Annotated in this window: 56 protein-coding genes and 1 pseudogene (1 of these 57 running past the window's edge); 28 read left to right on the top strand and 29 right to left on the bottom strand. The window is 71.0% G+C overall.

Features of this window, described 5'->3' with window-relative positions:
* The 3 genes from H516_RS18820 to H516_RS0106730 all read left to right on the top strand — a co-directional run.
* A protein-coding gene (locus H516_RS18820) for an ATP-dependent Clp protease ATP-binding subunit (RefSeq protein WP_022888960.1) crosses the window boundary here: on the top strand, positions 1–1634 show its 3' portion. It extends 592 nt beyond the left edge of the window; 1634 of the gene's 2226 nt are visible here — the last part of the coding sequence; its start codon lies off the left edge, out of view; it ends in the stop codon at positions 1632–1634.
* A gap of 223 nt (positions 1635–1857) precedes the next feature.
* Positions 1858–5121 carry a M36 family metallopeptidase gene (locus tag H516_RS0106735; RefSeq protein ID WP_157432169.1) on the top strand — a complete coding sequence of 1088 codons (3264 nt, stop codon included), beginning with the start codon at positions 1858–1860 and terminating at the stop codon, positions 5119–5121.
* Positions 5122–5243: 122 nt separating this feature from the next.
* A complete protein-coding gene (locus H516_RS0106730) occupies positions 5244–5711 on the top strand; it encodes a hypothetical protein (RefSeq protein WP_022888958.1) in 468 nt (155 codons plus the stop codon).
* A 19-nt stretch (positions 5712–5730) separates the two neighbouring features.
* Here H516_RS0106730 and H516_RS18815 read toward each other — a convergent pair whose 3' ends face one another.
* Positions 5731–7023: an MFS transporter gene (locus H516_RS18815; RefSeq protein ID WP_033196939.1), complete on the bottom strand. Its 1293-nt coding sequence runs from the start codon at positions 7021–7023 to the stop codon at positions 5731–5733.
* 106 nt (positions 7024–7129) lie between these two features.
* Here H516_RS18815 and H516_RS0106720 point away from each other — a divergent pair, with 106 nt between their 5' ends.
* A complete protein-coding gene (locus H516_RS0106720) occupies positions 7130–8179 on the top strand; it encodes a zinc-dependent alcohol dehydrogenase family protein (protein ID WP_022888956.1) in 1050 nt (349 codons plus the stop codon).
* Here the strand turns inward: H516_RS0106720 and H516_RS18810 are convergent.
* Complete coding sequence (locus tag H516_RS18810; RefSeq protein ID WP_157432168.1) at positions 8157–8759, bottom strand: hypothetical protein; 603 nt, start codon at positions 8757–8759, stop codon at positions 8157–8159. The two genes, H516_RS0106720 and H516_RS18810, sit on opposite strands and share 23 nt — an antisense overlap.
* 67 nt (positions 8760–8826) lie before the next feature.
* On the opposite strand from H516_RS18810, the gene H516_RS0106710 reads away from it, so the two are divergent.
* On the top strand, positions 8827–10266 hold the full coding sequence (locus H516_RS0106710; protein WP_022888954.1) for a cellulase family glycosylhydrolase: 1440 nt from the start codon (positions 8827–8829) through the stop codon (positions 10264–10266).
* Between the two features lie 36 nt (positions 10267–10302).
* Entirely contained in the window at positions 10303–10713 is a 411-nt protein-coding gene (locus H516_RS0106705; protein ID WP_022888953.1) for a TIGR03667 family PPOX class F420-dependent oxidoreductase, read from the top strand.
* Between the two features lie 39 nt (positions 10714–10752).
* Here the strand turns inward: H516_RS0106705 and H516_RS0106700 are convergent, their stop codons facing one another.
* Complete coding sequence (locus tag H516_RS0106700; RefSeq protein WP_022888952.1) at positions 10753–11259, bottom strand: MarR family winged helix-turn-helix transcriptional regulator; 507 nt, start codon at positions 11257–11259, stop codon at positions 10753–10755.
* Between the two features lie 73 nt (positions 11260–11332).
* Here H516_RS0106700 and H516_RS21250 point away from each other — a divergent pair, with 73 nt between their 5' ends.
* The gene (locus tag H516_RS21250; RefSeq protein WP_022888951.1) at positions 11333–12760 is read left to right on the top strand and encodes an MFS transporter; all 1428 of its coding nucleotides are present in this window, start codon (positions 11333–11335) and stop codon (positions 12758–12760) included.
* 156 nt (positions 12761–12916) lie between these two features.
* Here H516_RS21250 and H516_RS0106690 read toward each other — a convergent pair whose 3' ends face one another.
* Complete coding sequence (locus H516_RS0106690) at positions 12917–13510, bottom strand: nitroreductase family protein (RefSeq protein WP_022888950.1); 594 nt, start codon at positions 13508–13510, stop codon at positions 12917–12919.
* 201 nt (positions 13511–13711) lie between these two features.
* Between H516_RS0106690 and H516_RS0106685 the strand changes: the two genes are divergently transcribed.
* The 4 genes from H516_RS0106685 (at position 13712) to H516_RS0106670 (ending at position 19127) form a co-directional block, all read left to right on the top strand.
* A complete protein-coding gene (locus H516_RS0106685) occupies positions 13712–15490 on the top strand; it encodes a S8 family serine peptidase (RefSeq protein WP_022888949.1) in 1779 nt (592 codons plus the stop codon).
* A 109-nt stretch (positions 15491–15599) separates the two neighbouring features.
* Positions 15600–16154 carry a TetR/AcrR family transcriptional regulator gene (locus H516_RS0106680; protein WP_022888948.1) on the top strand — a complete coding sequence of 185 codons (555 nt, stop codon included), beginning with the start codon at positions 15600–15602 and terminating at the stop codon, positions 16152–16154.
* A gap of 92 nt (positions 16155–16246) precedes the next feature.
* Positions 16247–17737 carry an APC family permease gene (locus tag H516_RS0106675; RefSeq protein ID WP_026378515.1) on the top strand — a complete coding sequence of 497 codons (1491 nt, stop codon included), beginning with the start codon at positions 16247–16249 and terminating at the stop codon, positions 17735–17737.
* A gap of 67 nt (positions 17738–17804) precedes the next feature.
* Positions 17805–19127, top strand: a complete 1323-nt coding sequence (locus H516_RS0106670) for a flavin monoamine oxidase family protein (protein ID WP_022888946.1) — start codon at positions 17805–17807, stop codon at positions 19125–19127.
* A gap of 198 nt (positions 19128–19325) precedes the next feature.
* On the opposite strand, the gene H516_RS0106665 is transcribed toward H516_RS0106670, so the two are convergent.
* The 3 genes from H516_RS0106665 to H516_RS0106650 form a co-directional block, all read right to left on the bottom strand.
* The gene (locus H516_RS0106665) at positions 19326–20402 is read right to left on the bottom strand and encodes a threonine aldolase family protein (protein WP_022888945.1); all 1077 of its coding nucleotides are present in this window, start codon (positions 20400–20402) and stop codon (positions 19326–19328) included.
* A gap of 321 nt (positions 20403–20723) precedes the next feature.
* The gene (locus tag H516_RS0106655; protein WP_022888943.1) at positions 20724–21878 is read right to left on the bottom strand and encodes an ABC transporter permease; all 1155 of its coding nucleotides are present in this window, start codon (positions 21876–21878) and stop codon (positions 20724–20726) included.
* 32 nt (positions 21879–21910) lie between these two features.
* On the bottom strand, positions 21911–22795 hold the full coding sequence (locus H516_RS0106650; RefSeq protein WP_026378512.1) for an ABC transporter ATP-binding protein: 885 nt from the start codon (positions 22793–22795) through the stop codon (positions 21911–21913).
* A 176-nt stretch (positions 22796–22971) separates the two neighbouring features.
* Between H516_RS0106650 and H516_RS18800 the strand changes: the two genes are divergently transcribed.
* Entirely contained in the window at positions 22972–24294 is a 1323-nt protein-coding gene (locus tag H516_RS18800) for an MFS transporter (RefSeq protein ID WP_033196935.1), read from the top strand.
* A 112-nt stretch (positions 24295–24406) separates the two neighbouring features.
* Positions 24407–25048, top strand: a complete 642-nt coding sequence (locus H516_RS0106640; protein ID WP_022888940.1) for a dihydrofolate reductase family protein — start codon at positions 24407–24409, stop codon at positions 25046–25048.
* Between the two features lie 45 nt (positions 25049–25093).
* On the opposite strand, the gene H516_RS0106635 is transcribed toward H516_RS0106640, so the two are convergent.
* The 9 genes from H516_RS0106635 to H516_RS0106595 all read right to left on the bottom strand — a co-directional run bounded on the left by H516_RS0106635 (position 25094) and on the right by H516_RS0106595 (position 31571).
* Positions 25094–25672, bottom strand: coding sequence for a dihydrofolate reductase family protein (locus H516_RS0106635; protein WP_022888939.1), 579 nt, complete (start codon positions 25670–25672; stop codon positions 25094–25096).
* On the bottom strand, positions 25672–26205 hold the full coding sequence (locus H516_RS18795) for an SRPBCC family protein (protein ID WP_022888938.1): 534 nt from the start codon (positions 26203–26205) through the stop codon (positions 25672–25674). The genes H516_RS0106635 and H516_RS18795 overlap by 1 nt, the downstream gene beginning before the upstream one ends.
* The gene (locus H516_RS0106625) at positions 26202–26540 is read right to left on the bottom strand and encodes an ArsR/SmtB family transcription factor (protein ID WP_022888937.1); all 339 of its coding nucleotides are present in this window, start codon (positions 26538–26540) and stop codon (positions 26202–26204) included. The genes H516_RS18795 and H516_RS0106625 overlap by 4 nt, the downstream gene beginning before the upstream one ends.
* 232 nt (positions 26541–26772) lie before the next feature.
* Positions 26773–27483 (bottom strand): response regulator, encoded by a 711-nt coding sequence (locus tag H516_RS0106620; protein ID WP_022888936.1) that lies wholly within the window; start codon positions 27481–27483, stop codon positions 26773–26775.
* Positions 27480–28844 carry a sensor histidine kinase gene (locus H516_RS22520; protein ID WP_022888935.1) on the bottom strand — a complete coding sequence of 455 codons (1365 nt, stop codon included), beginning with the start codon at positions 28842–28844 and terminating at the stop codon, positions 27480–27482. Before H516_RS22520 ends, H516_RS0106620 begins: the two co-directional genes overlap by 4 nt.
* 87 nt (positions 28845–28931) lie before the next feature.
* Positions 28932–29612: a DNA alkylation repair protein gene (locus H516_RS0106610; protein ID WP_022888934.1), complete on the bottom strand. Its 681-nt coding sequence runs from the start codon at positions 29610–29612 to the stop codon at positions 28932–28934.
* Positions 29613–29684: 72 nt separating this feature from the next.
* Positions 29685–30167, bottom strand: a complete 483-nt coding sequence (locus tag H516_RS0106605; RefSeq protein WP_022888933.1) for a hypothetical protein — start codon at positions 30165–30167, stop codon at positions 29685–29687.
* 76 nt (positions 30168–30243) lie between these two features.
* Positions 30244–31086 carry a PIG-L deacetylase family protein gene (locus tag H516_RS21245; RefSeq protein WP_022888932.1) on the bottom strand — a complete coding sequence of 281 codons (843 nt, stop codon included), beginning with the start codon at positions 31084–31086 and terminating at the stop codon, positions 30244–30246.
* 101 nt (positions 31087–31187) lie between these two features.
* Positions 31188–31571 carry a phage holin family protein gene (locus H516_RS0106595; RefSeq protein WP_022888931.1) on the bottom strand — a complete coding sequence of 128 codons (384 nt, stop codon included), beginning with the start codon at positions 31569–31571 and terminating at the stop codon, positions 31188–31190.
* A gap of 88 nt (positions 31572–31659) precedes the next feature.
* Here H516_RS0106595 and H516_RS18780 point away from each other — a divergent pair, with 88 nt between their 5' ends.
* From H516_RS18780 to H516_RS22010, 3 genes are all read left to right on the top strand, one after another.
* Complete coding sequence (locus tag H516_RS18780) at positions 31660–32952, top strand: MFS transporter (protein ID WP_084620506.1); 1293 nt, start codon at positions 31660–31662, stop codon at positions 32950–32952.
* Positions 32953–33045: 93 nt separating this feature from the next.
* Positions 33046–33747, top strand: coding sequence for a DUF4232 domain-containing protein (locus H516_RS21240; protein WP_169513502.1), 702 nt, complete (start codon positions 33046–33048; stop codon positions 33745–33747).
* 127 nt (positions 33748–33874) lie between these two features.
* A complete protein-coding gene (locus tag H516_RS22010) occupies positions 33875–34597 on the top strand; it encodes a hypothetical protein (protein ID WP_022888928.1) in 723 nt (240 codons plus the stop codon).
* Positions 34598–34599: 2 nt separating this feature from the next.
* Here the strand turns inward: H516_RS22010 and H516_RS0106575 are convergent, their stop codons facing one another.
* The 3 genes from H516_RS0106575 to H516_RS0106565 form a co-directional block, all read right to left on the bottom strand.
* Complete coding sequence (locus H516_RS0106575; RefSeq protein ID WP_022888927.1) at positions 34600–35883, bottom strand: MFS transporter; 1284 nt, start codon at positions 35881–35883, stop codon at positions 34600–34602.
* Between the two features lie 43 nt (positions 35884–35926).
* Entirely contained in the window at positions 35927–36595 is a 669-nt protein-coding gene (locus tag H516_RS0106570) for an SDR family NAD(P)-dependent oxidoreductase (protein WP_022888926.1), read from the bottom strand.
* A gap of 122 nt (positions 36596–36717) precedes the next feature.
* Positions 36718–38169, bottom strand: coding sequence for a DUF6421 family protein (locus H516_RS0106565; protein ID WP_022888925.1), 1452 nt, complete (start codon positions 38167–38169; stop codon positions 36718–36720).
* 368 nt (positions 38170–38537) lie between these two features.
* On the opposite strand from H516_RS0106565, the gene H516_RS21235 reads away from it, so the two are divergent.
* Positions 38538–38993 carry a hypothetical protein gene (locus tag H516_RS21235; protein WP_022888924.1) on the top strand — a complete coding sequence of 152 codons (456 nt, stop codon included), beginning with the start codon at positions 38538–38540 and terminating at the stop codon, positions 38991–38993.
* A gap of 79 nt (positions 38994–39072) precedes the next feature.
* Here H516_RS21235 and H516_RS0106555 read toward each other — a convergent pair whose 3' ends face one another.
* Complete coding sequence (locus H516_RS0106555) at positions 39073–39603, bottom strand: GNAT family N-acetyltransferase (RefSeq protein WP_022888923.1); 531 nt, start codon at positions 39601–39603, stop codon at positions 39073–39075.
* Between the two features lie 53 nt (positions 39604–39656).
* Between H516_RS0106555 and H516_RS0106550 the strand changes: the two genes are divergently transcribed.
* The 4 genes from H516_RS0106550 (at position 39657) to H516_RS22920 (ending at position 41714) form a co-directional block, all read left to right on the top strand.
* Complete coding sequence (locus H516_RS0106550; protein WP_022888922.1) at positions 39657–40427, top strand: DNA alkylation repair protein; 771 nt, start codon at positions 39657–39659, stop codon at positions 40425–40427.
* Between the two features lie 23 nt (positions 40428–40450).
* The gene (locus H516_RS0106545) at positions 40451–41287 is read left to right on the top strand and encodes an SDR family NAD(P)-dependent oxidoreductase (protein WP_022888921.1); all 837 of its coding nucleotides are present in this window, start codon (positions 40451–40453) and stop codon (positions 41285–41287) included.
* 74 nt (positions 41288–41361) lie between these two features.
* Positions 41362–41535, top strand: a complete 174-nt coding sequence (locus H516_RS22925) for a hypothetical protein (RefSeq protein WP_022888920.1) — start codon at positions 41362–41364, stop codon at positions 41533–41535.
* 20 nt (positions 41536–41555) lie between these two features.
* Positions 41556–41714 (top strand): hypothetical protein, encoded by a 159-nt coding sequence (locus H516_RS22920; protein ID WP_022888919.1) that lies wholly within the window; start codon positions 41556–41558, stop codon positions 41712–41714.
* A gap of 29 nt (positions 41715–41743) precedes the next feature.
* Here H516_RS22920 and H516_RS0106530 read toward each other — a convergent pair whose 3' ends face one another.
* The 4 genes from H516_RS0106530 to H516_RS0106515 all read right to left on the bottom strand — a co-directional run bounded on the left by H516_RS0106530 (position 41744) and on the right by H516_RS0106515 (position 44940).
* Positions 41744–42562: an alpha/beta fold hydrolase gene (locus H516_RS0106530; RefSeq protein WP_022888918.1), complete on the bottom strand. Its 819-nt coding sequence runs from the start codon at positions 42560–42562 to the stop codon at positions 41744–41746.
* A 40-nt stretch (positions 42563–42602) separates the two neighbouring features.
* Positions 42603–43841, bottom strand: coding sequence for a serine/threonine-protein kinase (locus tag H516_RS21230; protein ID WP_022888917.1), 1239 nt, complete (start codon positions 43839–43841; stop codon positions 42603–42605).
* Between the two features lie 227 nt (positions 43842–44068).
* Positions 44069–44524, bottom strand: a complete 456-nt coding sequence (locus H516_RS0106520) for a GNAT family N-acetyltransferase (RefSeq protein WP_022888916.1) — start codon at positions 44522–44524, stop codon at positions 44069–44071.
* Positions 44521–44940 carry a rhodanese-like domain-containing protein gene (locus tag H516_RS0106515; RefSeq protein WP_022888915.1) on the bottom strand — a complete coding sequence of 140 codons (420 nt, stop codon included), beginning with the start codon at positions 44938–44940 and terminating at the stop codon, positions 44521–44523. Before H516_RS0106515 ends, H516_RS0106520 begins: the two co-directional genes overlap by 4 nt.
* Before the next feature lie 93 nt (positions 44941–45033).
* Here H516_RS0106515 and H516_RS0106510 point away from each other — a divergent pair, with 93 nt between their 5' ends.
* Complete coding sequence (locus tag H516_RS0106510; protein ID WP_022888914.1) at positions 45034–45492, top strand: Lrp/AsnC family transcriptional regulator; 459 nt, start codon at positions 45034–45036, stop codon at positions 45490–45492.
* A 195-nt stretch (positions 45493–45687) separates the two neighbouring features.
* Here the strand turns inward: H516_RS0106510 and H516_RS0106505 are convergent, their stop codons facing one another.
* The 3 genes from H516_RS0106505 to H516_RS0106495 form a co-directional block, all read right to left on the bottom strand.
* The gene (locus H516_RS0106505; protein WP_022888913.1) at positions 45688–46533 is read right to left on the bottom strand and encodes an exodeoxyribonuclease III; all 846 of its coding nucleotides are present in this window, start codon (positions 46531–46533) and stop codon (positions 45688–45690) included.
* A gap of 92 nt (positions 46534–46625) precedes the next feature.
* On the bottom strand, positions 46626–48107 hold the full coding sequence (locus H516_RS21225) for a cell wall-binding repeat-containing protein (protein WP_169513501.1): 1482 nt from the start codon (positions 48105–48107) through the stop codon (positions 46626–46628).
* Positions 48108–48215: 108 nt separating this feature from the next.
* Positions 48216–48725, bottom strand: a complete 510-nt coding sequence (locus H516_RS0106495) for a DUF6328 family protein (protein ID WP_022888911.1) — start codon at positions 48723–48725, stop codon at positions 48216–48218.
* A gap of 113 nt (positions 48726–48838) precedes the next feature.
* Here H516_RS0106495 and cofE point away from each other — a divergent pair, with 113 nt between their 5' ends.
* Positions 48839–49633: a coenzyme F420-0:L-glutamate ligase gene (gene cofE, locus H516_RS18750; protein WP_033196927.1), complete on the top strand. Its 795-nt coding sequence runs from the start codon at positions 48839–48841 to the stop codon at positions 49631–49633.
* Between the two features lie 29 nt (positions 49634–49662).
* Here cofE and H516_RS0106485 read toward each other — a convergent pair whose 3' ends face one another.
* Positions 49663–51093, bottom strand: a complete 1431-nt coding sequence (locus H516_RS0106485; protein ID WP_022888909.1) for a cell wall-binding repeat-containing protein — start codon at positions 51091–51093, stop codon at positions 49663–49665.
* A gap of 182 nt (positions 51094–51275) precedes the next feature.
* On the opposite strand from H516_RS0106485, the gene H516_RS0106480 reads away from it, so the two are divergent.
* The 4 genes from H516_RS0106480 (at position 51276) to fgd (ending at position 55117) form a co-directional block, all read left to right on the top strand.
* Positions 51276–52028, top strand: coding sequence for a GntR family transcriptional regulator (locus H516_RS0106480; protein WP_022888908.1), 753 nt, complete (start codon positions 51276–51278; stop codon positions 52026–52028).
* A 253-nt stretch (positions 52029–52281) separates the two neighbouring features.
* Positions 52282–53280, top strand: coding sequence for a TIGR03557 family F420-dependent LLM class oxidoreductase (locus H516_RS0106475; protein WP_026378507.1), 999 nt, complete (start codon positions 52282–52284; stop codon positions 53278–53280).
* The gene (cofC, locus tag H516_RS18745) at positions 53277–54095 is read left to right on the top strand and encodes a 2-phospho-L-lactate guanylyltransferase (protein ID WP_022888906.1); all 819 of its coding nucleotides are present in this window, start codon (positions 53277–53279) and stop codon (positions 54093–54095) included. Before H516_RS0106475 ends, cofC begins: the two co-directional genes overlap by 4 nt.
* Positions 54092–55117, top strand: coding sequence for a glucose-6-phosphate dehydrogenase (coenzyme-F420) (fgd, locus tag H516_RS0106465; protein ID WP_022888905.1), 1026 nt, complete (start codon positions 54092–54094; stop codon positions 55115–55117). The genes cofC and fgd overlap by 4 nt, the downstream gene beginning before the upstream one ends.
* Positions 55118–55153: 36 nt before the next feature.
* Here fgd and H516_RS22915 read toward each other — a convergent pair whose 3' ends face one another.
* Positions 55154–55366, bottom strand: a complete 213-nt coding sequence (locus H516_RS22915) for a DUF6194 family protein (RefSeq protein ID WP_425393475.1) — start codon at positions 55364–55366, stop codon at positions 55154–55156.
* Positions 55367–55510: 144 nt separating this feature from the next.
* Here H516_RS22915 and H516_RS22910 point away from each other — a divergent pair.
* Positions 55511–55654: pseudogene (locus tag H516_RS22910) on the top strand (MerR family DNA-binding transcriptional regulator); the annotation flags it as partial.
* Positions 55655–55678: the final 24 nt, after the last annotated feature.

Genomic DNA, 55678 nt, shown 5'->3' with positions numbered 1-55678 from the left:
AAGACACGGTCGCCATCCTCCGCGGGCTCAAGGGTCGCTACGAGGCCCACCACGGCGTCACGATCTCCGACGCTGCGCTCGTCGCCGCGGCATCCCTGTCGAACCGGTACATCACCGCCCGGCAGCTGCCCGACAAGGCGATCGACCTCATCGACGAGGCCATGTCGCGCCTCAAGATGGAGATCGACTCGTCGCCCGTCGAGATCGACCAGCTCAAGCGCCAGGTCGACCGCATGAAGCTCGAGGAGCTCGCCCTCAAGAAGGAGAAGGACGACGCCTCGAAGGAGCGGCTCGCGAAGCTGCGCGAGACACTCCTCGAGCAGGAGCGCGAGCTCGCCGTGCTCGAGGAGCGCTGGTCGCGCGAGCGGATGTCGTTGAACCGCGTCGGCGAGCTGAAGAAGCGGCTCGACGAGGCCGCGACCGAACGCGACCGCGCCATGCGCGAGGCCGACTACGCGAAGGCGTCCAAGCTCGAGTACGAGACCATCGCGCAACTGCAACGCGACCTCGTCGCCGCCGAGCAGGCCGATGCTTCGACAGGCTCAGCAACCGGTGAAGGGCGCATGGTCAACGAGCAGGTCACCGACGAGGACATCGCCGCCGTGATCGCCGCGTGGACGGGGATCCCCGTCGGGCGGCTCATGCAGGGCGAGACCGAGAAGCTGCTGCACCTCGAGCAGGAGCTCGGCAAGCGCCTCATCGGCCAGAAGCGGGCCGTCACGGCCGTCGCCGACGCGGTGCGCCGCTCGCGGGCGGGCATCAACGACCCGAACCGACCGACCGGCTCGTTCCTGTTCCTCGGGCCGACCGGCGTCGGCAAGACCGAACTCGCGAAGGCGCTCGCCGAGTTCCTCTTCGACGACGAGCGCGCCATGGTGCGCATCGACATGTCGGAGTACGGCGAGAAGCACTCGGTCTCGCGGCTGGTCGGCGCCCCTCCGGGCTACGTCGGCTACGACCAGGGCGGCCAGCTCACCGAGGCCGTGCGCCGGCGTCCGTACTCGGTGATCCTCTTCGACGAGGTCGAGAAGGCGCACCCCGAGGTGTTCGACGTGCTGCTCCAGGTGCTCGACGACGGCCGGCTCACCGACGGGCAGGGGCGAACCGTCGACTTCCGCAACACGATCCTGATCCTCACCTCGAACCTCGGCTCGCACTACCTCATCGACCCCTCGCTCAGCTGGAGCGAGAAGGAGCAGGCCGTCATGCAGACGGTCAGGCAGTCGTTCAAGCCCGAGTTCGTGAACCGCCTCGACGACCTCGTTGTCTTCTCGGCGCTCAGCGAAGAGGACCTCGCCGAGATCGTGAACCTCTACATCGATCGGCTGGGCGGCCGGCTCCACGAGCGCCGGCTCGAACTCGGGGTCACGCCCGACGCACGGGCCTGGCTCGCCGAGCGCGGCTACGACCCGCTGTACGGGGCGCGGCCGTTGCGCAGGCTGATGCAGCGCGAGATCGACGACCGGCTCGCCCGGGCTCTCCTCGACGGCAGCGTGCGCGACGGCGACACGGTCGTGGTCGGGCTCTCGGGCGACGGGGAGTCGCTCACGGTGGCCCGCGGCGAGGCGGCCGGCGAGGCCGCCTCCGCGGGATTCGACGACGAGATCGTCGACGCCGAGCTGCTCGACGACTGAGGCGGGCTCCGGGGCATCCGATCGCAGTGCGGCGGATGCCCCGTCGTCGTCGTGGGGGGATCGGTTGCCCCCAGTCCGGGGGAGTCGGGCGCCAAGCGTCCCCCGATCCACGCGGTCGGATGTCCCCCGCGAGTAACGTGACGGCCGGCTCGACCGAGGGCCGTGCCGCGGGGCGACCGGGGGGATCGTCCCGTGGATCCCCGGCGTCCCTCCGGAGGTCGTCGTGACCCGTTCATCTGCCGTGGTTGCCGCGCTCGCCGCAGCCGCGCTCGTCAGCACCCAGCCCGTCGCCGCGTTCGCGGCACCCGGCGCCGAGGCGCCGCCCGATCCCACCGAGGAGTTCGGCACCGCGCTCGTGGCGTACGACGCCGCCGGCGACGTGCGCTCGGTGCTGAACCCGACCGGCCCGCTCACCGAGCCGTCGGACGCCGCAGCCGAGGACATCGCACTCGGCTACCTCGCCGAACATCGCGATGCCTTCGGGCTCGACGGTGCCGGGCTCGAGTCGCTCACCGTCGACGACGTCATCGCCGACGCGAACGGTGTCAGCTACGTGCAGCTGCGGCAGGCCGTCGACGGGATCCCGGTGCATCAGGCGGTCATCACCGCGAGCATCGACGCCGAAGGCCGGCTCGTGCATCTCGGTGGCACCACCGCCGACGTCGCACCGACGACGCCCGCCGCGCCCGATATCACCGCGGCGGAGGCGATCGCCGAGGCCGCGGTCGTGGCATCCGGCACCGACGTCGTCGCCGGCGACCTGCCGGACGCCGCGCAGACGACCGAACGCGACGCCGTCGAGGTGCCCAACTCGATCGCCGTCGAGGGGCTCGTCGACCCGACGCCGCTGAAGGCCGAGCAGCGCTGGTACATGGACGACGAAGGTCGCAGCCTGCGGCTCGCGTGGGTCACCGACGTGGAGATGTCGGGCGAGGTCTGGGTCGAGTCGGTCGTCGACGGCGCCACCGGCGAGGTGCTCGCCGAGTCGAGCCGCTACGCCGAGGTCGGGCCGGAGGGCGACGTCTTCGACGAGGAGCACCCCGAGGCGGCCGGCGCCTCGCGCGAACTGCACCCGTTCTCGGGCATCAACGGCACATGGGTCGACGACACGACCACGAGCGGCAACAACGTCAACGCGTACCGCGACCTCGACAACAGCAACGCGAACGACGAGTACCAGCCGAACACCCCGGCGTCGGGCGACCCCGGCTACCAGGTGTTCGACTACCCGTTCACCGATGCCTGGGCGGTCAACTCCGACTCGAGCCAGGCGAGCCTCGACGCCGACCTCGACGCGATCATCACGCAGCTCTTCTACTACACGAACGTGATGCACGACTACAGCTACGACCTCGGCTTCACCGAGGAGTGGCGCAACTTCCAGGTCGACAACTTCGGCAACGGCGGCGATGACGGCGACCCCGTGCTCGCCGAGGCGCAGGACGGCTGGGACTTCGGGTGCCAGGACAACGCGATGCCGCCGAACGACATCCGCTGCATGAACAACGCCTTCTTCGGGACGCCCGACGACGGTGACAGCCCGCGCATGCAGATGTACATGTGGTCGCTGCCGTTCCGCGACGGCTCGCTCGACGGCGACGTCATCGCGCACGAGTACGGTCACGGCATCTCGACGCGGCTCGTCGGCGATGGCGACTTCGACTACGGCGACGACCAGACCGGCGCCCTCGGCGAGGGCTGGAGCGACGTGGTCTCGTACCTGAAGTGGAACGACGCCGTGGTCGGCGAGTACGTCACCGGCGACGCGACGACCGGGGTGCGCAACGTCGCCTACGACACCTCGCCGCTCGTCTACTCGGACTACAACCCGTACGTGCCCGGGCCGAACACCTCGCCGCACGGCAACGGCACGATCTGGGCGACCATGGTCTACGCCGTGCGCGCCTTCCTCGGGGTGCCCGTGACCGAGCAGCTCGTCATCGACGGCATGAAGAACACGGCGGGCGCCGCCAAGCCCACCTTCGTCGACGCCCGCAACGGCCTGCTCGCGGCCGACATCGCGACCAACGGCGGCGACAACGTGTGCGCCATCTGGTCGGCGTTCGCGCAGCGCGGACTCGGCGAGGGCGCGGTCGCGGCCGGCACCGACGGGCACGCCGCCCAGGCGGACGACGACACCCTGCCCGCCGCCTGTGCACCGACGGCCGACGCGGGCGGTCCCTACGCGACCATCGAGGGCACGGATGCCCCGGTGACCGCCGCCGGCTCGAGCGCGGGCAGCGATCCGAGCGCCGGAGCGATCTCGGCATGGGAGTGGGACTTCGACGGCGACGGCCAGTACGACGATGCGTTCGGCGTGAGCCCGTCGTTCGACCGAGTGGGACAGGACGGCTCGTTCACGATCGGACTGCGCGTCACCGACCTCTACGGCAACACGGCGACCGACACCGCGGAGGTCGACGTCGACAACGTCGCGCCGACGGTGACGATCGAGCCGGTCGCGCCGCTCGACGAGGCCACCCGCACCGCGACGATCACCGGCGTCATCAGCGACCCCGGTTGGCTCGACGACCTCTCGGCGACGATCGACTTCGACGACGGCTCGGGCGCGCAGCCGCTCTCGGGCACCGAGGAGAACGTGCGACCCGACGCCACGCTCGAGTTCGAGACGAGCTTCGACTACGGCGACAACGGGCTGTTCGACGTCGAGGTCTGCGGCTCCGACGACGACATCACCGTGTGCGAGACGGTCGTCGTGGACGTCGCGAACATCGACCCGTCGATCACGATCGACACCACGGGCACGCAGAGTTACGACGGGGTCGAGGCCTTCGTGCTCGATGCCGGCGGCAGCGTGACCATCCCGGTCACCGCGACCGACCCCGGCAGCGACGACCTCACCGTGGTCTGGGATTGGGACGACGGCACCACGAGCGACGAGACCTCGCTCGTGAACCCGCCGGTACTCGACCCGCCGAAGTCGCCCACCGTACAGCCGCGCGACGTCGACCTCTCGGCCGACCACGTCTACGCCGAGGCCTGCCTCTACGACCTCGTCACCGAGGTGACCGACGACGACGGCGGTTCGGCCGCCGACGCTGCTTCGATCGTGGTCGTCGGCGACGGCGAGAAGTCGAAGCAGCACGGCTGGTGGCTGAACCAGATGCGGGTGAAGAACGGCAACGACTTCACGACCGCCGAGCTCGAGTGCTACCTCGAGATCGCCGTCTTCTTCAGCACGGTCTTCAACACCTCACTCGATCGCGGCGACGCCGTTGAGGTCTTCCACACGCCGCCGAAGAACGACGCGGCCGAGCAGTTCGACCAGTTCCTGCTCGCGGCGTGGCTGAACTTCGCGAACGGCTCGGTCGGCCTCGCGACGCCGGTCACGGTGCACGGAGCGGCGACGACCTGGGGCGACGCGATGCTCGAGGTCGAGACCGTGCGCACGAACCCCGCCTCGACGCCGCAGGACATCAGGCAGGCGAAGGGGGTGCTCGCCTCGCTGGCGACGACGAGCGGCTGACTCGTCTGCGAACCGTCGGGAGCCACGCGGCATCCGTTCATCGAGCGGATGCCGCGTGGCCCCTGTCGGCGACGCCGCCCGAATCGCTAGCCTTGCCTCGAACGCGGTTCGAAGGGGGAGACGTGGCCGAGGAGTTCGAGACGGGTGGTGCGGTGCTCAGCCGCACACAGGTCAACGTGGTGCGGCTGATCGGGCTCGCCGGCATCGTCGGCGGGATCCTGCTGATCGTCGTGGCGATCGTCGCTTGGGTCGCCGTGTCGTCGCAGCTGCGGGCCGAGAACATCGTGATCCCCGACGACGCCCCGATCTTCGCGGGCAAGGTCGTCGACGGCCCGATCGATGCGTACGTGCAGGCCGGGGTGATCGACATGCACGCCCGCGAGATGGCCGACGGGAAGACCTACTCGGAGCTCGACCAGGACGACCCGCTGCGCCCGGTCGTGATGAACGCGTCGTTCCTGCGGGCCTCGCTGTTCACCTCGGTGATCTCGTTCGGCATCGCGCTGTTCGCGGGCGGTGCGGGAGTGCTGTTCCTGCTCTTCGGGTGGGCGCTCCGCACGCTCGTGCCGCCGTTGCCGAGGTCGTCGTAGCGCGCGGCGCCATCGGCGCTCAGTCTGCGGTGGGTGCGGTCGGTGACGAGCTCGGATCGGCGGCCCGCTCGGTCGACGCCTCGGGCACGCCGTTCGCGTCGGCCGGGATACGGCGTTCGAGCGCGACGGCGAGCAGGATGATGCCGGCGCAGCCGAGCACCATCACGGCGATGTACCAGGCGTCGAGGCCGTGCTCGAGCAGCACGCCGGCGGCGACGGGGCCGGCGATCGCGCCGCCTTGGAAGGCCGCCGAGTTGATCGCGTTGTAGCGGCCGCGATTGCGGTCGGAGGCGAGGTCGTTGTAGACCGCCGGCACCGTCGGCTGCAGCATCGTCTCGCCGAACGCGAAGACCCCCATGAAGGCGAGCACGCCGATCGCGGCCGCGAGGGTGTCGGGCAGCAGGCCCGCGCCGCCGAGCAGCAGCCACGACCCCGCCCACACGAGGGCCATGACCTGCATGACCCGGGTGCGGCGGTGCCCGCTGATCAGCTTCAGCACGGTGAACTGCAACAGCACGATGACGGCCGTGTTGACGGCGAACGCGAAGCCGATGACCTGCGTCGAGACTTCGGCGACCTGACGGGCGAAGGCCGGGAATCCCGCCTCCATCTGGCCGTAGCCGATGAACACCGAGATGAAGGTCAGCAGCGTCAGCCACAGCACCACCGGCTGGCGCAGGATCTCGCGGTAGCCGCCGACGGGCGGCGCGTCGGCGTCGTGCTCGCCGTGGGTGCGCACGTGACGCAGCGGGCCGAGGAGGAGGGCCATGGGAATGAGGCTCGTCGCCGCGTCGACCAGGAAGATCGTCGTGAAGGTGCCGGGGTCGTCGACGTCGATGAAGAAGCCGCCGACGATGCCGCCGACCCCGATGCCGAGGTTGACCAGCGCGAAGTTGATGCCGAAGTACTGCTGGCGCAGTTCGCCCTCGACGATCGAGGCGATGAGCGCGTTGAAGCCGGGCCAGGAGACGCCGAAGTTGATGCCGATGAGCACGAGCGCGACGGCGGCGACGCCGGGGGTCGTCGCGTAGGCGAGCAGGGTGCAGCCCACGATCATCGCGGCGAGGCCGACGAGCAGCACGACCTTGGCGCCGAAGCGATCGATGAGCGTGCCGCCGGGACCGGTGACCACGAGGCCGGTGACCGCGATCAAGCTCATGAGCGCGCCCGACAGCCCGAGCTCGATGCCGCGCACCTCGTGCAGGTAGATGATCGTGAACGGCAGCGTGAGGCCGCGCCCGAGCGTCTGGATGGCGACGGTCGACAGCAACCATCGCCCTTCGGTCGGCAGGGCGGCCCAGAACGTCTTCATGCCGGTCACTGGGATATCTTGGCGCACGCCGCCGACATCGCGCGTGCCGCCGACATCGCGCGTGCGGCTCGCATGCGACCCGGGTGACGGGAATAGGCTCGGAGTCATGCTCGCCACCGTGATCCACGCCGCCCGTGACATCCGCGTCGAGACCGTGCCCGACCCCGTCATCACGACGGGCGACGACGCCGTCGTGAAGGTCGTCGCGGCGTGCGTCTGCGGCTCCGACCTGTGGCCGTACCGCGGCGTCACGCCGACGCACGAACCGCATCGCATCGGCCACGAGTTCATCGGCGTCGTCGAGGCCGTCGGCGACGAGGTCGTCTCGGTGCAGGTCGGCGACTTCGTGATCGCGCCGTTCTACGTGTGCGACAACACCTGCGTGAACTGCCGCAACGGCGTCTCGACCTCGTGCCTGCACGGCGGATGGTGGGGCGAGCCCGACCGCTCGGGCGCCCTCGCCGACGGCGGCCAGGGCGAGCGCGTGCGCGTGCCGCTCGCCGACGGCACCCTCGCCGTGGTGCCGGGGCCGGTGCGCGACGAGCTGATCCCGGGGCTCCTCACGCTCTCCGATGTCATGGGCACCGGGCACCACGCCGCCGTCTCGGCCGGGGTCGGCCCGGGCGACACGGTCGCCGTCGTGGGCGACGGCGCGGTCGGGCTCTGCGCGATCATCGCGGCGAAGCGGCTCGGGGCCGCCACGATCATCGCGATGAGCCGTCACCCCGAGCGCCAGGCGCTCGCCCGCCGGTTCGGGGCGACCGAGGTCGTCGCCGAACGCGGCGCCGAGGGCATCGAGCGGGTGCGCGAGCTGACCGGCGGCATCGGCGCCGACCGGGTGCTCGAGTGCGTCGGCACCAAGGAGTCGATGGACCAGGCGATCCGCTCGGCCCGCCCCGGCGGCATGGTCGGCTACGTCGGGGCGCCGTACGCAGAGCCCGAACTGCCGGTGCGCTCGCTCTTCAACCGCAACGTCGGCGTGAACGGCGGGGTCGCCTCCGTTCGCGGCTACATCGACGAGCTCCTGCCCGAGGTGCTCTCGGGCGCGATCGAGCCGGGGCTCGTGTTCGACCTCGAGCTTCCGCTCGCCGAGGCCGCCGAGGCGTACGCGGCGATGGACGAGCGTCGGGCGATCAAGGTGCTGCTGCGCCCCTGACCGGTTCGCCGGCTGCGGCATCCGTTGATCGTCCGTGCGCCTCATCGTGCCCCGCGCGGCGCCCGACCGCCGCGACGATCGCCGCGACCGCACCGATCACGAGCCCGACGAGCGCCCCCACGAGCGCCGAGACGAGCACGTTGGCGACGAGCGACCCCAGATAGGTGCCGAGGTCGGCATGCACGGCGAACGAGCTGAACACCCCGCGCACGACGTTGCCCGCAACGACCGAGAGGGTCGCGACGCCGACGCTGCGGCCGAACGCACGAGCCGCGCCCGGGTGCGGCCTCCGGCGATCGGCGGCCCGAAGCAGCACGAACGCGGTGACGAGCATCACCGCGGCGCCGGTGAGGTCGGCCGCCCAGAACGCCCAGCTCGTCTCGCCGAGGGGAACCGCCCGCAGCGGGGGGATCAGGAACGGCAGCCCCGCGGCCGCGGGCACCGCGAGCAGTGGAACCCAGGTCGTCGCGGTGCCGATGATCGGCTGGATGCCGATGACGATCGAGCTCGCCGCGAGCGCGATCAGCACGGTCCACGAGACGGGGCCGAGCCGATGTGGGTCAACTGTCCTAGTTGGCATGCGATCGATGATAGCCTCACCCTCACGTCCGTCAAGGGGCGGTTTCGCACGGGTCGAGGAGGACGACGTGAGATTCGGTGCACGCGGGGCGCTCGCCGCCGCCCTGGTCGGCATGATCGCGGTCGGCGGCATCGCCGCGGCCCTGCGTACGCCCGGGCCGGCGCGGGCGGAGGGCATGATGACCGACGAGGCGAACCGTGCCATCGTCGCCCACGGCTTCAACACGGCGTCGAGCTCGAAGAGCGTGCCCGACGGCATGCCCGACTTCACCGAGGCCGACCTCGACGCCGAGCACGCCGACATGGGCACCGACTTCGTGCGGTTCCTCATCTCGTGGCGCAAGGTCGAGCCCGAGCCGGGCGTCTACGACGAGCAGTACCTCGACGACGTCGCCGAACGCGTCGAGTGGTACGACGAGCGCGGCTACCGCGTGATGCTCGACATGCACCAGGATCTCTGGGGCTCCGGAATCACCCCGGGCGGCATGGACGGCAACGGCGCCCCGGTCTGGGCGACGTACCTCGACGGATTCCCCGTTGCCGATCACGACCAGTGGGAGCTCTACTACCTCGAGCCCGGCGTCATCCGCGCCTTCGACAACTTCTGGAACACGACCGGCGAGCATCCCGAGCTGATGGACCACTACGCCGGCGCCTGGCGCGCCGTCGCCGAGCGATTCGCCGATGTCGACGCCGTCGTCGCCTACGACCTCATGAACGAGCCCTACGGCGGCACGCTGCAGGGCCCCGCATTCGAGGCCGGGCCGCTCACCGAGCTCTACCAGCGCAGCGTGAACGCGATCCGCGAGGTCGACCAGGACAGCTGGGCGTGCCTCGAACCGCAGGCGCTCGGCTTCAACTGGGGCCTGCCGTCCGGCCTCGGGTTCGTCGACGACCCGCGCGAGGGCGACGCCCGGATCGCGTTCTGCCCCCACCTGTATCCGCTGCCGATGGACCTCGGCGAGGGCTTCAGCGGCACCTCCCGCGATCTCGTCGAGGGGACGGTCGCGGCCTGGCGCTCGAACACCCTGCGCACGGCCGAGGCGCTCGGCGACGTGCCCGTCATCCTCGGCGAGTTCGGGCTCGACACCACCCTGCCCGGCGCCCTCGACTACGTCGACCTCGTCTACACGACCACGGATGCCTCGGGGATCGGCGTGACGTACTGGTCGCGCGACCCGGGCAGTTGGGGGCCGTACGAGGACGACGGCACCCCGGGCACCCGGCGCAACCTCGTCGACGAGCTCGACCGGCCGTACCCGCGGGCGGTCGCGGGCGAGCTGCACGGCTGGGACTCGGAGCCGACCCGGCTCGTGATCGAGTTCGTGCCCGATTCGGCGGCCACGGCGCCGACCGAGGTGTACCTGCCCGCCGACGGCTTCCCCGACGGCGCCGTCGTCGAGGGGGGCGAGGTCGCCGACTGGGATCCCGAGGCGCGCATCCTGTCGATCGAGACGGCACCCGCCGACGGCGGAGGCGCGGTGCAGCTCGTCATCTCTCCGGAGTGACGCCTGCGTGCGCCGAAGATGCGGGAGGATGCATCCATGTCGACTGAACTGCAGCTGAGCGAGCGCGTCATCGAACGACTCGCGACCGAGGAGACCGTCTGGCTCACGACGGTGAACCGGCACGGCACGCCCATGCCGACGCCGGTGTGGTTCGTGTGGAACGACGGTGAGCTGATGCTGCTGTCGCAGCGCGACACCCCGAAGCTCGCGAACCTCGCGCGCAACCCGCGCACCGCGCTGCACTTCAACACCGACGCCGGGGGCGACGACGTCGCGGTGTTCACCGGTTCCGCGCGCATCGGCGAGGTCGGCGAGGCGCCCGAATGGGCCGAGTACGCCGAGAAGTACGCGAGCGCGATCGAGCGCATCGACTACACGCCCGAGCGCTTCATCGCCGAGTACTGCGTGCCCGTGCGGGTGACGGTCGAGCGCGTGCGCTCCTGGTAGCGGGTCTCGGAACGCGCCGGGCCGATCCCGCCCGGGCGACTACGCGTCGATGTCGTCGAGCCGGGCGATGACGACCTCGAGCAGGCGCGCGAGCTCACCTCGCTCGTCGTCGCTCAGGTCTTGCAGCACGTCGGACTCGACGACGTCGGAGCCGCGGATCGCCACGCTGAACAGCTGCCACCCGGCGTCGGTGAGGCTCACGTAGATGCGGGTGCGGTTCTCGGCGTCGGGCGTGCGCTCGACGAGCCCGCGTTCGGCGAGCTTGTCGAGGCGGTGCGTCATCGAGGAGGGTGCGACGTTCGTGAGCTCGGCGAGCTGGCTCGGCGTCAGCGCGTCGCCGGCCTTCGCGAGCGAGGTGACGACGGCCCATTCGCCGGCGGTCACGTCGAGGTCGACGAGTTGGTGCGCGTACCACTGGTCGAGCTTCTTCGTGAGGCCCTGCACGGCGGTGATGACCCGCTGCACCGACTCTTCGCCGCCCGCCTTGACGTAGGTCGCGACGGCGCGCCGATGGAGCTCCTGGGCGCTCGGGGTGCTTCTGGCCATACGGGAATTCTCGCATGCATCTTTCGGTTGCTAATATTTCGATATCGAAGACTTCGTATTCGAAGGGTGAGGGATGCCTCGGGCCGACGCCGGCCGCGAGGCATCCCTCTGCTCGTCGAGACCTCGGGAGGAGGACACCATCATGCGCGCACGCCTGCTCATTCTGGCCAGTGCCATCGGTTCGCTCGGTTGGGGGGCGGTGCTGCCCTACCAGTACGCCTACGCGGCCGACACCCGCGACTGGGGTGCCCTCGTCGCCGCGGGCGCCTCGTCGCTGTTCTCGATCGGCGCCCTCGTCGCGGCGCCGCTCGCCGGTCGGCTCGCCGACCGCTTCGACCCCGTGCGCGTGGCCGTCGTCGCCCAGCTGCTCGGCGCGGCGGGCGTCGCCTCGCTCGTGCTCGCCGACGCGCCGGGGCTCTTCCTCGCCGGCGTGCTCGTCTTCGGGCTCGGGCTCTCGGCCGCCGTGCCCGCGAAGCAGGTGCTCGCCCTCACCTGGTCGTCGAGCGACGACCGCCGCAAGGTGTTCGCGTACAAGTTCACGGGCGAGGCGCTCGGCATGGCGGCGGGTGCGTTCCTCGCGGGGCTCGTCGTCGACCTCGACCGGGCCGACGGCCTCGACATCGCGTTCATGATGGCCGCGGGCGGCTTCGTGCTGTCGTCGGCGATCATCGCGCTCGCCGGGCGGCTGCCGTTCGCCGACCGGCTCGCGGGCGGCGCGCGTGCGAGTGCTGCCGAGACATCCGACCCCCTTTCGACCGCGACCGGCTCGATCGGCGCGATCGACGCGGCCACCGGAGCGATCGCCTCCGTCGACCTCGACGGCGACGGGCACGCCGACGGTGCCGCCCGCTCGAAGGGCGCCCTGCGGGTGATCTTCGCCCAGCCCGCCATGCGGTGGACGGCCGTCGTGACGATCGCGCTCGCGCTCGGCTTCTACGCCCAGTTCGAGTCGGGGCTGCCCGCCTACGGCATCACCGTGCTCGACGTCGACCCCTCGGCGATCGGCCTCGCCGCCGCGATCAACTGCATCGTGATCGTGGCGCTGCAGGTCATCGTCGTGAAGCTCACCGCGAAGCGCAGCGCCCCTGCGCTGCTGATGGCGGTCGGCTCGATCTGGGTGGCGTCCTGGCTCATCCTCTCGGCGGCGCAGTTCTCGCCGGGCATCGCCACGGCGCTGTTCGTCACGACCTACGGCATCTTCGCCGTCGGCGAGACGATCTACAGCCCCGTGCTGAACCCGCTCACGGCTCAGCTCGCGCCGAAGGGAATGGTCGGGCAGACGCTCGGCACGATCGCCGCGCTGCAGACCGCGTTCTCGGCGGCCGGCCCGCTCGTCGCGGGAGTGCTGCTCGGCGCGGGCCTGACCGACGTCTTCCTCGGCATGCACCTCGCGGTGAGCGCGCTCGCGGTGTTCGCCGCGTGGCGCATCAAGAAGGCGCTCTCGCGCGAGCCGGACAACGCGCGGCGCGATCCGTCGACGACGGTCCGCGTGCAGGCCTGAGCGTCAGGCGACGGCGGACCGCCGGGCGAGGCTGTCCGGTCGTGGGCGGCAGTCGGGAGGAGTTCGGCGGATCGGGAGGAGCGAATCCGCGGTCGGCTCCTCCGTATCGTGCGAACTCCTCCCGACGGCCGCGCGGCGGGGCACGAGCGGGCGGGGTTACTCGCCGACGGTGACGAACTCGCCGAGCGTCTTGCGCTGACGCGGCGCGACCTCGCGCTCGCGCAGCACCTCGGGCAGGCGGTCGACGTCGCCGAGCGCCCCGATCGTGGTGATCGAGACGACCTCCTGGCTCTCGGGCAGGCCGAACGCATCGTGGATCGCCGCCGCGTCGAAGCCGCCCATCTGATGGGTGTGCAGGCCCTCGTGCTGCGCCTGCACGGTGAGGTGCGCGACGGCCTGACCGAGGTCGTAGCGCGCCCACGGGCGGTCGCGACCCTCGGCGTCGACCGTCTCGGCGATGTTGACGACGAGCACGGCGGCCGAGTCGGCCCACTCCTGGTTGAAGCCCGCCATCTTGTCGTGCAGGGTCGCGAACGCCTCGGTGCCGCGACGGGCGACGATGAAGCGCCACGGCTGCGAGTTGTTCGCCGACGGCGCCCAACGGGCTGCCTCGAGGATGGTGCGCAGCGTCTCGGTCTCGACGACCGCATCGGGGTCGAAGGCGCGCGGGCTCCAGCGGTCGGCGAGCGGGTCGATGAGGGGAGCGGCGGTGTCGGCCTTGCGGGAGGTGAGGTCGGTGACGAGCGTCATGGGGTGGTGCCTTCTGGATCGGGGGAGGTGCCGGGTCGCCGTTGTCCCGAGAATGCGAACGCATGGATGCTACGCCGCATTCCCCGAGCGTCGGCTGGGCGCCGTGCTTCTGGGCGAGCGCGCTCCGCGCGCCCCCTGTCCGGGGGGCATGGCGTGTGACAGCATGGCCGGGCAAGTTCCATCGATGAGGAAGGAAACTACATGCTGAAGATGCGATCCATCGCAGCGGCTTCCGTGTTCGCGCTCGCGCTGACCGCGCTCGCCGCGTCACCGGCGGGTGCCGTCACCGGCGCGGAGGCGAGCGGCGACCACGAGTACGTCGTGCTCTTCGCCGAAGGCGTCTCGAGCGCCGACGCACTCGCCGCGATCGAGGCAGCCGGCGGTACCGTCGTCGCCGAGAACGCGGCCGTCGGCGTCGCCACCGTCACCGCAGGGGCCGGCTTCGCCGCCGCGGCCGACGCGCAGGCGGTCATCCAGGGCACGGCCGAGAACCGGGTGATCGGCGACGTGCCCGAGTCGCGTGCAGTGAACGGCGAGGCCCGCAAGGTCGACGCCGTCGAGCAGGAGACCCGCGAAGCGGGGCTGGCCGATGGGCCGCGCAGCGCGAAGGGCGATGCGAAGTCGAACTCGGGCAAGAAGCACCGTCCTGGCACGCCCGAGGCCGAGCCGCTCGCCGACCTCCAGTGGGACATGCAGCAGATCGACGCCACCGTCGACGGCTCGTACGCCCGCCAGCAGGGCTCGAAGGGCGTGCGCGTCGGCATCATCGACACCGGTGTCGACGGCAGTCACCCCGACATCGCACCGAACTTCGACGCTGAGCTGAGCCGCAACTTCACAGTCGACGTTCCGGCAGACGCGAACGGCGGCGAGATCGACGGCGCCTGCGCCGACGACCCCGACGGCTCCTGCGAAGACGCGGCCGACGTCGACGAGAACGGTCACGGCACGCACGTCGCCTCGACGATCGGCTCGCCGATCAACGGGCTCGGCATGGCGGGCGTCGCCCCGAACGTGACGCTCGTGAACCTCCGCGCCGGTCAGGACTCGGGCTACTTCTTCCTCCAGCCCTCGATCGACGCGCTCACCTATGCGGGCGACGCCGGCATCGACGTCGTCAACATGAGCTACTACGTCGACCCGTGGCTGTTCAACTGCACGAGCCACCCCGCCGACTCGGCCGAGGATCAGGCCGAGCAGGCCGTCATCATCGAGGCGATGCAGCGCGCGCTCGACTACGCCCGCGGCCACGGCGTGACCCTCGTCGCCGCCGCAGGCAACGAGGCGATCGACTACACGAAGTCGGTCACCGACGGGGGCAGCCCCGACTTCGCGAGCGTGCCGGGTGAAGCGGCGTACGTTCGTGACCTGCTCGACCCCGCCTCGTGCGTGTCGATGCCGGCCGAGGGCGACGGCGTGATCTCGGTCTCGAGCACGGGCATCTCGGAGCGCAAGGCCTACTACTCGAGTTACGGCAACGGATACATCGACGTGGCGGCACCCGGCGGCGACTCGTACGACACCCCGGCCGGCACGCGCGACGTCACCAAGACGATCCTCGCGGCCTACCCCGAGTCGCTCGCGATCGCGAACGGCGAGCTCGACGAGAACGGCGACCCGCTCGTCTCGAACATCGTGAAGAGCTGTGACGACGAGGGCACCTGCGGCTACTACCAGTTCATCCAGGGCACCTCGATGGCCTCGCCCCACGCCGCAGGCGTCGCGGCGCTCGTCGTGAGCGAGTACGGCGCGAAGGACCCGCTGAACGGCGGCCTGCGCATGAACCCGAACGCGGTCGAGAAGAAGCTGCTGAAGACGGCGGCCGACGAGGCGTGCCCGATTCCCGCCGACTTCACGTACACCCGTCACCTGCCGAACGGCTCGACCTCGACGGCGACGCACTCGTGCGAGAGCGCGAAGAAGAGCAACGGCTTCTACGGCTCGGGCATCGTGAACGCGCTGGCGGCCGTCGGCCGCTGATCGAATCCGGGCGCCGGCGACGGCGCACGCGCGGCATCGGGGCGCGACATCCGTTCTCTCTCGAACGGGTGTCGCGCCCCTGTCGTGTCGCCGCCCGTACGATGTGCAGATGATCACCGTCGACGGGCAGGCCGCCCGAGTCCTCGCCGCGTACACCGACCTGCTGGTCGAGCGGGGAATCCGCGGGGCGACGCTCGAGGCGATCGCCGGCCGGGCCGGGCTGTCGAAGTCGGGGCTGCTGCATCACTTCGGGTCCGTGGGGGCGCTGCGAGCCGCGCTCCTCGTCGAGATGCGGGCGCAGGCCGGGCGCGATGCCGATGAGATGCGTGCCGCGCCCGAAGCGGCGGTGCGGTACTACCTCGTGTCGTCCCTCGACCGCGACAGCGAGCTCGAGCGACTCATCGATGCGGGGTACCGGGTCGCGCAGACCGGCGACGAGACGGCGCTCGACGCGCTGCGCGCCTGCCGTGACGACTGGCTCGAGGCGCTCGTCGAGGCGACGGGCGACGAAGGACTGGCCCGGATGGTGCTCTTCGTCGGCGACGGCGTGAACCACAACGCGCTGATGAGCCCGCCCGAGGGCGACGAGGTGCTCACCTCCGCGCATGTGGACTGGCTCATCGCGACCCTCGAGGCGATGCGCCACCCGGTGCCGACCGACTAGTCGGTCGGCGGGGTAGGATGTTCGCGTCCCCCACCCCTCGACGATGAGCAGGTCACGTGAGCACCACCCGTGCGGTCGACACCGCCTCCCCCATGAACACTTCCGGCTCGGGCGCGCCCACCAAGGGGCTCGCCATCGGCAAGCTCGGCCTGTGGGGCTCGACCGTCATCGGCATCGCCTCGACCGCCCCGCTGTTCTCGCTCGCCGCGACCCTCGGCTACGTGATCATCGCCGTCGGCGCACAGGCACCCGTCGCGTTCATCCTCGCGTTCGTGCCGATGCTGTTCACCGCCTTCGCCTACCGCGAGCTCAACAACGACGTGCCCGACTGCGGCACCGTGTTCACGTGGGCCGCGAAGGCCTTCGGCCCGCGCACGGGCTGGATGGCGGGCTGGAGCATCGCCGTCGCCGGCGTGCTCGTCATGGCGAACCTCGCCGAGATCGCCTCGGTGTACCTCCTCAGCCTCCTCGGCGACGGTTCGCTCGCCGAGGATCGCGTCATCGTCACCGTGTTCGGATGCCTCATCATCGCCGTGATGACGTGGGTGTCGCTCCGCGGCGTCGAGATCGGCGAGCGCATGCAGCAGGTGCTGCTCGCGATCCAGTACCTCGCGATGGCGGCCTTCGTGATCGGATGCCTCGTCGGCTACTTCTCGGGCTACGCCCCCGACGCCACCCCGATCTCGCTCGACTGGTTCAACCCGTTCCTCGCCGACGGCACCGGCATGGTGCAGGCGATCCTGCTCGCGCTCTTCATCTACTGGGGCTGGGACACCTGCCTCGCCCTCACCGAGGAGACGAAGGACCCACGTCGCACCCCGGGTCGCGCCGCGACGCTCACCACGGTGATCCTGCTGGTGACCTACGTCGGCATCACCGTCGTCGCGATGATGTTCGCCGGCCTCGGCGACACCGGCACGGGACTCGCGAACGAGACGAACGCCGACGACGTGTTCACGGTCCTCGCGGGCATGGCGATGGGGCCGATGGGCTGGTTCCTCGTGATCGCCGTCGCGATCTCGGCGCTCTCCTCCTCCCAGACCACGATCCTCCCGACCGCGCGCGGCACCTTCGCCATGGGCGTCTACCAGGCGCTCCCCGCCCGCTTCGCCAGGGTGCACGAGTCGTCGAAGACGCCGACGTTCTCGACGACCCTCGTCGGGGTCATCGCGATCGTCTACTACGCGGGCATGAACCTCGTCTCGACCGATGTGCTCGCCGACTCGCTGCTCTCGATGGGACTCGCCATCGCGTTCTTCTACGCCATCGCGAGCTTCGCGTGCGTCTGGTACTTCCGCCGCACGCTGTTCGCGAGCCGCCGCAACGTCTTCTTCCGGCTCGTCTTCCCGCTCCTCGGCGGCATCTTCATGGCGTGGGCGTTCGTGCAGTCGGCGATCGACATGCTGAACCCCGACTACGGCTACTCGCAGGTCGCGGGGGTCGGCGGCGCGTTCATCGTGGGCATCGGGTCGCTCCTGCTCGGGGTGGTGCTCATGTTCGTCTGGGCGATGTTCCCGGGCTCCCGCGACTACTTCCAGAAGCGCTCGCTCAATCGCGACACCGAGGTGCTCGCGCCCGAGTGAGGAGGCGGGCGTGCGCCTCCGCCCGCCGTGCCCGTCCATCGACTTCCGATCCGAAGGAGCCCGATCCATGTTCGACACCGTCATCGTCGGAGCCGGCGTCGCCGGACTGACCGCCGCCCGGCTGCTGCATGCGGCCGGGCGCCGCGTCGTCGTGCTCGAGGCGCGCGACCGCGTCGGCGGCCGGACCTGGACCGACCGCGCCCCGGGCTTCAGTATCGATCGGGGCGCCTCGTGGATCCACGGGATCGACGGCAACCCCCTCACTGGACTCGTCGAGGCCTTCGGCATGCCGACTGTCGAGTTCACTGTCGGGAGCTTCCAGGCGGGCGGGCGCCCGATCGCGAACTACGACGAGGCGCACCGCCAACTCGATGCCGCGGCGACCGACGCGTGGCTCGCCGACGCCGAGGAGGTCGGCGCTCGTCTCGCGGCGGCGGCCGCGGCATCCGGGCCGGGCGAGAGCTATGCCGACGTCGTCGAGCGCGTGCTCGACGAGCTCGGCTGGAGCGCGGAGCGCGCGGCTCGCGCCCGCGCGTTCCACCGCCACCGCACCGAGGAGCAGTGCGGCGCCGACGGCGCGGAGGTCGACGCCCACGGACTCGACGAAGACGCGATCGACGGTGACGAGGTGGTGTTCCCCGGCGGCTACGACGCGCTCGCGACCGCGCTCGCGGAGGGCCTCGACGTCCGGCTCGAGCACGCCGTCACCGTGGTGTCATGGTCGGAGTCCGGCGTCCGCATCACCACCGCGACCGAGTCGTTCGACGCCGCAGAAGTGGTCGTCACGGTGCCGCTCGGGGTGCTCAAGGCCGGGGCGATCGCCTTCGAGCCCGCGCTGCCCGAGACGGTGGCCGGAGCGATCGATCGCGTCGGGATGGGCACGTTCAACAAGGTCTTCCTGCAGTTCCCCGAGCGCTTCTGGCCGGACGGCGACTACGCGATCCGTCGGCTCGGCGCCGACAGCGTGCCCTGGCACTCCTGGTACGATGTGTCGGCCGTCAGCGGCACCCCGATGCTGCTGACCTTCGCGGGCGGTGAATGGGCCCGCCGCATCGAGCAGATGGCCGACGACGAGATCGTCGCCTCGGTGCTCGACGGACTCCGGCCCATCTACGGCGGGGCGCTGCCCGAGCCGACCGGACACTGGATCACCCGCTGGGGCTCCGACCCGTTCGCCCTCGGCTCGTACTCGTACGTCGCCCGGGGCGCCACGTACGAGGATCACGACCTCATCGCCACACCGATCGGCGGCGTGCTGCACCTCGCAGGCGAGGCGACCTGGGGTGATTGCCCGGCGACCGTCAACGGGGCGCTGCTCTCGGGTCACCGCGCTGCCGAACGCGTCCTCGGCACCTCGATCCCGCTCGAGCGCCTGGTCGCGGGCGACTGACCCGCGCGGGTGTTCCGGGCCGGGGCATTCCTTCCCGGCGACTACGTCACTGATCCGCTTGAGGTATCAGTGACGTGAGGGCTGCGGCGGCGCGGCGCGCACGGCTGATACCCGAGGCGTATCAGTGACGTAGTGTCGCGGAGTTTCAGCCCCCGGGGCTGATACCCGAGGCGTATCAGTGACGTAGTGTCGCGGAGGTCATTCCCCGGCGAGCTCCTCGCGGATGCCGGCGACGAACGCGTCAATGTCGGCTTCGCTCGTGTCGAAACCGCACATCCAGCGGACCTCGCCGCGAGCGGCGTCCCAGTCGTAGAAGCGGAAGCCGCGGTCGCGCAGCTTGTCGGCGACGCCCTGCGGCAGGGTCGCGAAGACGCCGTTCGACTGCGTCTCCTGCGAGAAGCCGAGGCCCGGCAGCTCGCCCGCCGCGATGCCGGCGTCGAGCGCATCACGCAGGCGCGCGGCCATCGCGTTCGAGTGGGTCGCGTTGCGGAGCCACAGATCGCCCTCGTAGAGCGCGATGAGCTGCGCCGAGACGAAGCGCATCTTCGAGGCGAGCTGCATGTTGAGCTTGCGCAGGTACTTCAGTCCCTCGGATGCCTCGGGGTTCAGCACCACGATCGCCTCGGCGCCGAGGCATCCGTTCTTGGTACCGCCGACGCTGAGCACGTCGACGCCGGCGTCGCGAGTGAACTCGCGCAGCGGTACGCCGAGCGTCGCACCCGCGTTCGAGAGGCGAGCGCCGTCCATGTGCAGCTTCATGCCGTGCGCGTGGGTGTGCTCGGCGATCGCGCGCACCTCGTCGACGGTGTAGGCAGTGCCGAGCTCGCTCGTCTGCGTGATCGACACGACGAGCGGCTGCGCGCGGTGCTCGTCGCCCCAGCCCCACGCCTCCTCGTCGATGAGCTCGGGGGTGAGCTTGCCGTCGGGCGCGGCGACGGTGAGCAGCTTGATGCCGCCGACCCGCTCGGGCGCCCCGCCCTCGTCGGCGTTGATGTGCGCCGTCTTCGCCGAGACGACCGCACCCCAGCGGGGAAGCATCGACTGCAGACCGGTCACGTTCGCACCGGTGCCGTTGAACACCGGGAAGGCCTCGACGCCCTCGCCGAAGTGCCGGGCGAACACCTGCTGCAGGCGCTCGGTGTAGACATCCTCGCCGTACGCCACCTGGTGGCCGTCGTTGGCGGTCGCGATGGCGGCGAGCACCTCGGGGTGCACGCCCGAGTAGTTGTCGGAGGCGAAGCCGCGGAAGGTCGTGTCGTGGAGCGGAGAGTTCACTGAACCATCCTCCCATCCGGCACCTGGCAGGCATCGTGACGGCGGACGCACGGAATCGGCGCATTCGCGCCGCCGACGCACGGATGCCGCGGGGCGGGCGGCGCGGACGTCGCAGGTGATTCGGCGCGGATACGAATGCAGGACTGTACCGCCGGCACCTCGGGATACGGGCGAGCTCACCGGAGCGTCCTGCAAGTCGGCGCGGTCGGGCGCTGCGGGCTCGGGCACTTGCAGGACCATGCGGCCGGCACCTCGGGATACGGGGGTGCCGGCCGGGTCTTCCTGCAAGTCGGCGCGGTCTGAACCGCGCGTGCCCGCCCGTTACCCGCGCAGCGCCTCGGCGAGTGGCACCCGCGACCCCGTCTTGAGGAGGGTGTTGCGGTAGATCCGCTCGCCGATCGCGACGGCGAGCGCCGTCGTCGCGATGAGGATCACGAGCGAGAGGATCGGCTCCCACCACTCGGCCTGGCCGAGGAAGACGCGCACGGGCATGCCCACCGGCGCGGAGAACGGGACGTAACTCATGATCGCGAGCACGGTCGGGTCGTCGAAGAAGAAGATCACGAGGAAGTACGGGATCATCACGAGCATCGTCACGGGCGTGGTGACCGAGCCCATGTCCTCGGCGCGCGAGACCATCGCGGCGCTCGCGGCGAAGAGCGCGGCGAGCATCACGAAGCCGACCGCGAAGAACACGACGAACCAGACCACCGAGCTGCCGAGCCCGCCGAGCAGCACCTTCTGCCCGGTGACGAGCAGCCCCGCGATCGCGAGCACTGCGATCGCGACGATCTGCCCGAACGCGAGCACGCTGTTGCCGATCACCTTGCCGGTGAGCAGCGCGCGCGCCGACACCGTCGAGAGCAGGATCTCGACGACCCGGGTCTGCTTCTCCTCGACCACCGACTGGGCGATCGTCGAGCCGAAGGTGATCGCCGACATGAAGAACACGATGCCGAACCCGAAGGCGACGAGGTAGGCGAGGCCGGGGTCGACCGCGGCCGGCTCGAGCAACTCGACCGTCGGGTGCACCGCGAGTGCCTGCACGACGCCCGACGGCGTCTGGTCGAGGCCGATGACGGCGATGCCGAGCGGGTCGGATGGCGCGGGCGCGACGATCGCCTCGACCTCGCCGTCGCGCAGCAACTGCTCGCCGGCGGCCTCGTCGTCGACGGGCACCGGATCGAGCGCCGCGTTGCCCTCGACGGCGGTCGCCGCAGCGCCGACGACGGCGACCTTCGCCGGGTCTGACTGGCCGCCGAAGAGGCTGCCGAGCACCACCGAGGCGAGCACCGCGAGCATGAGGATGCCGGTCGAGATGAGGAAGGCCTTGCTGCGCAGCCGCATCGTGATCTCGCGGCCCGCGATGAGCGAGACGCTGTCGACGAAGTTCGGGGCCGGGACAGCTGGTCGAGGAGGCGCGCCGGCGCCGTCTCGAGACCTCGCGCTCGGTCTCGAGACGTTCGCTTCGCTCACTCCTCGACCAGCTGTGTTATCGGATCCGGTGCTCATCGCACGACCTCCTTGAAGATCTGGGCGAGCGTGGTGTGCTCGCGGGTGAAGCTCACGACCTCGCCGCGGGAGACGGCCTCGGCGAGCACGGCCTGCCGCGCGGCATCCGATTCGGCTTCGAAGACCGCCCAACCGCCGTCGAACTCGGCGACCGTGATGCCCGGGCGCTCGCGCAGCCAGCCGGTGTCGCCGGAGGTCAGGAGCTCCCAGCGCTCCGAGCCGTGCTCGGCACGGAGCGCGTCGCGACCGCCGGAGGCGGCGATGCGGCCGCCCGCGATGATGACGAGGTCGTCGCACAGGCGCTCGACGATGTCGAGCTGGTGACTCGAGAAGAGCACGGGCACGCCGCCCGCGGCGGCATCGGCGAGCACCCCCTGCACCGTCTCGACCGCCATCGGGTCGAGACCCGAGAAGGGCTCGTCGAGCACGAGCACCTCGGGGTGGTGCACGAGAGCTGCGGCGATCTGCGCCCGCTGCTGGTTGCCGAGCGACAGCGACTCGATCGTGTCGTCGAAGCGCTCGCCGAGGCCGAGGCGATCGAGCAGTTCCGTCGCATTGCGGCGCGCGGCGGCGGGAGCCCAGCCGTGCAGGCGCGCGAGGTACACCGCCTGCTCGAGCACCTTCATCTTGGGGTAGAGCCCGCGCTCCTCGGGCATGTAGCCGAAGCGGCGGCGGTCGGTGGCGGTGAGGGGCGAGCCGTCGAGCGAGACGCTGCCGCCGTCGGCGGCGAGCACACCGAGGATGATGCGCATCGTCGTCGTCTTACCGGCGCCGTTGCCGCCGACGAAGCCGGTGAGCCGGCCGTCGCCGACCGAGAATGAGACCGCGTCGAGCGCGAGGCGCTCCCCGTAGCGCTTGGTCACGTCGTTGAGTTCGAGCATGTCCTCACGGTACGGATGCCGCGAGGCCGGCGTCATCCGCCTGGCGACGGGTATCGCAGCTCCGCCTCGCGGGGGAGCGGGTTACGGATGTCGGCGGTCGAGGTTACCCTCGCAGGGTGAGCGAGAGGCTCGACGCAGTGCACACGACGTCGCCGCCGGCGGTGCCGCCGAACGGCATGAGCACGTTCATGCACGTGCTCGTGAACACGATGATCGCGAACGTGACCACGAGCTTTCTGTGGTTCGCGCTCACGTTCTGGGTGTACCTCGAAACCCGTTCCGTGCTGGCGACGGGCATCATCGGCGGCGCCTACATGCTGCTCATCGCCCTGTTCGGCATGGTCTTCGGCACCCTCGTCGACCGGCACCGCAAGCACCGCGTCATGCTGATGTCGAGCATCGTCTCGCTCGTGGCGTTCGGCGTCGCCGGGGTGGTCTATCTTCTGCAACCCGAGACCGCCCTCGTCGATCTGGGCGGGCCCTGGTTCTGGGTGTTCTCGGGGGTCATCCTCTTCGGCGCGGTCGTCGAGAACCTGCGCAACATCGCCCTCTCGACGACCGTCACGCTGCTCGTGCCCGAAGAGCGCCACGCCAACGCCAACGGCATGGTCGGCACGGTGCAGGGCCTGGCGTTCATGGTGACGAGCGTGTTCAGCGGCCTCGCGATCGGCATCGTGGGCATGGGGTGGACCCTGGTCATCGCGATCGCGATGACACTGGTCGCACTCGTGCACCTGCTCTTCGTCCGCATCCCCGAAGCACGGCCCGTCGTCGACGCCGACCGGCCGCCGATGATCGACCTGCGCGGCAGTGTCACGGCGGTGCGCGCCGCACCCGGGCTGTTCGCGCTCATCCTCTTCTCGACCTTCAACAACCTCATCGGCGGCGTGTACATGGCCCTGATGGACCCGTACGGACTCGAGCTCTTCCCCGTCGAGATCTGGGGCATCGTGCTCGGCGTCACCGCGACCGGCTTCATCATCGGCGGTCTGGTGGTCGCCAGGTGGGGGCTCGGGCGCAACCCGATCCGCACCATGCTGCTCGTCGTCATCGGCATGGGGCTGCTCGGGGCGCTGTTCACGATCCGCGACTGGTGGCTGCTCTACGCGCTCGGCATCTGGGCGTACATGTGCCTCATCCCGGTGGTGGAGGCGGCCGAGCAGACCGTGATCCAGAAGGTCGTGCCGTACCGCACGCAGGGGCGGGTCTTCGGCTTCGCCCAAGCGTTCGAGGCGGCCGCCGCACCGATCACCGCGTTCCTCATCGCGCCGATCGCCGAGTTCTGGATCATCCCCTACATGGAGTCGGCGGACGGGCAGGCGACGTGGGGGTGGGTGCTCGGCGACGGCGTGGCGCGCGGCATCGCGCTCGTCTTCCTGTTCTCGGGCCTCATCATGGTCGCGCTCGCGCTCGCGGCGTTCACGACCCGTTCGTACCGCATGCTCTCGACCGAGTTCCGGGAGGGTCTGCCCGCGCCGAGCGGCCGTTCGGCCGAGTGAGCGGGGTCGTGTTTCGAGAGCCATCGAAACTCTTCGGAGTCGTCCCGAGCTCGGGAAGAGTGGGCGTCGCGGCCCGATCGGGTCGCGATCGATGACCGGAAGGACCCCGCCCGTGGCCGTTCGCGCCGACCTCGACATCTCACTCGACGGCTACGCCTCGACCACCGACCAGACGGCCGAGAACCCGATGGGCGCCGACTGGTTCCGCCTCACCGGCGCCTACTCGGCCACGCGTACGTTCCGCGAGCGGGTGTTCGGCGATGACACGGGAGCCGGCACCACGGGCGTCGACGACGCGTACGCCCGCACGTACTTCGAGAACATCGGCGCCGAGATCATGGGCGCGGGCATGTTCGGCTTGCACCAGAACGCCGACGACCCCGACTGGCATGGCTGGTGGGGCGAAGAGCCGCCGTTCCACGTGCCGGTGTTCGTGCTGACGCACGCGCCGCGCCCGTCGATCGAGATGGCGGGCGGGACGACTTTCCACTTCCGCGACGCGTCGCCCGAGGAGGCGCTCGCCGAGGCGCGCCGCGCCGCGGGCGGGGGCGACGTGCGCATCGGGGGCGGGGTGCGAACAGTCCGCTCGTTCCTCGCTGCGGGGCTGGTCGACCGGCTCCACGTCGCGATCGCCCCGATCGTCCTCGGTCGCGGACTCAGCCTGTGGGAGGACCTGCGCGGGCTCGAGGGCGGTTACGAGGTCTCGAGCGAGACAGCCGAGAGCGGCGTCGTCCACGTGACCTTCCGGCGGTGACGGCGCGCTCATCGGTGCGTCGACCGTCCGCCGGCTCGGCGACCCTCAGCGCACGCGATAACGGAGGCTCACCACGCCGCCCGGTCGCTGCGCCGCTCGGTCGAGCTCGAGCGAGCGGTCGCCGAGCCCGCCGGGCGTGAACGAGCGCCCCGCGCCGATGAGTGTCGGCACGACCCGCAGGTGCAGCTCGTCGACGAGTCCGGCGGCGAACAGCGCATCGGTCAGCACGAGGCTGCCCCACACGATGACGGTGCCGAAACGCTCCTTCAGTGCGGCGGCCTGCTCGGCCCCGTCGCCACGGAGGATCTCGATGCGCCCGTCACCCCACGGAGCATCCGTGAGTGTGTTGGAGACGACGAACTTCGGCAGCCGGTTGACGATCTCGCCGACGTGCTCGACTGCGGGGTCGATGCCCGGCCAGTAGTCGGCGAACATCCGGTACGTCGTCGCGCCGAACAGGATCGCGTCGGCCTGCGAGACGTAGTCGAGCTGCTCGGCGTCGTTGAGCTGGGGCTCGCCGTCGTCACCCGGCGGGATCAGGGCCTCGAAGAACCCGATGCCGCCGTCGGGGTCGGCGGCGTAGCCGTCGACGGTCACGACCTGCTCGACGATGAGGCGGCCCATCAGGAAGCCCCACCGGGGTCGGCCCGGCCTGCGGGGTCGGCCGCGGTGTCGGCCGCGCCGAGGTGTTCGGCCAGCACGTCGAACGCCGAACTCCAGCCGTCGTAGACGTTGTCGTCGCCGGGGGCGCCGTCGATGCCGAGCACATGGAACCGCATCTCGGTACGGTCGCCCGGCAGCTCGCTGAGCGTCACCGTGATCACGGGCGCCACGTCGTCGGCGTCGCCCGGCGAGCCCCAGGTCATGACGAGGCGCTTCGGGGGGTCGAGTTCGCGGTAGACGCCGGCGGTCGGGTACTCGGAGCCGTCGGGCGCGACCATCGTGTAGCGGTAGCGGCCGCCGACGTGGGCGTCGACGTCGATGCTGCCGGGCTTGATCTCGACCCCGCGCGGGTGCCACCACTCTGCCGCGTCCGCGCGCTCGGTCCATGCCCGCCAGACGAGTTCGCGCGGCGCGTCGAAGACGCGGGTGATCGTGAACTGCGGGCGTTCGGCGGAGCCGGAGGCATCCGTCGTCGTGGTCTCGTACTCGGTCATTTCGAGTTCTCCTTCATGGTGCGGAGGTGCTCGGCGAGCAGGTCGAAGCGTTCGTTCCACTCGCCACGGTGGTGCTCGACCCAGGCGGATGCCTCGTCGAGGGGTTCGGTGCGCAGCGTGCACGTGCGCCACTGCGCCGTCGCGGTGCGTTCGATGAGCCCGGCCCGCTCGAGCACCTTGAGGTGCTGCGAGATCGCGGGGCGGCTCATGGCGAACGGCTCGGCGAGTTCGCCGACGGTCGCCGGCCCGACCCGGAGGCGCGAGAGCATCGCGCGGCGGGTCGGATCGGCGAGCGCCTGGAACACCGCGCTGAGCTCGTCCTGCGGTCCGCCCAATGTAAGCAACTCCTTAATTAATGAATTGCTTAACACTAGGACAGGGCGGTGCCGGCGTCAACCCCGCGGCTCGCCCCGTTCCAGCGGCGCGCGACGAGTCGTCGGCGCCGCCGGGGCGACGCGCGCACGCGCGGGTTCGACGGCGGCGTGTCGGCCGGACCTGCTGACGACTCGTCACGAGCCGAGATGACGAGCCGTGTGGGTTCAGCCGTGCGAGGCGAGCCGCGCGGGTTCAGCCGCGCGGCCGCACCACGCCGTGCTCGTAGGCGTAGACCACCGCGTGCACCCGGTCGCGGAGGCCGAGCTTCATGAGCACCTTCGACACGTGCGTCTTCACCGTCGCCTCGCCCACCCAGAGCCGCTCGGCGATCTCCGCGTTCGAGATGCCCAGCGCGAGCAGCTCGAGCACCTCGCGCTCGCGCTCGGTCAGCGTCGCGAGTTCGGCCGGCTGCGGGCGATCCGCGGTGCCGGTCGCGGCGACGGATGCCTCGTGCCCGCCCGCGTTGCTCGACCCCGAGCGGCCCGCCACCGCCTCGATGACGCGGCGCGTGACATCCGGGGAGAGCAGGGCGTCGCCGCGCGCGACGACCTGCACCGCCTCGATGAGCTGCTCGGGGCTCGAGTTCTTCAGCAGGAACCCGCTCGCCCCCGCATCGAGCGCGGCGAACAGGTAGTCCTCGCGGTTGAAGGTCGTGAGCACGAGCACGGCCGCATGCGTCGCTTCGTCGCCCGTGAGGCGGCGGGTGGCCTCGAGGCCGTCCATGCCGGGCATCTGCACGTCCATGCAGACCACGTCGGGGGCGAGTGCCGCGACCTGTTCGATCGCCGCCTGGCCGTCGGCCGCCTCCCCGACGACCTCGATCCCGTCCTCCGAGTCGAGGATGGTGCGGAAGCCGGCGCGTACGAGGCTCTGGTCGTCGACGACGAGCACGCGGATGCTCACGCGTCGTCCTCCCGGCGCAGCGGGAAGCCCGCGCGCACGAGGTAGCCGCCCCGCGCGCGGGTGCGCAGTTCGATCGTGCCGCCGGCCGCGGCGACCCGCTCGCGCATGCCGAGCTGGCCGAGGCCCCCGGTCGAACCGGCCGTGGACCCCGATCGTCGCGCCCCCGCGACCGACGTCGTGGTGCCCGAGTTGGTGATCTCGATCTCGAGCGCCGCGTCGGTCCAGCGCACGCGCACCTCGGCGGTCGCGGCGGCGCCGGCATGCTTGCGCACGTTCGTGAGGGCCTCCTGGGTGATGCGGTACGCGCTGAGGTCGACGACCGGCGAGACCGGCCGCGGTTCGCCGACGATGGCGAGGGTCACGGGCAGCCCGCCGTCGGCCGACTCGCGCACGAGCTCGTCGAGCCGGGCGATCCCGCGGGTCGAGGTGCTCGTGGTCGCCTCGCCGGTCGTGGATTCGGCATCGTCGACGAGCGCGAGCGGCCCGGTGTCGGCGTCGGCGCGGAGCGTGCCGAGCAGCCCGTGGAGTTCATCGACCGCCTCGCGTGCGTTCGACTCGATCGCCGAGAGCGACGCGGTCGCCGCCGCCGGATCCTTGGCGAGCACGCGCCTCGCCGCCCCCGCCTGCACGCCGATGACCGAGACGTGGTGGGCGACGACGTCGTGGAGCTCGCGCGCGATGCGCAGGCGTTCGAGCGCGACCGCCTGCACACGGGTGCGTTCGCGCTCGGCCGCGAGCTCGGCCGTGCGCTGCTCGAGTTCTGCCCGCGCGCGAGCCGACCGGTAGGCGGTGTCGCCGAAATACCAGGCGCCGCCGAAGTACAGCAGGTTGGTGAGCACGTTGATGAACCCATAGGCGAGGTACGGCGAGAGCAGGCCCTCGCGGGAGAGCTCGGGGAGGTGGTCCTGCACCGTGGAGTAGAAGATGAGCCCCCAGAACAGCCACCCGAACATCACGACCACGATGGCGCCGCGAACGATCGTCGCGACACGACGGCTGCGCCCCCACGCGCCGACCGTGTAGATCGCGACGAAGAGCGCGATGTTCGAGAAGAGCGCCTCGCCGACGCCCACGACGGCGCCGACGATGAAGACGGCGGATGCCACGAGCGCCACGATCTCGGGCACGCGGCGCCGCGCGGCGAGGGGGAGGGTCATCCCGGCCGCCCAGAGCGCTGCGCCCCACCAGGGGGTGCCCTCGCCCCAGCCGGTCGCGCGGTAGAGCACCACGCTCGCGGCTGTGCCCACGGCGAGCACGAGCGCGAGCACGAGGTCGTTGCGGTACCCGCGGCGGCCCGGGCGCGGCCTGACCCACTCGACGCCCGGCAGCACGGGCGGGGCGGTGGTCACGTTCTCGGGCATCCCTCCACGGTAGCGATCGGGCGCCGTGCGGGGATCCGCCGCGTGGCGGAGATCGCCGGGCCGTCCCGGGGCCGACCTGTGCGGGCCCTACTTCGCCGTCTGCCGCCGCACCATCTCGCCGATCCAGATCGGGGCGAAGGGCGAGGTGCAGTTCGGGGCAGTCGGGTAGTCCTTCAGCACCTCGAGTCGTTCGCCGATGTCGATCGCGCGCGCTCGGAACGGCGGATGGTTGATGCCGATCATCGCGAGCGACGTGTTCATCTCCCATTGCACCTGCTTCGGGGCATTCTTCATCTCGGCCTCGATGGTGTCGAGCATGGCGGGCAGCTCCTCGGGCTCGAGCCGCTCGGGCTGCTTCGACACCCGTTGGGCGTTGAGCGCCCAGGCGGCGCTCGCCGCGAGCGGGTCGGCGTCGTCGAGCCACGCGAGCCGAAGCTCCTCGGCGTGGGGGCTCTTCTTGACCACGTAGTTGACGAGCCAGTCGTGGCCTTTGGGCGTCGGCTCCTCGCGGACCATCGCATCGAGCTCGTCGGCGCTGAACGCCTTCGGTCTGCAGATCAGGATCGCGAGCAGCCTCGAGGCGGTGTCGCCGGTCGCCCAGAGCTCGAGGGCGAGTTCGTGGTTCGTCTTGACGCGCTTCGCGAGGGCGCGCAGCTGGGCGAGGTTCACGCCGTGCGTGTCGCCCCGTCGTTCGTTGCCCTCGCGCGTCTTCGGGTCGTCGAGTGCGGCGAGTTCGGCCTGCACTTCGGCGAGTCTCGGTTCGGTCATGCGCCATCCCCAGTCTGCTCGGGCCTGCCAGTCAGCCTAGGCGAGCAGCACCGGGTCGACCGGCTCGCGTTGCTACTCCGAGGTGAAGACGTTCGTCCAGACCTCGGAACCGTCGGGGTTGAGGTAGGTGTACTTCACCTTCGGCGACTCGGTGATCCCGTGCGACTCCATCTCGGGGAACAGCGTCTCGTCGCAGAGGGTCTGCAGCATCGGCTTCTGCTCGTCGAAGGTCGGTCCGGCCGCGGCTGCGTCCACCGCCTCGGTGAACACGTAGCGGTAGTCGATGGTGTCGGGCGCGATCGCCTCGGCTGTGATCTCCGAGTACATCCCGCCGAACTGGTCTAACAGTGCCGGCATCTGCTCCTGCACGGCCGCGACGTAACGGTCGAGCGCGGCCGCCTGGTCGCCGGAGGCCTCGGTGGCGACCACCGGCTGCTCAGACGGACGGGAGTCCTCGGCGGGAGCGCCGCCCGGGAGCGAGCAGGCGGCGAGGGCGAACGTCATCGACGAGACGAGGAGCGCAGCACCGAGGCTGCGGGCGAGAGCGCGATTCACAGCGTCAGCATAGTGAATCGGAGGCTGCCCTCCGTTCGCGTGGAAAGGGGGTCTGCAGCGCCGGCGTCGAGCCGCCCTACGCCAGCGGCTCGGCCTCGAGGTCGCGCACGTGGTAGAACTCCTGGTCCCAGAGCAGGTAGATGAGCCACGTCGGCAGGATGTACGACTCCTGCATGTAGTTCGACTGCGAGGCGTGGATCGTCCAGCCCTCGTGCTTCTTCGCCACCGCGGCATCCATCGCGTACTCGGGCTTCGGCTGGTTCGCGACGACGAACGCGCCGGTGTCGCCGCCGAACGCCGCGAGGGCGCCCGAGGGGCTGATCGTGTAGACCAGGTGCTTCGGCCCGGCGTACGGGCCGCCCGCCTCTTCGAGCTTCGCGATCGCGAGCTCGGTCACGCGGCCCATCTGCATGTGGTCCTCGTGACCGGTCGCGCCCGACTCGGGCCAGAACGCGACGACGACATCGGGCTCGACCCGCTTCATCTCGTCGGCGACGCGGTCGACGAGCTCGCTTTCGTCGGCCTCGGGCACGCCGCCGTCGGGGTAGTCCCAGACGACGTGGCGATCGACGCCGAGGTTGAAGCTGTTCTTCAGCGCCTCGGCTTTGCGGACCTCGCCGAGGTCCTCCTGTCGCGCGACGACCGGGGTCTGATGCCCGGCCTCACCCGGCGTGGCCGTGATCATCGCCGTGTACGCGCCGCCTTCGTGCGCGTGCCAGAACAGCCCGTTGACGGTCTGCTCGTCGTCGGGGTGGGCGAACACCCCGAGCACGCGGGTGCCGCCGAGCTCCTCGACGACCGAGTCGACACCCTTCGCGGTGGGTTCGTAGAAGAGGTGGCGGCCGGCCCAGTACAGCCCGCCGACGACGGCGAGGAGGACGGCGGCGACGACGATGAGCGCGACGGTGCGCTTGCGCATGGGTGGTGCCTTCGGGTTCGGATGCCTCGAGCGCGGGTCGCTCGCGGCGGGACGGGTCGGAGCAGCCTGACCCGGCTGTCCGGGCCGCGCCACGCACATGCTCAGCCCTTCTTCTCGGGGGCGATGCGCGGCAGCAGGTACTTGCCCGAGAGCCAGGCCGCCAGGGCGGTGATGATCCAGACGATGACGGCGGCGAGCACCCACGGCGTCATGCCGTCGAAGGTGATGCCGTCGCCGAGGGAGGCGACGAAGAGGGCGACCGCCGTCGAGATGAGGCCCGCGACTCCCGCGACCGCGGGGGCGCCGCGGTGGAACAGGGTCTCGACCAGCCACTCGAGGAGCGTCTGGACGGCGGCGAACACGATGATCGCGACGAGGAACCCCTGCCAGTGCAGGTGCATCCCGGGAACGAGCAGCGACGCGATGAAGAGGGCCAGGGCGGCGAGCGCGAGGGAGACTCCGAGTCGGATGAGGAAGCGCACCATGGCGTGAGCGTAGCGCTTCGCCTGCGGTGCAGCGCTACCGCCGACGGCCGGTCGGGAGGATGATGGGCGGGTGAGCGAGCCGACGACGGTGAATCACGCGGCGCGACGGGTGCAGTCCGTGTACTTCACGCTGCTCATCGGCAACACGCTCGCGGCCTCGTTCATCTGGGGCGTGAACACGCTGTTCCTGCTCGACGCCGGGCTCTCGAACCTCGAGGCCTTCGCCGCGAACGCGTTCTTCTCGGTCGGCATGGTGCTCTTCGAGGTGCCGACGGGCGTCGTCGCCGACACCCTGGGCCGTCGGGTGTCGTATCTGCTCGGCACGGTGACGCTCGCCGTCACGACGCTCCTCTACTACTGGCTCTGGCTGGTGGAGGCGCCGTTCTGGGGCTGGGCGGTCGTTTCGGTGCTGCTCGGGCTCGGCTTCACCTTCTTCTCGGGGGCGACCGAGGCCTGGCTCGTCGACGCGCTCACGGCGACCGGGTACACCGGCAGCCTCGAGCGGGTGTTCGGGCGCGGGCTCGCGCTCTCGGGCGGCGCCATGTTCATCGGCTCGATCGCGGGCGGCGTGATCGCGCAGGCGAGCGACCTCGGGGTGCCGTTCCTCGTGCGCGCCGCGATCCTCATCGTCATGTTCGTCGTCGCCGCGGTACTCATGCGCGACCTCGGATTCACCCCCGCGGGGCGCGCGCACCCGCTGCGGGCGACGAAGCAGGTGTTCCAGTCATCGCTGCGGTACGGGTTGGGGCGCCCGGCGGTGCGCTACGTGATGTTCGCCTCCTTCTTCACCTCGGGCGTCGGCTTCTACGTCTTCTACGCGCTGCAGCCGTACCTCGTCGAACTCTGGGGCGATGCCGAGGCGTACTCGATCGCCGGGCTCGCCGCCGCGATCCTCTCGGGTGCGCAGATCATCGGCGGACTCTGCGCACCGTGGGTGCGCCGCCGGTTCCGACGCCGCACGACGACGATCCTCCTGAGTCTCGTGATCGGCAGCGCCATGCTCCTCGCGCTCGGGTTCAACCGCAGCTTCTGGCTCGCGCTCGTGCTGCTCGTCCTCTGGGGCCTCGTCGACGCGGCGGCGGGCCCGGTGCAGCAGGCGTACCTCAACGACATGATCCCGTCCGCCCAGCGTGCGACCGTGCTGTCGTTCGACTCCCTGCTCGGCAGCACGGGAGGGGCGGTGATCCAGCCGGTCCTCGGGCGCTCGGCCGACCTCTGGGGGTACCCGGGGTCGCTCCTCGTGAGCAGCGGGTTCCAGGCGCTCGCGGTGCCGTTCCTCTGGCTGAGCCGGCGTCAGCACTCGCCGGCCGACCTGGCGACGGACGTCGCCGACGAGCGTCGGCAGCCGGACGACGCCCCGGGGATACCGCCGATCGACTGAGCTGCGCCGCGCGACTCGGTGCCCGCCCTCTTCCGCGACGGCGACACCGGGCATAGCCTGATGGATCGACCGTTCGGCGACGAGGAGACGACGATGACGCGTGCAATGCTCACGGCAGGGCTGCTGTTCGTCGCCGCACTCGCGCTCGGCGGCTGCGCGGCCGGCGCGCCCGGCGAGGGGGCGGGGTCGACGGCGGATGCCTCGCCCGGCGCCGCGACCTCGCGATCACCGTTGCCGTCGTCCGAGCCCGAATCGACGGCCGCACCGCCGATCGCCGCCCCGACTCCGGTCGAGGGCACCGGGTCTGCGGGTGACGGAACGGTCGCCGAGCGCGACCAGGAACCGTTCGCCGACGATGCGGCGCTCGAGCTGCGATGCGACGACTCGCAGCTCGAGCTCGCGGTCACGCCACTGCCCGACGAGTCGGGCGGCGGGTCGTTCGGCTTCGAGCTGGTCTTCACGAACACGGCGGCGCAGGCCTGCGTGTTCGAGGGGTGGCCCGGGCTGATCGCGATCGACGCCGCAGGCGAGGAGGTGGGGTGGCCCGCGCAGGCCGACCTCTCGGCCGGCTCGACCACCTCGCCGGCCCTGCTCGGCGCGGACGGCGGGGTCGCGACGGCCCATGTCCGAGCGACGCAGGCGGGCGCACACGACTGCACACCCGTCGAGGCGGCGGGCCTGCGGGCGCGCATCACCTCCGACGGAGCGGGCGGCGGCATCGACGCGCCCTACGGGATCACGGTGTGCGACGGCCCGATCTCGACCATGAAGATCGCGCCGCTCGTCGCAGGCTGACCCGCGGCACCGCTCCGAGGGAAGCCTCCTCCGAGGGTTGCCCCCTTTTCGGGGGTCACGTACCATTGCCGGACGCCCGTACGACGAACGCCCGAGCGAACCTCCTCGGGAGACGAGGAGGAGCCGCATGCGCAAGATCCTCGTCCTGAGCGCCGTCGCGACCGTGCTCTTCGTCGGCGCGCTCTCGGTGGGCGCGGCCGCGGCGCTGACCGCCGCCCCCGTCTTCTACGACGCGCGCTCCCCGCATCCGGCCCCATCGGTCGGCGACGACCTCGATCTCGAGGCGGGCGCGGCGCCGCCAGGACCCGACGGTTCCGCCGGCGGCGCCGGCGACGAGGGTGACGGCGTAGCGCCGTCGCCCGATGCCACCCAGCGGCCGAGCCCCGGTGCCCCGCGCCCGGCCCCGGGTGCCCCGCCCGCCGCACCCGCGCCGACACCGCCGGCCGCTTCGACGCCCCCGCCCTCCGGCCCGATCCCCACCGAGGAGGAGCAGGCGGCCTGGTTGGCGTTCCAGCAGCTCGTGCGCGAGTGCATGACCGAGTCCGGGCAGGAATACCGCTCCTGGGAATGGTGGACGATCGAACGCGGCGACCCGAACTCGACCGCTCCGGCGATGCCCGACGATCTCACCGGCGTCGAGCAGCTGGCGTGGCTCGATGCGCTCGAAGGGCCGAACGGCGACGGCACGGGATGCATCGGCGAGGCCACCGAGCGCGACCGCGAGGAGGCGGTTGCACCGCCGCCCGCCGCACCCGAGCCGTCGCCCGATCCTGAACGGCCGGCGCCCGCGGTTCCCGAACCGTCGGCTCCCGACGCGGTCGGCAGCATGCCCACCGCGGCGACCGTGTGAAGCTAGGGAGTCGGCGAGACGGCGTGCACGGCATCGTCGCCGGCACTGCGGCGGAGCGCCCGGACGATCGACGGAACGAACAGCGCGGCGGCCGCGGCAGCGGCGCCGGCGAACCAGAGCACCGCCTCGTACGACCATGCTTCCGCGATGATGCCCGCTCCGAGGCATCCGATGAAGGCACCGGCCGCGCCGGCCGCGTTCACCAGGCCGTTCGCCTCCGACGGCGAACCGTGCGAGAGCAGCGCCGCCGCGCGCGGCAGCGGAGAACGCTGCAGCGACGACGTCACCACCACCACGAGGTACAGCACCCCGGCGAGGCTGGCGACCGCCGGGCCGCCGGCCGCGAGGCCGATGAGTGCGAGCAGCACGAAGCCCGCGGCCCGCACGACGAGACTCAGGGCGAGTGCCGGTGCCGCGCCCGACCTCCCGAGCCAGACACCGGACACGATGACGGCGGGCACGCCGAGAAGTCCGGCGGTCGCCACGAGCACGCTCGTCGTCGTCGCGCTGATGGAGAACACCGCAGGCAGGATGTTGGCGATCTGGCTCGAGAGCACCGACATGCCGATCGCCGTGAACGCGATCGCGGCGATCAGCGCCGCGAACGGTGAGCGCAGCATGCGAGGCCGAGCGGGAGCGTGAGCGGCGCCGGCGGGGCCGGTGACCGCGACGCCCACGCGAGCGCCGCCCGGCTCGCCCTGCGCCGCCGCCCGCAGCCGGGACTCGGGCAGCGCCGTCGTGAACCAGGTGAAGACGGCCGCGGCCGCGATGAGGGCGGCGACGAGCCAGAACTGGGTGAGTGTGCTCATGCCTGCGAGGTGGAGGCCGGTGACGAGCAGGCCGCCGACGAGTTGGCCGCCGAAGATCATCAGGTTGAAGACGGTGAGCTGCCGCGCCTGCATCGCCTCCGGCAGGCCCGAACCGACGAGGAACCCCGATCCGATCACCGCCTTCGCCGAGATGCCGGCGCCGAGCAGGATCCCTGCGATCGGTGAGTAGATCTCTGCGGTGACGTCGAGTGCGAGGACGGCGAATGCGACCGCCATCGCCGCGAAGGCTGCCGTGTAGACCACGCGGTGGGCATCGAAGCGGTCGGCCACTCGCGCGACCGCCGGTCCGGTCAGCCCGGCGAGCGACATCACGGCGAACACGACGCCGACCCGGGCGGCGCTGCCCGTCACCTCGGTGATGAACGGGGGGATCAGCAGCACGACGAACGCGCCCATGACCGCCCCGCTCACCAGGTTGGAGATCATCCAGGGTTCGAATGAGCGGACGCGGCGCATGACCCGACGCTATCCGATGCTCCGACCGCCGGCCGCGCCGAGCTCAGTCGGCCGACAGGGTCCCGACGTGGCCGTTCAGCTCCGAGGCATCCGTCGACCAGAGCGCGACGACCTCGTCCGCGAGTCGTTCTTCGAGGCCCGCGAGCGACTTCACTCGGAAGGTGACGGCGGCGCCGGTCGTGCCCTCCGTGCCGAGGCCGTGGGCGAGCGACTGCATCCACGCCTCGCTCGCGGCCTTCACGGCGGCGTAGTTCGCGCCGCCGGCGAGCGGACGTTCGACCGCCGTCGAGGAGACGATCGCGATGCGGCCCGCGGGGGAGGCGACGAGGTCGTCCCAGAGGGCGCGGCTGACGTGGCGCAGCGCAGAGAACGAGCGCTCGAGCACCCGGTAGTCCTCCTCGGTCTGGCCGGGGATGCCGCCGCCGCCGCGCCAGCCCCCGACGAGGTGGATGATGCCGTCGACATCGCCGACTCGGCCGTGCACGCGCATCGCGAGCGGCCACACCTGCATCTGGTCGGTGAGGTCGGCCTGCTCGACGATGACGCCCGGCAGCTCGGCCGCGAGCTCCACGAGCCGGCCGCGGTCGCTGCCCACCGCGATGACGCGGGCGCCCGCATCGAGCAGGGCTCGGGCGACGGCCCGGCCCGAGGCGCTCGTGGCGCCCGCGATGAGCACGGTGCGCCCTGCGGCGCCCGCTGGGTTGTCGGTCATTCGGGGCTCCTCCTCGAGCTGGTGCAGGCGCGACTCGGCGGTCGAGTAGCGAAGCGTATCGAGACCAAGGCTACGAGCTCTCGTTACGCTCCTTCGTCGCTACTCGACCACCGGCGTCGGGTTCAGACGGCGCTCGTGCCGGTGATGCCGACCGTCGACTCGATGACCGGCTTCATCTTCTTGTCGAGCGCCTCGAAGAACATCGACAGCGGGAACTCGTCGTCCATCACGAGGTCGGTGTAGCCCTTGGGCGGGCCGGCGAGCACCTCGCGGGGCAGGCCCTCGGCCCAGACCGACGCGGGGTTCGGCGTGACGACCGAGGAGACGAGCTCGTAGGCCTTCAGCCAGTGCACGGTCTTCGGACGGTCGATCGACTCCCAGTAGAGCAGGTCGATGGCGTCGCCGAGCTCGACGACGGCGTCGGCCACCGCGTCCCAGTCGAAGCTGAGCTCGACGTCGCGCCATTCGAGCACGTGCTTCTTGTGGAGCCACGCGAACAGCAGCTGGCCGCCGAGGCCGTCGTAGTTGCGCACGCGCGAACCGGTGATGGCGAAGCGGAAGATGCGGTCGAAGATGACGGCGTACTGCACGAGCTTGCCGGTGGAGCGCATCTGCTCTTCGACCTCGGTGAGCTCTTCGCCTCTGGCGAGGCGTGCGTCGAGCCCGCGCTGGATCTTGACCGACTCGCGGAACGCGGTCAGGTCGCAGCGCAGCTCCTCCAGCGAGTAGAGGAAGAACGGCATGCGCTGCTTGATCATGAACGGGTCGAACGGCAGGTCGCCGCGCATGTGGGTGCGGTCGTGGATGATGTCCCACATGACGAAGGTGCGCTCGGTGAGCGCCTGGTCGTCGAGGAGCGTCGCGGCGTCGTCGGGCAGGTGCAGCTTGGTGATCTCGGATGCCGCGCGCACCACCTTGCGGTAGCGGGCCGCCTCGCGATCCTGGAAGATCGCGCCCCACGTGAACGGCGGGATCTCGCGCATCGCCACCGTCTCGGGGAACAGCACGGCCGAGTTGGTGTCGTAGCCGGGCGTGAAGTCGACGAGGCGGAGGCTCACGAAGAGCTTGTTGCCGTAGTCGCCGGCCTCGAGGGCGGCGATGCACTCGGGCCAGATGGTCTCGACGACGAGCGCCTCGACGTGGCGGTCGAGCGAGCCGTTCTGCGTGGTCATGGGGAACACGACGAGGTGGCGGATGCCGTCGATGCGGTGGCGCTGCGGCTGGAACTCGACGAGCGAATCGAGGAAGTCGGGGACCTCGAGGCCTGCGGCCTGCCACTTGCGGAAGTCGGCCTGGAGGGCGGTCAGGTAGGCGGCCTCGTGCGGGAAGCGCGGCGCGAGGGCGGTCACCGAGTCGACGATGGCGTCGATGAGGGCGGATGCCTCACCCTTGTCGGTCTCGACCGGAACCGAGCCGTCCTTCACCTGGAGGGACTGGAGCTTCGTCGCCGACTCCTTGAGGCGGAGCCAGGCGGGGTCGGTCTCCACGCCGTCGGCGAGGGCGATCTGCGCGGGCGTGAGGTCCTCGAGGACCTCGGGTTCGCCGACGATGGGGTCGATCGTGATGTTCGACATGTGAACCTCCGTTCCTCAGTGAGGGGTCAGATGCGGGGTCGCAGTGAAACTGCGCGCGGCGGGAATCGCCGTACAACTCAAGGCTACGAGGCATCCGCTCGCGATTGATTGCACTGCAACGCGGGAATCGTGCGTTCAGCTGGGAAACGGCGCCGGAGATCGTCCACGGTGCGCACCCGCCCCAATCGGCCGGAAATCGGAAGTACCTCAGCGTCCACCCGGATGACGCTCCGCACCAGCCCTACCGCGGGGTGAGGCGGACACCGAGGAGAACACCGGGGTCGGTCCCGATGACGGGGTGTGCCGTTCGACCTAATTTGAGGATTGTTCAAATCCCCGCGAACCCCCAACATGAACAGGAGAGGGCCATGAACACCAACAGAACCGGCGCCGCAGTGATCGGTGCCGTCGTCCTCATCGTCGCGATCAGCGGCTGCGCCGGTGTGCAGTCCCAACTCGAAGGCGGCGCCGGAGCATCGAGTGTGACCTCACTGCAATCGCAGCAGGACGCGGCTCGCCAAGAGGCCGCGCTGGAGCGCAGCCGGGCTCATGCGCCCGAGTTCGCCCCTCAGGGCACCACCATGCAGGACATCCTGCGCGAGGCCGAGCGCACCGAGCGCATCGAGGCGGCCGCACGCGCGCACTCCACGCAGATCCAGGATGCCGTGCGCGAGGCCAAGCAGGCGGAGGTCGTCGAGCAGTCGGCCGCCGACGTGCAGGGCCAGCGTCTCGCCGAGTACGCCGAGAAGTACGGTCAGTCGCAGGACGACGACGGCCCCACGCCGACGCCCGAGCCGCGGCCGATCTCACCACGCAATCGATGAGCCCCACGCGAGAGCGGGGTCACGCCGACCGGCGGCCCCGCTCTCGATCTGCGCCCGGAGGCGCGCGCTCGGGCCCGGCTCAGATCGACTTGGCCATGTGCAGCGAGGCAGCCTCGAAGCCGAGGCTCTCGTAGAGCTCGATCGCCGGCACGTTGTAGGCGAACACGTTGAGGCCGAGCGTCGGCGAGCCGTGCTCGCGCGCCACCACCTCGGCGTGCCGCATCGCCGCCCGCCCGAGACCGCGACGGCGGAACGGCTCGCGCACGTGCACATCCCACACCCACCACGCGTCGCCCCCCTCGGCCCACGGGCCGAGCCAGAGCCACCCCGCCTCCTCGCCGTCGGCGATGATCGCGAGCAGCACGTGCTCGGGCTTCAGTTCGCCGTCGGTGAAGAAGCGATTCGTCGACGCCTCGACCGCGGCCTTCGCCTCCGACGGGGTGTCGCCGGCTCGCAGCCTGGCAGCCTCGTAGTAGGCCATCGACTCGGGCAGCCACATGCGCAGGTCGTCGCCCGTGATCGGGCGGAACTCGACCCTCCGTTCGTCCGCAGCCGCGTCCGCAGCCGCGTCCGCGGCCACGGACTCCGTCTCGGTGATCGCTTCGCTCATCGCTCCATCGTCGCCGATGCCCCGGCGAGAAGGAAGGGCGGTAGCGTACCGGCATGACGGACGCCTCGACTCCGGCCCAGACCGCCGACGGCGTTCGCGCCGCGCTCGCCGCCGCGGCCGACGCCGGCCGCGTGCCGCAGATCGCCCGATTCTTCAAGACCGCGCCAGGGGGTTACGCCGAAGGCGACCGCTTCATCGGGGTGACGGTGCCCGAGACGCGTGCGGTCGTACGCCGCTTCGCCGGACTGCCGCCCGCCGAGGTCGACCTGCTTCTCGACAGTCCGATCCACGAGCACCGGCTCGCGGCCCTGCTCATCATGGTGTCGCAGTTCGCCCGAGCGAGCCGCACCCGCACGCGCGACGAGGCGGCTCGGCTGCAGCTGCACGCGGCATACCTCGCGGCGGTGCGCCGCGGTCGCGTCGACAACTGGGACCTCGTCGACAGCTCGGCCGAGGCGCTCGTCGGCGAGCTGCTCTTCACGAGCGCTCCGGTCGAGCAGGCCGAACCGTTGCTCCTCGTCGAGCTCGCGACATCCCCTTCGGTGTGGCAGCGACGCGTCGCGGTGCTCGCGACCTTCGCGGCGACGAAGGCGGGCGACGCACGCCCGGCGCTCGCGATCGCGGTGCGCCTGCTCGACGATCGCCACGACCTGATCCAGAAGGCCGTCGGCTGGATGCTGCGCGAAGTCGGGAAGCGGGTCGGCCGGGCCGAGCTCACCGGATTCCTCGATGCGTACGCGACCCGGATGCCGCGCACCATGCTCGCCTACGCGACCGAACACCTGACGCCCGAGGCACGGGCCGCGTACCGCGCGATGCGCTGACCGGCGTCGGCGAGAATTGCAGCATGAACAGAACGGTGCGCGGTGCCAAGGTGCTCATCACGGGAGCCGCCGGCGGCATGGGGCGCTCGTACGCCGAGCGTGCCGTGGCCGAGGGCGCGGCCGCCGCCATCCTGCTCGACCGCGACGCCGGCGCGCTCGCACGCACCGTCGACGAACTCGGCGTGATCTCACGCGGCCGTACGCGCCTGCATTCATACGTCGTCGACCTCGGCGAACTCGGGGCGATCGCGAAGACCGCGCACCGGATCCGCCGCGAGCTCGGCGACCCCGACGTGCTCATCAACAACGCCGGCATCGTGCGCGGCAACCGGTACTTCTGGCACACCGACAACGGGGACGACACCCGGCCGACGATGTACATCAACGCGCTCGCGCCGATGTACCTCACCCGCGAGTTCCTGCCCGGCATGATCGCGAACGCCCGCCCGGCTCGCATCGTGAACATCGCCTCGGCCGCCGGCACCGTCGGCAACCCGCGCATGGCCGTGTACGCCGCGTCGAAGGCGGCGCTCATCGGCTGGAGCGACTCGCTGCGGCTCGAACTCGAGCAGGCGGGCCACGAGCACGTCCGCGTGACGACGGTCACACCCAGCTACATCGCGACCGGCATGTTCGCGGGGGCACGCGGGCCGCTGCTCGCGCCCGTGCTCGACCCCGACGTCGTCGTCGACCGGGTCTGGCGGGCGATGCTCGCGGGCACACCGCTCGTCGAGCTGCCCGCGAGCGTACGGCTCTCGCGAGCGCTCCGCGGCCTGCTGCCGACCCGCGTGTTCGACCGTGTCGTGGGCGACGGGTTCGGCATCTACCGTTCGATGGAGCGGTTCACCGGGCGACGCTGACGAGAGGGATGCCTCTGGCGGGTCGCCTCGCCCCGGGGGCAGTCTGGAATCCCAGGAGACGAGGGGGTTCTCGCATGCAGGTCGACATCATCCACCATGAGCCGCCCTATCGAGTCGGGTATTTCGTCGGCAGCCTCGCGAGCGACTCGATCAACCGAACGCTCGCGAAGGTGCTCGTCAGGCTCGCGCCCGAGCGCCCGGGGCGCTCGGCACGGCCGTCGCCCAGCAGAGCCTGCGCAGCATCCTGAGCTTCTGCAACGCGCCGCAGATGAACGCGCCGGAGGCGTACCTCCAGCTGACGCCGGGGCTCATCGCACCCGACGGCGAGGTCACGGTTTCGAGTACCGAGGAGTTCTTGCGGGTGTTCATGCAGCGGTTCCTCGAGTTCACGACTCGCGTGCCCACGGTGCTGCCGCGACCCGACTGAACCGGCGGCCGTCAGGTCGGCGTCGTACGCTAGAGCCCGCGCTCGTCGAGCCAGGCGAGGACGGCCGCGCCGACCTCGCCGGGCCGCTCGACGCTCGGCAGGTGTGCCGCCCCGGCGATCCGCAGCCCGGTCGCCTGCGGCGCCGCCGAGACGATCGCGTCGAACTGCACGCGGAACGGCGTCAGATCGTGATCGCCGACGATCGCGAAGGTCGGCACGCCGATCTCGCGGAGGCGCTCGGCGGCCGGCGGCTCGAGCGGCACCTGCTCGCCGTCGTCGGCGACGTGCGCGATGTTCGGCGTCGCGAGTTCGTGGGCGCGGGCGAGGAACGCCGGATCGAGATCCGCCTCGCCGCGGCCGGTGCCGACCGCGAACACCGTGGTCTCGAGCCGGATGTAGCCCGCGGGGTCGGCCAGGGGGTCGAGCGCGTCGACCTCGTCGAGGCGCGCCTGCTCATCGGGGGCGAGCGCCACGTCGGGGAATCCGCCGATGCGAGCGGAGATCGTGATGAGACCGTTCACGCGATCGGATGCCGCGAGCGCGATGTCGATCGCGAGCGCACCGCCACGGCTCGCGCCGACGACGGTCGCCCTCGCGACGCCGAGATGATCGAGCACGGCGATCGCGTCGTCGTGGTTCGCGAACGGCACCGTGAAGTCGTGCCGGGTGCCGCCGAACCCGCGCGGGTCGTAGCGCACCACGAAGTGCCGAGCGGCGAGCCGGTCGACGAGGTCGTCCCACATGCGCAGGGTCGCGATGCCTGCGGGAATGAGCAGCAGGGCCGGTGCGGAGATCGGGCCGGCTGTCTCATAGTGCAGTTCGGCACCGGGCAGTTCGAGTGTGGGCACCCACTGATCGTAGGGCGAGACACGCGGCGAACGCGGCGCGTCAGTCGTCGGCGCCGTTCTTCCCCTTGCCCTTGTCGCCGCTCTTGTCGTCGTTGCGATTGTCACCGCTGTTGCCCGGGCCGCTGTCGTCGTCGCTGTCGTCATCACCGGTGTCGCCGTCGTCGGTCGGCGTCGGGGTCGGCGTCGCCTCGCTCGGCGCCACCGATTCGGACGGCGCCGAGGGCGACGGGCCGGGGGCGGCGCCACCGCCCATGGTCACCGCGACGATGACCGCGTGCGCGATCAGCACGATCGCGACGGCCGCGCCCGCGAGCGCGGTCACGACGAGGACGGGGCGGCGACGCCTCGCAGGTCGATCACCCGAAGGGGCGCCTGCCGTCGTCGGCATGATCGCGGTGGCGCCCGTCGTCGCCGGGTTCGGGCCCGAGGCCGTCGTGTCGAGCCGTGTCGCCGCGACGGCGACCTCGAGCGCCGCCGGTCTGGCCTCGGGCTCGCGCGCGGTCATCGCGCGGAGCAGCGCGACCCAGTCGGCGCCGAGCCACTCGGGGATCTCGGGATCGCGAACGAGCCTGGCGCTCGCCGCCTCGGCCGCGGGGCCGGGGAACGCGGCGCGGCCCGTGCGAGCCTCGAGCGCGAGTAGCCCGAGCGAATACACATCCGCCGCCGGTCCGGCCCGTCCACCGCCGACCTGCTCGGGGCTGAGGTAACCGGGGGTGCCGACGAGCAGCCCCGTGCGAGTGAGCCTCGCGTCGTCGATGAGCCGGGCGATGCCGAAGTCGGCGAGCTTCGCGTTCCACGTGCGGGTCGGCAGGTGGGCCGGTTCGAGCAGCACGTTCGCGGGCTTCACGTCGCGGTGCACGATGCCGCGCTCGTGGATGACGTGCAGGGCCTCGCCGAGGTCGACGAGCAGACCCGCCGCATCGGCCGCGTGGAGCGGGCCGGCACGCAGTGCCTCGCGGAGGTCGCGACCGTCGACGAGCTCCATCACGAGGTACTCTCGCCCGGTCGCCGGGTCGCGTGCGGCGTCGTACAGGCGCACGAGCGCCCGGTGCTGCACACTCGCGAGCAGTGCGATCTCGGTGGCGCGTCGTGTCGCGTCGTCGATGCCCTCCGCTGCGGCGGCGAACACCTTGACCGCGACGGCACGGCCGAGCGACAGGTCGTGCACGCGGTAGACGCTCGCCATTCCGCCCCGGCCGATGAGCTCATCGACCCGATAGCGCCCGCCGAGTACCGCCCCGATGAACGGGTCGGCGCCGGATTGGTGCGTGCTCGTCACGCTTCCGAGCGTAACCCGGGCGTCTGCGTCGCCGCTGCGCGGGGCGACCTCGGAACTCGCGGATCCCTCGAAGGCGCCACCGTGCGTATGTGTCGTTCTCGTGAGTGACTTTGATCGGTACTCACGGACCATCGCACGATGGCTCACTCCGTCGGCAATCCGGCGATCCGACCCGAGAACTACACCAACTCAGGGGACGCCACCTTTCACGACGGCGGTAGGTCCGATCAGAGGGCGAGGGAGAAGCGCTGCTTCGGTCGGTGGGTGGCTCCGAGTCGTTCGTAGAACCGGACCGCGGCCTCGTTCCACGCCGGTGTCTGCCATTGGAGCTCGCGGTAGCCGCGGGCGCGGGCGCTCTCGGCCGTAGCAGCGACGAGCAGTCGTCCGAGGCCCGCGCTGCGGCGTGCTTCGGCAACGTAGACGCAGTCCAGGTGGCCGAATGGTTCACCCGTCCACGTGGTCACGTCCGAGGTCATGGAGGCGTAGCCGGCGACATCCCCGTCGATGCGTGCGACGAAGATGACGACGGCCCCGTCGTGCGCCCGGCTCGCGATCACGCGTTCCCAGTCGTCGGGGATCGCGACGTCGCTGCGTTCGAATGCGATGTGCTTCTGCACGAGCGGGCGGACGTCCGCGTAGTCCTGCCGCGTCGCGGCGACCGCGATCTCGGCGTGCACGCTCATGCGGCCGGAGCAGTCAGCGGGTCGGGGGCGCGGCGGGCGCGGCCGGTGTCGCTGACCGTCGCCAGGCCTTCACGGGCCCAGTACTCGAAGCCGCCGATGAGTTCGCGAACGTTGGTGTAGCCGAGGGTTGCCAGGATGAGGGCGCCGCGTGTGCTGCCGTTGCAGCCCGGTCCCCAGCAATAGACGACGATCGCAGTGCCCGTGTCGGGTGCGACCTCGGCGATGCGCACCTCGAGCTCGGCGTTCGGGATGTGCACCGCGCCCGGGATGCGCCCCTGGCTCCAGGATGCGGCGGATCGGGTGTCGATGACGAGCGGGGCGGTGCCGGCGGCTCGGTCTGCTGCGAGGTCGGAGGGGTCGGTCTCGTACGCGAGCTTGGCGGCGAAGAAGTCGGCCGCTGAAAGTGGAAGAGTCATGTATCGATCGAAGCATCCGGTGCCGTCATGTGGAACACATGACCCACTGCATTCACGCCAGGCTGCGCTACTTTCCACGGTAGATTCTGGCGTATGCCCTCGATTCCCCGGTTAGACCTGGACAGCACCGATCACGCCATCATCGCCACTTTGCAACAGGACGGTCGGATGAGCGTCGCGCAGCTCGCGCGCGCGATCGCGCTGTCGCCGAGCGCCACCGCTGACCGCCTCCGACGTCTCACCGACGCCGGGGTCATCACCGGCTACTCCATCACCGTGGATCCGGAGGCGCTCGGGTACGCGGTGACGGCGTTCGTCCGCCTCGCGTACCCGTCGGGCAACTACAGGCCGTTCCACGACCTCGTCGACACCCTTCCCGAGATCGTCGAGGCCCATCACGTCACCGGTGCCGACTGCTTCATCATCAAGGTGCTCGCCCGGTCGATGCGGGACCTCGAGCGCATCACGGGCCGCCTCGCCACGCTCGGCGGCATCACGACCAACGTCGTATATTCGAGCCCCATCCCGTCGCGTCACGTGACCCCCGCATAGCAGGAACGCGGCTCGACTCTCCTCAGCCAATGGCAGCCGGGGGGTTCGTCATCGAGAGCTTCTCCGTGAATCATGAGGCCGGTAAGGTCTGCCCGCCGATCGAATGAATTCGACTCGCTCTGCGCCCGGGTGCCGACTTGCCGCGCCGAAGCACCTGCCGGCAGCGGGCTCGTCGGGTGCAGCGATATGCAGCGCTCAGCCGAAGATCATCGGCAGGTCGTCGCCGCCGTCGCCGCCGAGGTCGAGGTCGACGAGCACAGGCACGTGGTCGCTCGGCGCGTCGCCCTTGCGCTCGTCGCGGTGGATGGACGCCGAGGTCACCGCCTCGGCGAACGCCGCCGAACCGAGGATGAAGTCGATGCGCAGCCCCTCGTTGCGGGGGAAGCGCAGCTGCTTGTAGTCCCAGTAGGTGTACAGCCCCTCGGGCACCCGGGCGCGCACGACATCGGTGACCCCCGCGTTCTCGAGGGTGAAGAACGCGGCCCGCTCTTCGGGGGAGACGTGGGTGGTCTGCCCGACGACGACGGTCGGGTCGCCGTTGTCGATGTCGAGCGGTGCCACGTTGAAGTCGCCCATGAGCGCGAACGGGCGCTCGGGGTGGCCGGTCGTCTCGGCGCGCGCGTAGTCGGCGAGCGCGGCGTAGAAATCGAGCTTGTAGTGCAGATGCGGGTCGCCGAGCGCGCGGCCGTTCGGCACGTAGAGGCTCCACACGCGCACGCCGTCGACCGTCGCGCCGATCGCGCGCGCCTCTTTCGGGAGATCGGGGCCGTCATGCCCCTTCAGGAACCCGGGCATGGCGGGGAACTCGGTCTCGACCTCGGTGATCGGCGCCCGGCTGGCGATCGCGACGCCGTTCCACTGGTTCAGGCCGTGGATCGCGAGCTCGTAGCCGGCCTCCTCGAAGGCCTCGTGCGGGAACTGCTCGGGCTTGCACTTGATCTCCTGCATGGCCAGCACGTCGACGTCTTCGCGCACCATCCAGTCGACGACACGGCCGACGCGGGTGCGGATCGAGTTGACGTTCCAGGTGGCGATGCGCATGGCATCCAGCGTAGGTCAGGCGGGCGACACCCCGAGTACGGCGAAGGCGGATGCCCCGTGGCCGCCCACGAGGCATCCGCCCTCGATGCCGATCAGCAGACCTTGAACGGCTTTCCGTTGAAGGAGAGCTTCGAGAAGTGCCCGAGCAGGTACGCCTCGTGCACGTCGAGAGCGGTGATGTTCTTCGCGACCCCCGCCGGAGTGCAGGTAGGCGGCACGACGTGCATCGGTGCGCCGTACGCCCCCGCGAGCGGCGCGCCCGAGAGTGCGTCGGGGAACTTGGTGCCGGTCACGAGGAACGCGTAGACCGACGACCACTGGCTCGGATCCCACACGAGCTCGTTGATCTTCAATGCCGTCTGGTAGCGGTCGGCGCCGGCGAGGCGGATCACCGACACCCCCGGCTGGCTGTCCATCGCCTTGGCGTGCTGCGCCGAGACGACACCGGTACCGCCGGCGATGGCGACCGTCTTGGCGCCCGTCTGAAGCAGGACCTCGGTGAGGAAGAGGTTCGGTCGGGCCGAGATCCCGTCGATGATGAGCACCGGCAGGCCGTCGACGGCCCCTGCCGCGCTCGCGGCGAGCGCATCGGGGAAGTCCCTGCCCGTCGCGACCCAGATCGCCGGAACCTGGTCGAAAGCATCGGCGACGATCTTGCGGGAAGTCTCGTAGCGGTCCTTGCCGGAGATGCGCTTCGTCGGCGCGATCGCCTTGAGCTTCGACTCGACCGCGGCCGAGACGGCCCCGGTGCCGCCCGCGATGACGATCTTCCCGGGTGAGAGCCGCTTGAGCTCCGACGCGATCTGCGAGGGCAGGTTGGTCGGCGGCACGAGCAGCAGCGGGCCGCCGCACGCCGCGGCCGCGGGCCCGGCGCTGAGCGCGTCGGGGAAGGCCGCCCCCGAGGCGATGTACACGCACGGCACATCGGGCGCGAAGCCCGACTTCGAGATCGCGATCGAGGTGGCATAGCGGTCGATTCCGGCGATGTATCCGGTCAGCAGCGGTTCGAGGGGCTCATCGATGCCGGTGACGACCTGGCCCTCGGTGAGGGTGACGGTCGTGGCCATGCCGCTGCGAGGGGCGTCCTTCCAGAACTCCGGCAGGAGCGGGGTGCCGGGTGTCAGGTCGAAGAACGCCACGTGGTAGGTGCCGGCGGGCACCCCGGTGACGCTGTAGGCGCCGGTGTCCGTCGCCTCGGTCGAGGCGACGAGGTCGAACGAGCTGGTCGCCTCGTTCCACTGCTGCACCTCGACGTAGCCGGTGCCGAGCGCCCGCAACGGCACCTCGGTCATGTCGGTGTACGTCAGCTTCCCGGAGATCGAGCCGGTGCCGGCCGTGGCGGAGGTTCGGTCGAGCCCGGTTTCACCGAGTCGCTGCGGCGCGGTGAGTTCGGGGTCGGCGCGGAACGGGGCGAACGGGTCGTCGGTTGCCGTGCGGAAGTCGCCGGGGGAGGGCAGAGGCATCGGCGCGAGTTCGTCGGCGGATGCGCTCGTCGCAGCTGAGAAGAGGAGCGCGAAGCTCGCGGCGACGGCGGTCGCTGCACGCCACGGAGCGCCCGGTCGGGTTCGGGTCATCGTCATCGAATCTTTCGTAGGGAGGCGCACGATCAGCGCGGGTAGCCGGAGCATACGAGAACAAGCCGGACGCTGGCCACCCCCCGTTCGGGCGCTGGAGGTGGGGTCTCAGCGGCTGCGGCGCGCGATCGTCGGCACGATGACCCACACGGCGACGACCACCGCGAGTGCGGCACCGAGCGCGACATAGCCGGCCGTGCGCCCGACGGCGACGTCGAAGATGAGGCTCGTCACGCCCGCGGCGAGCAGCGAGACGACGGCGAGCAACCCGAACAGCATGCGGTTCGCGACATGCACCAGGCGGTCCTTCTGCTGCCGCCCGAACAGTTGCCGGTGGAGGATCACGGGGGCGAAGCCGAGCACGGTCGCGAGACCCGCGAGCGCGACGAGCACGAGGTACAGCCCGAGTTCGTAGTCGTCGAGTTCGGTGAAGCGGGGCTGGAACGCCGCGGCGAGCAGGAACCCGGTGATGATCTGCGTTCCGGTCTGCACGGCTCGCAACTCCTGCAGGATGTCGCCCCAGTTGCGGTCGAGGCGCTCCGTGCGGGTCTCGTCGCGGCCGTCGTCGCGGTCGTCGCGGTCGCCCGGCGCGTGGCGTGGGGCTGGGTGGGTGGCCATACGCGATCGTACCGCCGGGTCATCCGGGTCATCCGGGCCTCGGGGCTTGCGCACCTGCCGGCCACGCCGTCGTTGCTGCCAGAATGGAGCCCGTCGTGGAACAGGGGAGCATCATGACCGCAGGATTCAGTGTCGAGGGAGTCGAGGGCCTGCCCGAGATCTCAGCCGGCGACGATCTCGCCGCGCTCATCGCGGGAGCCGCGGAGTTCGCCGACGGCGACATCCTCGTCGTGACCTCGAAGATCGTCTCGAAGGCCGAGGGGCGCGTGGTCGAGGCATCCGACCGCGAAGACGCGATCACCGCCGAGACGGTGCGGGTCATCGCCACGCGCGAGTACGAGGGCGGCGTCACCCGCATCGTCGAGAACCGGCAGGGCATCGTCGGTGCGGCCGCCGGGGTGGATGCCTCGAACGCACCCGAAGGCACCGTGCTGCTGCTGCCCGTCGACCCCGACGCCTCGGCGCGCGCTCTCGCGACCGGGCTGCGGGCCCTGACCGGCGCGCAGGTCGGCGTCATCCTCTCCGACACGCTCGGGCGCCCGTGGCGCGAGGGGCAGACCGACATCGCGATCGGCGCCGCAGGCGTGCACGTCTTCGACGACCTCCGCGGCGGGGTGGATGCCTCGGGCAAGTCCCTCTCCGTGACGATGCCGTGCGTGGCCGACGAGATCGCGGGAGCCGGCGAACTCGTGAAGGGCAAGTCGTCGGGGGTGCCGCTCGCGATCGTGCGCGGGCTCGGGCGCTACGTCGGCGACCTCGACCTTCCGGGCGCGCGGTCGATCCAGCGGCCGAGCGAGCGCGACCTGTTCCGTCAGGGTGCCGACGAGGCGTACGACGACGGCTACCGCGCCGGATTCGACGAGGCGCAGGCGGAGGGCTCGCTGCGGGAACGTCCCGACTTCGAGTAGCGGCACCGCGCGCCGAACGCCGAACCTGCTCAGCACTCCAGGAACAGCTCGCCCCCGAAGCTCAGCTTCGAGAAGTAGCCGAGCAGGTGCGCGCGGAGCGCGGTGACCTGGCGGATGTGATCCAGGGTTCGTTCGGGCGTGCACGTCGGCGGCACGAGGTACAGCGGGCCGAAGTTCGAACCCGCCAGCGGTGCGCCCGCGAGGGCATCGGGGTACTTGAGCCCGTTCGTCAAGTACACGTCGAGGGCCGGGTACGGCATGAAGGCCTCGTTGACCGCCATGTTCGTCGCGTATCGGTCGCTGCCCGAGTATCGGATCACGACGCCCCCGAGGTTCTTCAGGGAGGTCTCGACACCCGAGCTCACGACCGCCTTCCCGCCGACGATGTAGGCGTACGGGAACTTGCTCAGTTGCACGATCGAAGCGGCGTCGAGCTTCGACGCGCTACCGCGCACCGTCAGCACGGGGATCTTGTAGGCGCTGGCCGCTCCGCTCGCGGACAGCGCATCGGGGAAGTTCTCACCGGTGGTGACCAAGACCTCGAGCGGCGCTGCGGGGCCGAACTCGTGCGACAGGAGTGCCCGCGAGGTCGCGTACCGGTCGGCACCGTACACGCGAGTGGTCGGGGCGATCGCGCCGATCGCCGATTTCACGGCGTTCGAGATGACGCCGGGGCCGCCGGCGATGACGATCTTGTCGGGATCGAGGCGATTGAGCTCGGCCTTGACGTTCGCCGGCAGCGTCGTCGGCGGCACGAGCAGCAGCGGTCCGCCGCAATGCGCGGCGGCGGGTCCGGCGCTCAGGGCGTCGGCGAACCCCAGGCCGGCCGCGACGTAGACGCAGGAGGCGCCGCCCGGAAAGCCGCGTTTGGAGATGGCGACGGCCGTCGCGAAGCGGTCGGCACCCGCGATGTAGTCCTTCTTCAGGCGTGGAAGGGTGACGTCGATGCCGGTCGTGGTCTGCGAGTCGTTCACCTGGAACTGCACCAGGTCGCTGCCGTCGGGGCTGTCGGGCCAGAACATCGCATGGAGGTATTCCTCGGTGTTCGGCGGTTCGACGTAGGCGATGTTCTTGCCCTGCGGCGCACCGACGAACAGATAGGTGCCGTCGGCGCCGCTCGTCACCATGCCGCGGTACTCGTAGCCGGCGATTCCGGTGTTGTACCAGTAGATGTGCACCTTCGCCCCTGCCAGGCGGGGCGTGCTCGACCCGAGACCGGCGCGGATCGTTCCCGCGATGTCCCCGGCGAGCGAGGCCGCCTCGACCTCGGCCGCGGGGTCGAGCGTCGACGGGTCGGGCGGCGCGGGAAGCCCTGAGTCCTCCGCAGCGGCCGCAGCGGGCGGGAGCGGCAGGCCGGGTGGTGTCTCGACCGCGGTCGCCGGTGTCGCGCCGACGAGGGCGGCGGTGGCGATGGCGGCGATCACGACCGCGAACGCGGCCCTCTTCGTGGGCTCAACCATGATCGTGTCCCCCTGAACTCATCAACGGTCGCTTCACGCCGAAGGGTATTCTCGGGCGACCCCGCCCGACAGCCCCGGTCCGAGTTACATCGAACGGGGGGTCCTCGAACGGGGGGCGACGGTCCGGGCTTTTGGATCCAGAAGCTGTGCGGGTCTGCGTTCTTCCGATACATTCGGTTGGCATGAGTGAACTCACCGTCCCTGCAGGCCGCGCCTCGGGCGCCGGGCTCGACGCCGCCGCACTGCAGCAACTGGCGGGCAAGCACCAGACCGGGTACCGCTCGGTCGGAGTGATGGTCTACGACATCCTGAAGGACGCCATTCTCACCGGCACGCTGCCGCCCGGGCAGAGGCTGCGGCAGGAGACCCTCGCCGAGTCGATCGGCGTCTCACGGCTGCCGGTGCGCTCGGCGCTCATCCAGCTCGAGGCCGACGGGCTCGTCGAGTTCCACGAACGCCGCGGCGCCGTCGTGAAGTCGCTCTCCGCCGATCAGGCGCGCGAGGTCTACGGCATCCGCACGCTGCTCGAGGTCGAGGCGTTGCGTCTCTCGATGGCCGAGATGACCCCCGAGCGCATCGCCCGCCTGCGTGAACTCGGCCGTACCGCCGACGCCGAGGAGGAGGGCGCCGACTTCGTGGACGCCCGCACGGAGTTCTACGCCGAGCTCTACGACGCGGCGCACCGCCCGGTGCTCTGGGAGATGATCGAGCAGTTGCGCCTCAAGGTCGGCCGCTACGTGCTCGGCTGGCGCCTCGTCGGCGGTGCCGAGCACGGCCATTCGCACGAAGAACTCATCGCCGCCGTCGAGGGCGGCGACGTCGAGCACGCGAGCGGCGTGCTGCGCTCGCACCTCGAGCGGGTGCGCGACGCGGTGCTCGAGCTGCTCGTGGCGGGCGAGCCCGGCGCGACGGCGGGCGCCCCCTTGCGCCACTGACCGACGCCCGCCCACCCTCTTCGCGCACGTGATGTCGCGCGAACTGTCGTCACCCCGGGCGGACGGCGACAATTCGTGCGACATCACGTGTGGCATCGCGGTCGGGCGGGCGGGCGGGCGGGCGAGCGGGCGGGCGAGGGAGGCGGGGCGGCCGCTTGCGTTTTGGATCCAGTATCCGGAAGAATGAAGGCGAGGTGAGCGTGGCTCGCACCGTCGAGGTGACGGCGCCTCGCCGAGCAGGGAGGATGGAGGAGTGTCAGTGCACATCGGTTACGCCGCGATGCTCGAACAGTTTCCCCCCGCCGAGGCTGTGGCGCTCGCCGCGCTCGCCGAACAGCACGGGTTCACCGGGGTCATGGCGACCGACCACTTCCAGCCGTGGACGCCCAGGCTCGGCCAGTCCTCCCACGTGTGGAGCGTGCTCGGCGCCCTCGCCGAACGCACCCGCGGCGACTTCGGCCCCGGCGTGACGACCCCGACCTTCCGCACCCACCCCGCCGTCGTCGCTCAGGCGAGTGCGACCCTCGCGTCGATGTACCCGGGGCGGCACTGGCTCGGCATCGGTTCGGGCGAAGCGGTCAACGAGCACATCGTCGGCCAGTACTGGCCCGAGGCTCCCGACCGGATCAATCGCATGTTCGAGGCCGTCGAGCTCATCAAGAAGCTCTTCGCCGCGTCGATCGCCGGGCGCGACGTGCGGCACGCCGGGCCGAGCTTCAGGCTCGAGACCACTCGCCTCTGGACCATGCCGCCCGTCGCCCCCGAGGTGTACGTCGCCACAGCCGGCCCCGTGACCGCGCGCCGCGCCGGTCGAGTCGCCGACGGACTGATCACGACGAGCGGCCCCGCCGAGCGCCTCGACGCGCTGCTCGCGCGGTTCGCCGACGGGGCGCGCGACGGCGGCCGCGACATGCGACGCATGCCGAAGATCCTGCAACTGCACCTCTCATGGGCCGCGAGCGACGAAGACGCGATGCGCAACGCCCTCACCGAGTGGCCCATCGCGGGCATGCGCTTCGGACGCAGCGACATCCGCTCGCCGTTCGAGTTCGAGCAGCTCGCCCGCACCGTGCGACCCGAGGATTTCGACGGGCGCATGGTCGTCTCGGCCGACCCCGACCGGCACCGCGCCGAGATCCAGCGGCACCTCGACCTCGGCTTCGACCGCATCTACCTGCACAACGTCGGCCGCAACCAGGCCGAGTGGATCGAGGTCTTCGGCCGCGAGGTGCTGCCGGGGCTGCGGGCATGAGCGAGATCGACAGGGATGCCGCGGCCGAGTCGAGCCCGCCGGCCGTGCCCGCCGCGGAGTCGGCCCGCTGGGTCGTCGTCATCCCGGTGAAGGCGTTCGCCGCCGCGAAGAGCCGGCTCGGCCCCGCGGTGCCCGCGGCCGCCCGCGCCGCGCTCGCCCGGGCGTTCGCCCTCGATACGATCACGGCCGCGCGCGCAGCGCGCAACGTCAGCCGCATCGTGGTCGTCACGGGCGAGATCGACCTCGGCTCGCCGATGGCCGACGGGGTCGAGCTCGTGCGCGAACCGGCGGCCGGCGAGCCCGGGGTCGATGCCGGCGAGCCGACCGGCGGCGGGTCGGCGGCCGGCGGGTTGACCGCCGCGATCGACGCGGGCATCGACCACGCCCGCACGCGAGCGCTCGCCCCCGTCGCGGTGCTGCTCGGCGACCTGCCCTCGCTTCGCACGAGCGAGCTCGAGTTCGCCCTCGAGGCCGCGTCGCGGCATCCGCTCGCCTTCATCGCCGACGCCGACGGAACCGGCACGACGCTCGCGACCGCTGCGGAGGGGGTGCCCATGCGCCCCGCCTTCGGCGAGCAGTCGGCGGCCCGGCATCGGGAGGCCGGCTTCGCCGACCTCGCGGGCGGCGCGCCGTACGCGAGCCTGCGCCGTGACGTCGATACCGTCGAGGCGCTCGAGCGCGCCCAGCGGCTCGGCGTCGGCTTCCGCACGGCGGAAGCAGTCGCCGCGCTCGCCGAGGGATCGCTGCCGCACGCCGGGTTTCGACAGGCTCAACCAGTTTCGACAGGCTCAACCACCGATAGGAGCACGAGATGACCCTCACCCTCGGATACAAGGCCAGCGCCGAGCAGTTCGACCCGCGCGAGCTCGTCGAGATCGCCGTCGCGGCCGAAGGGCACGGCATGGAGTCGGTGTTCACGAGCGACCACTTCCAGCCGTGGCGGCACACCGGCGGGCACGCGCCGTTCTCGCTCGCGTGGATGGCCGCGGTCGGCGAGCGCACCTCGACCGTGAAGATCGGCACGAGCGTGATGACGCCGACGTTCCGCTACAACCCGGCGGTGCTCGCGCAGGCGTTCGCCTCGCTCGGCGTGCTCTACCCCGAGCGCATCATCGCCGGCTTCGGCTCGGGCGAGGCGCTCAACGAGATCGCGACCGGCTTCCAGGGAGCGGGCGAGCAGGAGTGGCCGGAGTTCCGCGAGCGCTACGCGCGCCTGCGCGAATCGGTGCGACTGATGCGCGCGCTCTGGAACGACCAGGGCCAGGTCAGCTTCGAGGGCGAGTACTACTCGACGCACGACGCCTCGATCTACGACCGGCCCTCAGGCGGTGTGCCGGTGTACATCGCGGCCGGCGGGCCGCAGGTGGCGAAGTACGCCGGGCGCGCGGGCGACGGCTTCATCTGCACCTCGGGCAAGGGCGCTTCGCTGTATGTCGACCAGCTCATGCCGGCCGTTCGCGAGGGTCTCGCCGCCCGCGACGACGGCCGCGCCTTCGACGAGTACGACCGCATGATCGAGATCAAGCTGTCGTACGAGGAGGATCTCGACACGGCCCTCGACAACACCCGGTTCTGGTCGCCGCTGTCGCTCTCGAAGGAGCAGAAGCACGACATCACCGACCCCGTCGAGATGGAGCGCGCCGCCGACGCCCTGCCGATCGACGTGATCGCCAAGCGCTGGATCGTCGGCACCGACCCCGATGCCGTCGTCGCCGAGATCGGCCAGTACATCGACTGGGGCTTCAACCACCTCGTGTTCCACGCACCGGGCGGCGACCAGCGCCGGTTCCTCGAACTGTTCGAGCGCGACCTCGCGCCTCGGCTGCGGGCGAGGTAGGCGGGGGCGGCCGGGCGGCCGTCTGCCTTGCGCGACTCAGGCGCGGCGGCGCTCCCAGCGGCGCTTCGCCGCAGCGTGCGGGTGGCGGAGCAAGCCGTGCAGCGCACCGGCCGAGCGTTCGCCCGGCGGCACGACGGCGACCCAGCCGAGACGGACGTAGGCGGGGCGCGGTTGCACGATGTCGCGGAGGGCCGGGTCGCCTACCGGTTCCTGCCCGCGTCGTCCGGCGTCGACATCGTCCCGGAACACCCCCTCGCCGAGCCCGGCCGGGGCTCGTCGGGGTAGTCCGCGCACGCCGGGCTGCACCGCGAGCGCGAGGAACAGGGACTCGCTCGGCGGGCGGTCGAGGCGATCCGCGACGAGCTCGTCGATCCGGTACTCCCGGGCGACACGATGACGATCGGCGAGCTCGCCGATGCCCTGGGACTCCGGACGTCGACGCTGCGGCACTGGGAGGACGAGGGGCTGCTCGCCCCGAACCGAGGGCCGAACCGCGAACGCAGCTACGCGCCGGCCGACGTGCTCGACGCGCGGCTCGTGCACCAGCTGCGACGGGCAGGC

It is taken from the genome of Agromyces italicus DSM 16388, assembly GCF_000421545.1.
In the GTDB taxonomy this organism is placed as follows: domain Bacteria; phylum Actinomycetota; class Actinomycetes; order Actinomycetales; family Microbacteriaceae; genus Agromyces; species Agromyces italicus.
This window is presented reverse-complemented; position numbering and strand designations above follow the sequence as displayed.

Excerpts from the sequence above, each read along its gene's own strand:
- H516_RS18795 (WP_022888938.1), bottom strand. The coding sequence starts at position 26,205 with ATGACCGAGTACGAGACCACGACGACGGATGCCTCCGGCTCCGCCGAA.
- H516_RS18800 (WP_033196935.1), top strand. The coding sequence starts at position 22,972 with ATGAGCACGTTCATGCACGTGCTCGTGAACACGATGATCGCGAACGTG.
- H516_RS21235 (WP_022888924.1), top strand. The coding sequence starts at position 38,538 with ATGAACACCAACAGAACCGGCGCCGCAGTGATCGGTGCCGTCGTCCTC.
- H516_RS0106550 (WP_022888922.1), top strand. The coding sequence starts at position 39,657 with ATGACGGACGCCTCGACTCCGGCCCAGACCGCCGACGGCGTTCGCGCC.
- H516_RS0106545 (WP_022888921.1), top strand. The coding sequence starts at position 40,451 with ATGAACAGAACGGTGCGCGGTGCCAAGGTGCTCATCACGGGAGCCGCC.
- cofC (WP_022888906.1), top strand. The coding sequence starts at position 53,277 with ATGAGCGAGATCGACAGGGATGCCGCGGCCGAGTCGAGCCCGCCGGCC.
- H516_RS21240 (WP_169513502.1), top strand. The coding sequence starts at position 33,046 with ATGACGCGTGCAATGCTCACGGCAGGGCTGCTGTTCGTCGCCGCACTC.
- H516_RS0106690 (WP_022888950.1), bottom strand. The coding sequence starts at position 13,510 with ATGACGCTCGTCACCGACCTCACCTCCCGCAAGGCCGACACCGCCGCT.
- H516_RS22520 (WP_022888935.1), bottom strand. The coding sequence starts at position 28,844 with ATGCCCGAGAACGTGACCACCGCCCCGCCCGTGCTGCCGGGCGTCGAG.
- H516_RS0106675 (WP_026378515.1), top strand. The coding sequence starts at position 16,247 with ATGAACACTTCCGGCTCGGGCGCGCCCACCAAGGGGCTCGCCATCGGC.
- H516_RS0106670 (WP_022888946.1), top strand. The coding sequence starts at position 17,805 with ATGTTCGACACCGTCATCGTCGGAGCCGGCGTCGCCGGACTGACCGCC.
- H516_RS0106555 (WP_022888923.1), bottom strand. The coding sequence starts at position 39,603 with ATGAGCGAAGCGATCACCGAGACGGAGTCCGTGGCCGCGGACGCGGCT.
- H516_RS0106505 (WP_022888913.1), bottom strand. The coding sequence starts at position 46,533 with ATGCGCATCGCCACCTGGAACGTCAACTCGATCCGCACCCGCGTCGGC.
- H516_RS21225 (WP_169513501.1), bottom strand. The coding sequence starts at position 48,107 with ATGACCCGAACCCGACCGGGCGCTCCGTGGCGTGCAGCGACCGCCGTC.
- H516_RS22920 (WP_022888919.1), top strand. The coding sequence starts at position 41,556 with ATGAACGCGCCGGAGGCGTACCTCCAGCTGACGCCGGGGCTCATCGCA.
- H516_RS0106680 (WP_022888948.1), top strand. The coding sequence starts at position 15,600 with ATGATCACCGTCGACGGGCAGGCCGCCCGAGTCCTCGCCGCGTACACC.
- H516_RS0106685 (WP_022888949.1), top strand. The coding sequence starts at position 13,712 with ATGCTGAAGATGCGATCCATCGCAGCGGCTTCCGTGTTCGCGCTCGCG.
- H516_RS0106610 (WP_022888934.1), bottom strand. The coding sequence starts at position 29,612 with ATGACCGAACCGAGACTCGCCGAAGTGCAGGCCGAACTCGCCGCACTC.
- H516_RS0106575 (WP_022888927.1), bottom strand. The coding sequence starts at position 35,883 with ATGCGCCGCGTCCGCTCATTCGAACCCTGGATGATCTCCAACCTGGTG.
- H516_RS0106510 (WP_022888914.1), top strand. The coding sequence starts at position 45,034 with ATGCCCTCGATTCCCCGGTTAGACCTGGACAGCACCGATCACGCCATC.
- H516_RS18815 (WP_033196939.1), bottom strand. The coding sequence starts at position 7,023 with ATGAAGACGTTCTGGGCCGCCCTGCCGACCGAAGGGCGATGGTTGCTG.
- H516_RS0106570 (WP_022888926.1), bottom strand. The coding sequence starts at position 36,595 with ATGACCGACAACCCAGCGGGCGCCGCAGGGCGCACCGTGCTCATCGCG.
- H516_RS0106480 (WP_022888908.1), top strand. The coding sequence starts at position 51,276 with ATGAGTGAACTCACCGTCCCTGCAGGCCGCGCCTCGGGCGCCGGGCTC.
- H516_RS18810 (WP_157432168.1), bottom strand. The coding sequence starts at position 8,759 with ATGCCAACTAGGACAGTTGACCCACATCGGCTCGGCCCCGTCTCGTGG.
- fgd (WP_022888905.1), top strand. The coding sequence starts at position 54,092 with ATGACCCTCACCCTCGGATACAAGGCCAGCGCCGAGCAGTTCGACCCG.
- H516_RS21250 (WP_022888951.1), top strand. The coding sequence starts at position 11,333 with ATGCCTCGGGCCGACGCCGGCCGCGAGGCATCCCTCTGCTCGTCGAGA.
- H516_RS0106485 (WP_022888909.1), bottom strand. The coding sequence starts at position 51,093 with ATGGTTGAGCCCACGAAGAGGGCCGCGTTCGCGGTCGTGATCGCCGCC.
- H516_RS0106635 (WP_022888939.1), bottom strand. The coding sequence starts at position 25,672 with ATGGGCCGCCTCATCGTCGAGCAGGTCGTGACCGTCGACGGCTACGCC.
- cofE (WP_033196927.1), top strand. The coding sequence starts at position 48,839 with ATGACCGCAGGATTCAGTGTCGAGGGAGTCGAGGGCCTGCCCGAGATC.
- H516_RS0106700 (WP_022888952.1), bottom strand. The coding sequence starts at position 11,259 with ATGGCCAGAAGCACCCCGAGCGCCCAGGAGCTCCATCGGCGCGCCGTC.
- H516_RS0106565 (WP_022888925.1), bottom strand. The coding sequence starts at position 38,169 with ATGTCGAACATCACGATCGACCCCATCGTCGGCGAACCCGAGGTCCTC.
- H516_RS0106520 (WP_022888916.1), bottom strand. The coding sequence starts at position 44,524 with ATGAGCGTGCACGCCGAGATCGCGGTCGCCGCGACGCGGCAGGACTAC.
- H516_RS0106720 (WP_022888956.1), top strand. The coding sequence starts at position 7,130 with ATGCTCGCCACCGTGATCCACGCCGCCCGTGACATCCGCGTCGAGACC.
- H516_RS0106515 (WP_022888915.1), bottom strand. The coding sequence starts at position 44,940 with ATGACTCTTCCACTTTCAGCGGCCGACTTCTTCGCCGCCAAGCTCGCG.
- H516_RS22010 (WP_022888928.1), top strand. The coding sequence starts at position 33,875 with ATGCGCAAGATCCTCGTCCTGAGCGCCGTCGCGACCGTGCTCTTCGTC.
- H516_RS22925 (WP_022888920.1), top strand. The coding sequence starts at position 41,362 with ATGCAGGTCGACATCATCCACCATGAGCCGCCCTATCGAGTCGGGTAT.
- H516_RS21245 (WP_022888932.1), bottom strand. The coding sequence starts at position 31,086 with ATGCGCAAGCGCACCGTCGCGCTCATCGTCGTCGCCGCCGTCCTCCTC.
- H516_RS0106650 (WP_026378512.1), bottom strand. The coding sequence starts at position 22,795 with ATGCTCGAACTCAACGACGTGACCAAGCGCTACGGGGAGCGCCTCGCG.
- H516_RS0106705 (WP_022888953.1), top strand. The coding sequence starts at position 10,303 with ATGTCGACTGAACTGCAGCTGAGCGAGCGCGTCATCGAACGACTCGCG.
- H516_RS0106595 (WP_022888931.1), bottom strand. The coding sequence starts at position 31,571 with ATGGTGCGCTTCCTCATCCGACTCGGAGTCTCCCTCGCGCTCGCCGCC.
- H516_RS0106495 (WP_022888911.1), bottom strand. The coding sequence starts at position 48,725 with ATGGCCACCCACCCAGCCCCACGCCACGCGCCGGGCGACCGCGACGAC.